General features: G+C 33.1%; 54 protein-coding genes and 1 tRNA gene (1 of these 55 running past the window's edge). 25 read left to right on the top strand and 30 right to left on the bottom strand.

What is annotated here, in order from left to right; genetic code table 11:
• Positions 1–342, top strand: partial view of a hypothetical protein gene (locus C7H52_RS00300; protein ID WP_106461884.1) — the final stretch only. Its footprint begins 513 nt before the window's first position; only the last 342 of its 855 coding nucleotides appear in the window; its start codon lies beyond the left edge, outside the window; it ends in the stop codon at positions 340–342.
• On the opposite strand, the gene C7H52_RS00295 is transcribed toward C7H52_RS00300, so the two are convergent.
• On the bottom strand, positions 343–639 hold the full coding sequence (locus C7H52_RS00295) for an isoamylase early set domain-containing protein (protein ID WP_106461883.1): 297 nt from the start codon (positions 637–639) through the stop codon (positions 343–345). It abuts the gene before it with no gap.
• A gap of 261 nt (positions 640–900) precedes the next feature.
• Here C7H52_RS00295 and C7H52_RS00290 point away from each other — a divergent pair, with 261 nt between their 5' ends.
• The 5 genes from C7H52_RS00290 to lspA all read left to right on the top strand — a co-directional run bounded on the left by C7H52_RS00290 (position 901) and on the right by lspA (position 5792).
• Entirely contained in the window at positions 901–1815 is a 915-nt protein-coding gene (locus C7H52_RS00290; protein WP_106461882.1) for a dihydrofolate reductase, read from the top strand.
• Between the two features lie 16 nt (positions 1816–1831).
• Positions 1832–3385: an NAD(P)/FAD-dependent oxidoreductase gene (locus C7H52_RS00285; protein WP_106461881.1), complete on the top strand. Its 1554-nt coding sequence runs from the start codon at positions 1832–1834 to the stop codon at positions 3383–3385.
• A 128-nt stretch (positions 3386–3513) separates the two neighbouring features.
• The gene (locus tag C7H52_RS00280) at positions 3514–4329 is read left to right on the top strand and encodes a hypothetical protein (protein WP_106461880.1); all 816 of its coding nucleotides are present in this window, start codon (positions 3514–3516) and stop codon (positions 4327–4329) included.
• Between the two features lie 69 nt (positions 4330–4398).
• The gene (gene fabD / locus C7H52_RS00275) at positions 4399–5292 is read left to right on the top strand and encodes an ACP S-malonyltransferase (RefSeq protein WP_106461879.1); all 894 of its coding nucleotides are present in this window, start codon (positions 4399–4401) and stop codon (positions 5290–5292) included.
• Positions 5292–5792: a signal peptidase II gene (gene lspA, locus C7H52_RS00270; RefSeq protein WP_106461878.1), complete on the top strand. Its 501-nt coding sequence runs from the start codon at positions 5292–5294 to the stop codon at positions 5790–5792. The genes fabD and lspA overlap by 1 nt, the downstream gene beginning before the upstream one ends.
• Positions 5793–5850: 58 nt before the next feature.
• On the opposite strand, the gene C7H52_RS00265 is transcribed toward lspA, so the two are convergent.
• The 3 genes from C7H52_RS00265 to C7H52_RS00255 all read right to left on the bottom strand — a co-directional run bounded on the left by C7H52_RS00265 (position 5851) and on the right by C7H52_RS00255 (position 8417).
• On the bottom strand, positions 5851–6042 hold the full coding sequence (locus tag C7H52_RS00265; protein ID WP_106462060.1) for a hypothetical protein: 192 nt from the start codon (positions 6040–6042) through the stop codon (positions 5851–5853).
• Between the two features lie 77 nt (positions 6043–6119).
• A complete protein-coding gene (gene galE, locus C7H52_RS00260; protein ID WP_106461877.1) occupies positions 6120–7139 on the bottom strand; it encodes a UDP-glucose 4-epimerase GalE in 1020 nt (339 codons plus the stop codon).
• A gap of 123 nt (positions 7140–7262) precedes the next feature.
• Entirely contained in the window at positions 7263–8417 is a 1155-nt protein-coding gene (locus tag C7H52_RS00255; RefSeq protein ID WP_106461876.1) for a DegT/DnrJ/EryC1/StrS family aminotransferase, read from the bottom strand.
• 83 nt (positions 8418–8500) lie between these two features.
• Between C7H52_RS00255 and C7H52_RS00250 the strand changes: the two genes are divergently transcribed.
• The 4 genes from C7H52_RS00250 to rpe all read left to right on the top strand — a co-directional run bounded on the left by C7H52_RS00250 (position 8501) and on the right by rpe (position 11848).
• Complete coding sequence (locus tag C7H52_RS00250; RefSeq protein ID WP_106461875.1) at positions 8501–9739, top strand: 3-deoxy-D-manno-octulosonic acid transferase; 1239 nt, start codon at positions 8501–8503, stop codon at positions 9737–9739.
• 78 nt (positions 9740–9817) lie between these two features.
• Positions 9818–10087 carry a hypothetical protein gene (locus tag C7H52_RS00245; protein ID WP_106461874.1) on the top strand — a complete coding sequence of 90 codons (270 nt, stop codon included), beginning with the start codon at positions 9818–9820 and terminating at the stop codon, positions 10085–10087.
• 137 nt (positions 10088–10224) lie between these two features.
• Entirely contained in the window at positions 10225–11088 is an 864-nt protein-coding gene (locus C7H52_RS00240) for a sigma-70 family RNA polymerase sigma factor (protein ID WP_106461873.1), read from the top strand.
• 97 nt (positions 11089–11185) lie between these two features.
• Positions 11186–11848: a ribulose-phosphate 3-epimerase gene (rpe, locus tag C7H52_RS00235; RefSeq protein ID WP_106461872.1), complete on the top strand. Its 663-nt coding sequence runs from the start codon at positions 11186–11188 to the stop codon at positions 11846–11848.
• A 7-nt stretch (positions 11849–11855) separates the two neighbouring features.
• On the opposite strand, the gene C7H52_RS00230 is transcribed toward rpe, so the two are convergent.
• Positions 11856–12689 (bottom strand): zinc-dependent peptidase, encoded by an 834-nt coding sequence (locus tag C7H52_RS00230; RefSeq protein WP_106461871.1) that lies wholly within the window; start codon positions 12687–12689, stop codon positions 11856–11858.
• Between the two features lie 174 nt (positions 12690–12863).
• Between C7H52_RS00230 and C7H52_RS00225 the strand changes: the two genes are divergently transcribed.
• The 3 genes from C7H52_RS00225 to C7H52_RS00215 all read left to right on the top strand — a co-directional run bounded on the left by C7H52_RS00225 (position 12864) and on the right by C7H52_RS00215 (position 16759).
• Positions 12864–15662 carry a fibronectin type III domain-containing protein gene (locus C7H52_RS00225; RefSeq protein WP_106461870.1) on the top strand — a complete coding sequence of 933 codons (2799 nt, stop codon included), beginning with the start codon at positions 12864–12866 and terminating at the stop codon, positions 15660–15662.
• A gap of 66 nt (positions 15663–15728) precedes the next feature.
• Positions 15729–16196, top strand: coding sequence for a DUF6702 family protein (locus C7H52_RS00220; RefSeq protein ID WP_106461869.1), 468 nt, complete (start codon positions 15729–15731; stop codon positions 16194–16196).
• The gene (locus C7H52_RS00215; RefSeq protein ID WP_106461868.1) at positions 16196–16759 is read left to right on the top strand and encodes a HupE/UreJ family protein; all 564 of its coding nucleotides are present in this window, start codon (positions 16196–16198) and stop codon (positions 16757–16759) included. Before C7H52_RS00220 ends, C7H52_RS00215 begins: the two co-directional genes overlap by 1 nt.
• 240 nt (positions 16760–16999) lie before the next feature.
• Here the strand turns inward: C7H52_RS00215 and C7H52_RS00210 are convergent.
• From C7H52_RS00210 to mraZ, 15 genes are all read right to left on the bottom strand, one after another.
• Positions 17000–17073: transfer RNA gene (locus tag C7H52_RS00210), tRNA-Arg, on the bottom strand.
• Positions 17074–17083: 10 nt separating this feature from the next.
• Entirely contained in the window at positions 17084–17533 is a 450-nt protein-coding gene (locus tag C7H52_RS00205; RefSeq protein WP_106462059.1) for a GatB/YqeY domain-containing protein, read from the bottom strand.
• 83 nt (positions 17534–17616) lie between these two features.
• Complete coding sequence (ftsZ, locus tag C7H52_RS00200) at positions 17617–19650, bottom strand: cell division protein FtsZ (RefSeq protein WP_106461867.1); 2034 nt, start codon at positions 19648–19650, stop codon at positions 17617–17619.
• 51 nt (positions 19651–19701) lie between these two features.
• Entirely contained in the window at positions 19702–21072 is a 1371-nt protein-coding gene (gene ftsA / locus C7H52_RS00195; protein ID WP_106461866.1) for a cell division protein FtsA, read from the bottom strand.
• Between the two features lie 3 nt (positions 21073–21075).
• Entirely contained in the window at positions 21076–21795 is a 720-nt protein-coding gene (locus C7H52_RS00190; protein WP_106461865.1) for a cell division protein FtsQ/DivIB, read from the bottom strand.
• On the bottom strand, positions 21785–23158 hold the full coding sequence (murC, locus tag C7H52_RS00185; protein ID WP_106461864.1) for a UDP-N-acetylmuramate--L-alanine ligase: 1374 nt from the start codon (positions 23156–23158) through the stop codon (positions 21785–21787). The genes C7H52_RS00190 and murC overlap by 11 nt, the downstream gene beginning before the upstream one ends.
• A complete protein-coding gene (murG, locus tag C7H52_RS00180) occupies positions 23158–24267 on the bottom strand; it encodes an undecaprenyldiphospho-muramoylpentapeptide beta-N-acetylglucosaminyltransferase (protein WP_106461863.1) in 1110 nt (369 codons plus the stop codon). The genes murC and murG overlap by 1 nt, the downstream gene beginning before the upstream one ends.
• 29 nt (positions 24268–24296) lie before the next feature.
• The gene (locus C7H52_RS00175) at positions 24297–25508 is read right to left on the bottom strand and encodes an FtsW/RodA/SpoVE family cell cycle protein (protein ID WP_106461862.1); all 1212 of its coding nucleotides are present in this window, start codon (positions 25506–25508) and stop codon (positions 24297–24299) included.
• A gap of 48 nt (positions 25509–25556) precedes the next feature.
• Positions 25557–26897, bottom strand: coding sequence for a UDP-N-acetylmuramoyl-L-alanine--D-glutamate ligase (gene murD, locus C7H52_RS00170; protein WP_106461861.1), 1341 nt, complete (start codon positions 26895–26897; stop codon positions 25557–25559).
• 41 nt (positions 26898–26938) lie between these two features.
• The gene (gene mraY, locus C7H52_RS00165) at positions 26939–28171 is read right to left on the bottom strand and encodes a phospho-N-acetylmuramoyl-pentapeptide-transferase (RefSeq protein ID WP_106461860.1); all 1233 of its coding nucleotides are present in this window, start codon (positions 28169–28171) and stop codon (positions 26939–26941) included.
• 43 nt (positions 28172–28214) lie between these two features.
• On the bottom strand, positions 28215–29678 hold the full coding sequence (locus C7H52_RS00160; protein ID WP_106461859.1) for a UDP-N-acetylmuramoyl-L-alanyl-D-glutamate--2,6-diaminopimelate ligase: 1464 nt from the start codon (positions 29676–29678) through the stop codon (positions 28215–28217).
• Positions 29675–31627: a penicillin-binding protein gene (locus C7H52_RS00155; RefSeq protein ID WP_106461858.1), complete on the bottom strand. Its 1953-nt coding sequence runs from the start codon at positions 31625–31627 to the stop codon at positions 29675–29677. Before C7H52_RS00155 ends, C7H52_RS00160 begins: the two co-directional genes overlap by 4 nt.
• Before the next feature lie 58 nt (positions 31628–31685).
• Complete coding sequence (locus C7H52_RS00150) at positions 31686–32000, bottom strand: FtsL-like putative cell division protein (protein ID WP_106461857.1); 315 nt, start codon at positions 31998–32000, stop codon at positions 31686–31688.
• Positions 31993–32898 carry a 16S rRNA (cytosine(1402)-N(4))-methyltransferase RsmH gene (rsmH, locus tag C7H52_RS00145; RefSeq protein WP_106461856.1) on the bottom strand — a complete coding sequence of 302 codons (906 nt, stop codon included), beginning with the start codon at positions 32896–32898 and terminating at the stop codon, positions 31993–31995. Before rsmH ends, C7H52_RS00150 begins: the two co-directional genes overlap by 8 nt.
• Positions 32882–33352 (bottom strand): division/cell wall cluster transcriptional repressor MraZ, encoded by a 471-nt coding sequence (mraZ, locus tag C7H52_RS00140; protein WP_106461855.1) that lies wholly within the window; start codon positions 33350–33352, stop codon positions 32882–32884. The genes rsmH and mraZ overlap by 17 nt, the downstream gene beginning before the upstream one ends.
• 222 nt (positions 33353–33574) lie before the next feature.
• Here mraZ and C7H52_RS00135 point away from each other — a divergent pair, with 222 nt between their 5' ends.
• Positions 33575–34339 (top strand): alpha/beta fold hydrolase, encoded by a 765-nt coding sequence (locus tag C7H52_RS00135; protein ID WP_106461854.1) that lies wholly within the window; start codon positions 33575–33577, stop codon positions 34337–34339.
• A gap of 12 nt (positions 34340–34351) precedes the next feature.
• Positions 34352–34960, top strand: coding sequence for a ribosome biogenesis GTP-binding protein YihA/YsxC (gene yihA, locus C7H52_RS00130; RefSeq protein WP_106461853.1), 609 nt, complete (start codon positions 34352–34354; stop codon positions 34958–34960).
• Here yihA and C7H52_RS00125 read toward each other — a convergent pair.
• Both C7H52_RS00125 and C7H52_RS00120 read right to left on the bottom strand, forming a co-directional pair.
• A complete protein-coding gene (locus tag C7H52_RS00125; protein WP_106461852.1) occupies positions 34957–36036 on the bottom strand; it encodes an ABC transporter permease in 1080 nt (359 codons plus the stop codon). The two genes, yihA and C7H52_RS00125, sit on opposite strands and share 4 nt — an antisense overlap.
• A 2-nt stretch (positions 36037–36038) precedes the next feature.
• Positions 36039–38189 (bottom strand): carboxy terminal-processing peptidase, encoded by a 2151-nt coding sequence (locus C7H52_RS00120; protein ID WP_106461851.1) that lies wholly within the window; start codon positions 38187–38189, stop codon positions 36039–36041.
• A gap of 153 nt (positions 38190–38342) precedes the next feature.
• Between C7H52_RS00120 and surE the strand changes: the two genes are divergently transcribed.
• From surE to C7H52_RS00095, 5 genes are read left to right on the top strand one after another with little or no spacing between them, the layout of a single operon-like run.
• Positions 38343–39119: a 5'/3'-nucleotidase SurE gene (gene surE / locus C7H52_RS00115; protein ID WP_106462058.1), complete on the top strand. Its 777-nt coding sequence runs from the start codon at positions 38343–38345 to the stop codon at positions 39117–39119.
• The gene (locus C7H52_RS00110) at positions 39112–39402 is read left to right on the top strand and encodes a hypothetical protein (protein ID WP_106461850.1); all 291 of its coding nucleotides are present in this window, start codon (positions 39112–39114) and stop codon (positions 39400–39402) included. The genes surE and C7H52_RS00110 overlap by 8 nt, the downstream gene beginning before the upstream one ends.
• Positions 39403–39404: 2 nt before the next feature.
• Positions 39405–40517 (top strand): lipid-A-disaccharide synthase, encoded by a 1113-nt coding sequence (gene lpxB / locus C7H52_RS00105; protein ID WP_106461849.1) that lies wholly within the window; start codon positions 39405–39407, stop codon positions 40515–40517.
• A gap of 9 nt (positions 40518–40526) precedes the next feature.
• A complete protein-coding gene (locus C7H52_RS00100) occupies positions 40527–41093 on the top strand; it encodes a C40 family peptidase (protein ID WP_106461848.1) in 567 nt (188 codons plus the stop codon).
• Positions 41094–41141: 48 nt separating this feature from the next.
• Complete coding sequence (locus C7H52_RS00095) at positions 41142–43136, top strand: ComEC/Rec2 family competence protein (RefSeq protein ID WP_181256189.1); 1995 nt, start codon at positions 41142–41144, stop codon at positions 43134–43136.
• Between the two features lie 2 nt (positions 43137–43138).
• Here the strand turns inward: C7H52_RS00095 and C7H52_RS00090 are convergent, their stop codons facing one another.
• From C7H52_RS00090 to C7H52_RS00080, 3 genes are all read right to left on the bottom strand, one after another.
• The gene (locus C7H52_RS00090) at positions 43139–43684 is read right to left on the bottom strand and encodes a thioredoxin family protein (protein WP_106461846.1); all 546 of its coding nucleotides are present in this window, start codon (positions 43682–43684) and stop codon (positions 43139–43141) included.
• A gap of 104 nt (positions 43685–43788) precedes the next feature.
• Positions 43789–45378 (bottom strand): peptide MFS transporter, encoded by a 1590-nt coding sequence (locus C7H52_RS00085; RefSeq protein WP_106461845.1) that lies wholly within the window; start codon positions 45376–45378, stop codon positions 43789–43791.
• A gap of 28 nt (positions 45379–45406) precedes the next feature.
• Positions 45407–47590 (bottom strand): S9 family peptidase, encoded by a 2184-nt coding sequence (locus C7H52_RS00080; RefSeq protein ID WP_106461844.1) that lies wholly within the window; start codon positions 47588–47590, stop codon positions 45407–45409.
• Positions 47591–47767: 177 nt separating this feature from the next.
• Here C7H52_RS00080 and C7H52_RS00075 point away from each other — a divergent pair, with 177 nt between their 5' ends.
• Complete coding sequence (locus tag C7H52_RS00075) at positions 47768–49063, top strand: hydroxymethylglutaryl-CoA reductase, degradative (protein ID WP_106461843.1); 1296 nt, start codon at positions 47768–47770, stop codon at positions 49061–49063.
• Between the two features lie 24 nt (positions 49064–49087).
• Positions 49088–49993, top strand: a complete 906-nt coding sequence (locus C7H52_RS00070) for a GYDIA family GHMP kinase (protein ID WP_106461842.1) — start codon at positions 49088–49090, stop codon at positions 49991–49993.
• A gap of 81 nt (positions 49994–50074) precedes the next feature.
• Here the strand turns inward: C7H52_RS00070 and C7H52_RS00065 are convergent, their stop codons facing one another.
• The 3 genes from C7H52_RS00065 to C7H52_RS00055 all read right to left on the bottom strand — a co-directional run bounded on the left by C7H52_RS00065 (position 50075) and on the right by C7H52_RS00055 (position 53482).
• The gene (locus tag C7H52_RS00065; protein ID WP_106461841.1) at positions 50075–50593 is read right to left on the bottom strand and encodes a gamma carbonic anhydrase family protein; all 519 of its coding nucleotides are present in this window, start codon (positions 50591–50593) and stop codon (positions 50075–50077) included.
• Between the two features lie 68 nt (positions 50594–50661).
• Positions 50662–51396: a LytR/AlgR family response regulator transcription factor gene (locus C7H52_RS00060; protein WP_106461840.1), complete on the bottom strand. Its 735-nt coding sequence runs from the start codon at positions 51394–51396 to the stop codon at positions 50662–50664.
• Between the two features lie 4 nt (positions 51397–51400).
• Positions 51401–53482 carry a tetratricopeptide repeat-containing sensor histidine kinase gene (locus C7H52_RS00055; RefSeq protein WP_245918503.1) on the bottom strand — a complete coding sequence of 694 codons (2082 nt, stop codon included), beginning with the start codon at positions 53480–53482 and terminating at the stop codon, positions 51401–51403.
• 284 nt (positions 53483–53766) lie between these two features.
• On the opposite strand from C7H52_RS00055, the gene C7H52_RS00050 reads away from it, so the two are divergent.
• Positions 53767–54795 carry an SIMPL domain-containing protein gene (locus C7H52_RS00050; protein ID WP_106462057.1) on the top strand — a complete coding sequence of 343 codons (1029 nt, stop codon included), beginning with the start codon at positions 53767–53769 and terminating at the stop codon, positions 54793–54795.
• A gap of 52 nt (positions 54796–54847) precedes the next feature.
• Here C7H52_RS00050 and C7H52_RS00045 read toward each other — a convergent pair whose 3' ends face one another.
• Positions 54848–55855, bottom strand: a complete 1008-nt coding sequence (locus C7H52_RS00045; protein WP_106461838.1) for a PorP/SprF family type IX secretion system membrane protein — start codon at positions 55853–55855, stop codon at positions 54848–54850.
• A 198-nt stretch (positions 55856–56053) separates the two neighbouring features.
• On the opposite strand from C7H52_RS00045, the gene C7H52_RS00040 reads away from it, so the two are divergent.
• Both C7H52_RS00040 and C7H52_RS00035 read left to right on the top strand, forming a co-directional pair.
• Positions 56054–56962, top strand: coding sequence for a NifU family protein (locus tag C7H52_RS00040; protein WP_106461837.1), 909 nt, complete (start codon positions 56054–56056; stop codon positions 56960–56962).
• Between the two features lie 46 nt (positions 56963–57008).
• Complete coding sequence (locus C7H52_RS00035) at positions 57009–57209, top strand: dodecin family protein (RefSeq protein WP_106461836.1); 201 nt, start codon at positions 57009–57011, stop codon at positions 57207–57209.
• Positions 57210–57279: 70 nt separating this feature from the next.
• On the opposite strand, the gene C7H52_RS00030 is transcribed toward C7H52_RS00035, so the two are convergent.
• Positions 57280–57671: T9SS type B sorting domain-containing protein (locus C7H52_RS00030; protein ID WP_146129990.1), on the bottom strand; the 392-nt coding region annotated here is incomplete at its 5' end.

Below are 57671 nucleotides of genomic sequence, written 5' to 3'. Positions count from 1 at the left end.
TCCTTTAGCTACCCAGCTCATAAAAGATGTGCAAAAATTATAGATAATGAACTTTTAAAAAAATGTACTCAAGAAAAAATATCTGATTTTATAAAATTGAGTGTTAACTATGAACTTGCCGATAAACTATTCCCTCAAGATAAATCTACTCAATTTAAAGTTTTCTTCACTGTAGATAAAAAAGGAAATATCAAAGACATTACCGCTAAAGCACATCATAGAGAGATGGCAAAAGAAGTCATTAGAGTATTAAAAAAATTACCGAAGTTTAAAAAACCTGCAATGAATAATGGAGCTCCAGCAGACTTTAAATATTCTTATCTACTTACAATTTATTTTTAATTATAACTCCAACACACTATTTTCAGAACCTGCATAAGAATTCCAAACTAGCTTATCTGCTTCTGGTTCGTTTTGCCAGTTACCGTCTACAACATATTTAAATTCGTAATTTTTGCCTTGCTCTAAATTTACGGTTCCTGTAAAACTTCCGTTTTTAAGTTTCTTTAGAGGTGCTTTTTTAGAATTCCACTTATTCCAGTCACCTGCTACAGAAACAGTTTCTGCAGTTTCTGCGTCAACCTTAAACGTAACTTTACACACCGGTTTAGTTTTTAAAAATTGTTTCTTAATAGCCATAATTTTTTCTTTTTTATTAGTTTAAAATTAAAGTATTATTTTCAAAAAAATACTTGAAAATGCTCATTTAAAATAAGATTTATGGTATTCTGAATTTTGAATACCATTAAATAAAAAAATAAAATTTTTAATTACTAAATATTAAACAATTCATAATCAATATAATAGAAAAACTTATTGTCAAATATAACTATAACGGTTTCGCTATCAATACATTCCAACTTAAAATTATGTATTTTTGTTTATCTAAAACTAAAGGACATGTTTGGCAAGAAAAAATCCACACCACAAATAGATCAGGAACAGTTAGAGCTTATTAAAAAAGCACAAAAACGCATTGCCCAGAAAAAAAGACTGTATGCTCATTTTGTTTTATTTTTAGTTGGTGCGGTCTTTTTATTGGCACTAAATTTAGTATTTAAATTTGGTGAAGAGCAGCGTTATTTAGATTTAGATTGGAGTGTTATTGCCGTTTTAATCTGGTTGTTCTTTTTAGCATATCACTTTATTTCTGTTTTTCTTGTAAATAAATTCATCAACAAAGAGTGGGAAGAAAAGCAATTGGCTAAACTGGTTGAAAAACAAAAAAAAGCCATAGAAAAAATAAAATCAAAAAACGACATTCAAATTCCATCAGAAAAAGAAATCGCTCAAATTGAACACTCTTCAAAAAAAACTGATACCATTTCTAATTTAACGATGATTGTTGCTGCAGGCGAAAAAAACGAAATTGGTAAAAACAATGATTTAATCTGGCATTTAAAAGACGACTTAAAACGTTTTAAGGCTTTAACTTCTGGTCACCATATTATTATGGGTCGTAAAACCTTTGAAAGTTTCCAGAAACCATTACCAAACAGAACACACATTGTTATTACCAGACAAGATAATTATGTTGTGACTGAAGGCGTCATAGTAGTAAACAGTCTAGAAGAGGCTTTTAAATTTATAAAAAACGACCATCAGCCTTTTATTATTGGTGGTGGCGAAATTTACAAGCAAGCCTTACCATATGCCGAGAAAATTGAATTAACACGCGTGCATGAAACTTTTGATGCCGACACCTATTTCCCTGTAATAGACGCTAATAACTGGAGAGAAATTAAAAATGTGTTTCATACCACAGATGCAGACCATGAACACGAATTTTCTTTTTTAACTTTTGAAAGAATATAAAAGGGTTTAAAAGCTTATGGTTAGACACATTCAATTACGTATTTCATTAAAAGAAGAAGAAATTAGCGATATTTTACTTAAAAAATCGGCAGAATTTCTAAGTATTCCTGTATCCGAAATTACAGGTATTAAAGTCTTACGTAAATCTATAGATGCTAGAAAACCAAAGATTATTTTAAACTATAAACTTTCGGTATTTATAAAAGAAGCGTTGCCAAACCAACCAGATTATATTTTTGATTATAAAGACGTTTCAAAAGCAAAACCAGTTCATATTATAGGTTTTGGTCCGGCAGGAATGTATGCAGCATTACGTTGTATAGAGTTGGGATACAAACCTATTGTGTTAGAGCGCGGTAATAATGTAAAAGACAGACGTCGCGATTTAAAAGCTATAAATCAGGATCATTTTGTAAATGAAGATTCTAATTATTGTTTTGGTGAAGGTGGCGCAGGAACCTATAGTGATGGTAAACTTTATACCCGAAGTTTAAAACGTGGCGATGTACGTAAAATTTTTGAAAACCTAGTATTTCATGGCGCAACAGACCAAATTCTGGTAGATGCGCATCCACATATTGGCACCAATAAATTACCCAAAGTGGTTCAAAATATTCGTGAAACCATTTTAAATCATGGTGGCGAAATTCATTTTAATACCAGAGTAACCGACTTTGTTATAAAACAAAATAAAATTGAAGCCTTACAACTTCAAAATAATACCGAGTTAAAAACCGAACGTGTTATTTTAGCAACAGGTCATTCGGCAAGAGATATTTATCAGCTACTTCATGATAAAAACATAGCATTACAAGCAAAATCGTTTGCTATGGGCGTTCGGGTGGAACATCCGCAAGACATTATAGATAGCATTCAATACCACTGCTCTGGAGAGCGACATGAGTTATTGCCAGCAGCTGCATATAGTTTGGTACAACAAGTCAATAATCGTGGGGTTTACTCTTTTTGTATGTGTCCAGGCGGTTTTATAGTTCCTGCTGCCACAGCCAATGGTGAAGTAGTCGTGAATGGCATGTCGCCTTCTAAACGTAATAATCAATTTGCTAATTCTGGGATTGTGGTAGAAATAAATGCCGAAGAAGATTTAAAAAAATACGAGCATTTTGGAGCTTTAAAAGGCTTAGAGTTTCAAAAAGATTTCGAAAAATTTGCTTTCGTGGCAGGTGGAAAAACACAAACCGCTCCCGCACAACGTTTAACCGACTTTGTGGAAGGTAGATTGTCTAACTCTTTAAACGACACTTCATACCAGCCAGGATTAAAATCGGTACCTATGCATTCTTTAATGCCTAAACAAATAGGTAGTAGATTAAGAAAAGGATTTGCCGCTTTTGGAGACAAAATGAAAGGGTTTTATACCGAAGAAGCCAATATTATTGGTGTAGAATCCAGAACCTCATCGCCTGTAAATATTCCTAGAAACGATAAATTACAACATCCAGAAATTACTAATCTTTTTCCTTGTGGTGAAGGTGGCGGTTACGCTGGTGGTATTGTAAGCGCAGCTATGGATGGCGAGCGTTGTGCCGAAGCTGCTTGTAATTTTTAGGAGCTATTTCCAGCTTTACGCACTCCATCTTTTTTTGCCATAAATGGAAGCAAAAAAAGGATGTCAGACAAATGCTTCAATCTGGGCTAAAAAAAATAATATGACCTAAAATATGACGTTTTTTATTTATGAATGTTATTAAGCTATCTCTATTTATTTTAATACTCTTTTCTTCATGCACAAATGAAGAAAACATTTCAAAATCAAATATATTAGAGAAATTGGAAGTAACCGATGATGACAGTTACAGAAAGTACTATTTAGAATTAAATAAACTAAATCTATCAAAAATAGAAAAATGCGCTATTGAGAAACAAAGAGCTATAAATGAATTACAAAAAAACTCTTTAACTTTTTGTTTAAATTATTATCCAGATTATACTGAAGAGTTAATAGACATTCTAAAGAAAGAGTATAATATTAAATCCATAATCACTCCTTTAAACGATATTGTATCAAACAGCGATAGTACAAATTATGAAAACTGTTATCAAAAAATAATGGATAGTATTTTAGATAAAAGATTTGGTGTAAACTTTATTAAAACCCAGTCTAACAGAGCAAATAAAAAATATCATTTAAAGAACAAAGATTCTATATTTAATTTTTCAAATTCAACTGAATTTAAATCATTTGTAAGTAGTCCAAAATATAAAAAATTTGAAGACTCAATTATAAAAATCTTAAATAAACACATAATTTACCCAAAATCATATATCAGCAAAAATAACAACGCTTATCTATCAGCCGATTTTACTGTCACAAAGAAAGGATTAATTAAGGATTTAGTAATTGAATCCAAACTTGATACCGTTAACAACAAACATAAACTAAACCTGGAAGAACAATTAGAGGACTATTTAAAAAGTATTAACTGGATGCCATTTGAAGCTTTTGAATCTAAAATTAAAGTAAAGGAGCATTTTACTTATTATCTTAAATAATCAATAATTTAAGTTATACTTCGAGTTAAAAAATATGCTTATTTTTACCGCAGCAAAAATTAAAAAAAAATGAAAGCATACATATTTCCAGGTCAAGGTGCTCAATTTTCAGGAATGGGCTTAGACTTATACGAAAACTCACCAGAAGCTCAAGAATTATTTGAGAAAGCCAATAAAATTTTAGGATTCCAGATTACAGACATTATGTTTGAAGGAACAGCAGAGCAACTTAAAGAAACCAAAGTAACCCAACCAGCTATATTTTTACATTCGGTAATTTTAGCAAAAACTTTAGGTGAAGCTTTTAAACCAGAAATGGTTGCCGGACATTCGTTAGGCGAATTTTCAGCATTAGTAGCTGCTGGTGCTTTAAGTTTTGAAGACGGTTTAAAGCTAGTCTCACAACGTGCTTTAGCTATGCAAAAAGCTTGCGAAGCTGCTCCAAGTAATATGGCTGCTGTTTTAGGATTAGAAGATGAAGTGGTAGAAAACGTATGTAATACAATTGATGGTGTCGTAGTTGCAGCCAATTATAACTGTCCTGGTCAACTCGTTATTTCTGGAGAAGTTGAAGCCATTAACAAAGCATGTGACGCTTTAAAAGAAGCTGGAGCCAAACGTGCATTAGTATTACCAGTTGGTGGTGCATTTCACTCACCTATGATGGAGCCTGCTAGAGAAGAACTTGCTGCTGCTATAGAAAATACCACATTTTCTAAGCCAAACTGTCCTATATACCAAAATGTTACAGCAAATGCAGTAACCGATGAAAACAAAATTAAAGCAAATTTAATTTCGCAGTTAACCGCACCAGTAAAATGGACACAATCTGTACAACAAATGATTACAGATGGAGCAACTTTATTTACAGAAGTTGGACCAGGAAATGTATTACAAGGCTTAGTTAAGAAAATAGACCGTAGCGCAGAAACAGCTTCAGCAACTTTTGAAACACAAGCCTAATGTCTAAAAGAACCGTTTACATTCTTAGTCTAATTGTTATTAATATAGCTTTAGACCAAATTAGCAAAGTAATTGCCCGAGCCACCTTAATGCCTTATGAAGAAGTGAAGGTTTTAGGTAGTGTCTTTACATTAAATAACGTTGAAAATGATGGTGCCTTTTTAGGATTAGGTGGCGATTTTCATCCGTTCATAAAAATTGCTTTACTGTGGCTATTACCTATTTTGGTATTAGGCTTTGTATTGCGTATGATTTTAACCGATAAAAGTATAGATGCTATGTCTTTATTTGGATTTTGCTGTATTGTTGGTGGAGGCGTTGCTAATGTGTTTGACCGCATTGTTTATGGCTCTGTAACCGATTTTATGCATATCGATTTTGGAGGTTCGCTTAGAACTGGGATTTTTAACATTGCAGACGTTTCTGTTATGGTGGGCTTAGGTTGCTTACTAGTAGCTAGTTTTAGAAATAAAAAGAAGAAAACCTTATCTGAAGATTAAATATTAAGCACAAAAAAAGCGAAAGTCTAACTTTCGCTTTTTTTATTTTTTCTAAATCTTATCGACTTAATTGGCATTCCACACAATCTTTAACTTCACCACTATAGGTCTCTCTATATTTATGTAGTGTAGCGATTGGAACTCCTAAAAATTGCTTTTTAATATAAGTTACTTTTGCATTAACGCGTCCCATTTTGGGTGCAAATCTATTTTCTAACTTGGTGCGTCGTTTTACTCTAATCAGTTTCATTTGTTCAAATATCATTTGTGCAAAGATGAGAAAATTAATCGCCAATAACAAGTAATACTTGTTAAACCCCTGTTAATCTATGTGTTGCGTAAATTTTGCTGCCATTTCCATGAAGATGCTAAAGCTTCTTCCAGATTTAATTTCGTTTCCCAGCCTAAGCCCTCTTTTGCTTTTTTAGTGTCTGCGAAAGCGGTAATAATATCGCCTTCTCTTCGAGGCGCAATCTTATAATTTAATGGTTTACCTGTGACTTTTTCAAAAGTTTTGACCACTTCTAAAACAGAACTACCTTTTCCTGTTCCTAAATTAAAAAAATCGAAATTTTTATGCGTTTTATGTTCTGCTAAAACTTCCAAAGCTTTAACGTGAGCCTTAGCTAAATCCACCACATGAATATAATCACGAATACACGTACCGTCTGGTGTTGGGTAATCGTTACCATAAACCTGTAATTGTTCTCTAATACCTGCCGCAGTTTGTGTAATGTACGGCACCAAGTTTTGAGGTATTCCTAAAGGCAACTCTCCTATTCTAGCAGATGCATGTGCGCCTATAGGATTAAAATACCGTAAGGCTATTGCCTTAAATGATGACTGAGACTTACAAAAATCCTGAATAATCTCTTCCCCAATTTGCTTGGTATTACCATAAGGAGATTCTGCTTTTAAAACAGGCGCGCTTTCTGTAATGGGTTGTTCTGAAGATTCTCCATAAACCGTACAAGACGAACTAAAAATAAAATTTGATAACTGCTTTTCCTTTAAATTATTTAAAATATTAATTAGAGAAAATAAGTTGTTTTCATAATACTTTAAAGGGTCGCTTACACTTTCTCCAACTGCTTTATAAGCTGCAAAATGAATGACACCACCTAAATCTTTATGTATTTCAAAAAACTGATTGGTTTTAGTTTTATCTGTTAAATCTATATTATAAAATACGGGTTTAATGCCAGTAATAGAAGTAATACCATCTAAAACAGATAATCTGGTGTTTGAAAGATTATCTATAACAATTACTTCGTGACCTTGAGATTGAAGTTCTACAACGGTATGAGATCCTATATAGCCTAATCCGCCTGTTACTAGTATTTTCATAAGGTGTTGGTTATTGCGTTAAGGATTGTAATGACATCCTTTTTTTTGTTGCAGTAATGCAAAAAAAAGATAGAATGAAAAGCCTGCCCTTTTGGTTTTTCTCCAAAAGGGGACGCCCACATATTATTTATTAATAAATGCTTTAACTGTTTTAGTGATAAAGTCAATTTGCTCGTCGTCTAACTCTGTATGCATAGGTAATGAAATCACTTCCTTTACCAATTGATTAGTCACTGGAAAATCGGCTTCGTTATAACGTGAATCTTTATAGGCCTTTTGCGAGTGTAGTGGGATTGGATAATACACACCACAAGGAATACCGTTCTCGTTTAGGTGTTTAACTAAGGCGTCTCGGTCTATATTCTTAACTTTTAAAGTGTATTGGTGGAATACGTGACAGTCGCAAGTGCTACAAATACCTTCGCAATTATTTACTGTTTTAGGTGTAATAACGTTTTTTTCGTCTTTAAATGCGTCGTTATACTTTCGTGCGGCTTCTCTTCTTGCCGCGTTGTAAGTATCTAAATGTGGTAATTTGGCGTCTAAAACTGCTGCTTGCATAGAGTCTAATCTAGAATTCACGCCAACCACGTCATGATGGTAACGCTCGTACATCCCATGATTTACAATACCTCTAATGGTATGAGCCAAATCGTCGTCATTTGTAAAAATTGCTCCGCCGTCTCCATAAGCCCCTAAGTTTTTAGAGGGAAAAAAAGAGGTTGACGCCACATGCCCTATCGTTCCCGACTTGGCTTTTTTACCATTTTTATAGGTATAATTAGCACCAATACCTTGTGCATTATCTTCTATAACATACAGATTATGTTCTTCCGCCAATTGCATAATAGCTTCCATGTTTGCACATTGTCCAAATAAATGCACCGGAACTATAGCTTTTGTTTTTGGCGTTATGGCTTTTTTTATAGCTTCAATATTAATGTTGAAATCATCTTTATTTACATCTACCAAAACTGGTGTTAAGTTTAAAAGCGCAATAACTTCTACCGTTGCAGCAAAGGTGAAGTCTGCCGTTATCACTTCATCTCCAGGTTGCAAACCCAAGCCCATCATGGCAATTTGTAGCGCATCGGTTCCATTGGCACATGGAATTACATGTTTCACACCTAAATAGTCTTCCAGGTTTTTTTGAAACTGGTGTACTAAAGGCCCGTTAATATATGAAGTGGTATCTAAAACCGATTGAATAGAGTCATTAACGGTTTCTTTAATTTTATCGTATTGACCTTTAAGGTCGACCATTTGTATTTTTCTCATATAACAATAATACAAAATTCGTTTTCTTAAAACAATGAAAAAAGTTTAAAGAACTGTATTTTAGCTTAAATTTATTTGTAAGTATGTTTTACAATTTATTGGTCGTATTTACCAGGTATATATTAAAATTCTTATCGCTTTTTAGTGAAAAAATTAAAAAAGGTGTTTTAGGACGAAGCGAAAGTTTTTTAAAAATTAAAACCGGTATAAATGAAAGCGATAGAACCATCTGGTTTCATTGTGCTTCTTTGGGTGAATATGAGCAAGGACTTCCTGTATTTGAAGCAATTAAAAAACGCTACCCTGAACATAAAATCGTTTTAAGTTTTTTTTCTCCATCGGGTTATGAAATTAGAAAACATTCTCCCATTGCAGATGTGGTTATTTATTTACCGTTAGATACTAAAGCAAATTCTAAAAAATTTATTGCACTGCTTAAACCCGAGCTTACCATTTTTGTTAAATATGACATTTGGCCTAATTATTTGATAGAGTTACAAAAGAAAGATTATAAGAGTATTTTAATCTCTGCTGCATTTAGACCAGAACAAATTTATTTTAAATGGTATGGTAGTATTTTTAAAAAAGCCTTAAAGAGCTTTAATCACATATTTACTCAAAATACAGAAACGCTAAACTTATTGGAAAAAATAAATTATACTCAGGCTAGTTTTTCTGGAGACACAAGGTTTGATCGTGTTACAAATCAGCTACAATTAAACAACACATTAGATTTTGTCGAAACTTTTAAAGGAGACCATTTACTTTTAGTCATTGGAAGTTCTTGGGCTGAAGATGAGGCCTTGTACTTGGACGCTATAAATAATTCTAAAGAATTAAAAATTATAATCGCACCTCATGAAATTCAACCTAAAAAAATAAAATCATTACTTGAAAAAATTAATCTAAAAACAGGTCTCTATACAAATCTTGAGAACTTAGATTTAAAACGCACGCAAGTTTTTATTCTAGATACTATTGGTTTATTAAGTAAAGTATATGCTTATGCAGACATAGCTTATGTAGGCGGCGCAGCAGGACATTCTGGTTTACACAATATTTTAGAGCCTGCAACTTTTGGTGTGCCTATACTCTTTGGAACAAACCATAATAAATTTCCTGAAGCAAAAGAATTAATTTCTTGTAATGGTGCTATGGAAATTGCTTCAAGTGAAAATTTTAAAACACAATTAAGTAAACTCGTAAAGGATAATGAGCTTAGAAGACAAATGAGTCATCAATCGGCACAATTCATTTCAGAAAGAAAAGGTGCTACTAAAACAATTATGGATTTTTTTAACTTAAACGCATTTAAATGTTAAAATAATTTCAAAAAAATTCTTATTTAAATATAAATGTTGTTAATTTATCCTGTATTAAATAATTAAAAACTAATCAAAATGAAAAAATTAATTTATACAGGAGCTCTTTTTTTAGCTTTATGTGCAACATTTACATCTTGTAGAGAAGAAGACAAACAAGATGCCGAAAACGCAATGGAACAAACTGGTGATGCTATTGAAGAAGCTGCTCAAGACACAGAAGAAGCTGCTGAAGGTGGTTTTGAAGCTGTTGGTGAAGCAATTGACAATGCCGTAAATGAAACTGAAGAAGCTGGTGAAGCTGTAGAAGATGCAGTAAACGAAGCTACTGACGATGATAACAACTAAACTTTTTTAGTTTAAAACTTAAAAGCTATCCTAACGGATAGCTTTTTTTTTATTTAAAAAAATGAATTTTTTGTAACATTTTGAAAAATCTCACGTATAAGTATATGAGAACACTAATTAAAAGCCCATATATTTAAATGAGACAACTTAAAATTACCAAACAGGTAACCAACAGAGAGACCGCATCATTAGATAAATATTTACAAGAAATAGGAAAGGTAGATCTTATTACTGCCGATGAAGAAGTAGAATTAGCACAGCGTATTAAAGCAGGAGATCAAATTGCTTTAGAAAAATTAACCAAAGCTAATTTACGTTTCGTTGTTTCTGTTGCAAAACAATACCAAAACCAAGGTTTAACGTTACCAGATTTAATTAACGAAGGTAATTTAGGTTTAATTAAAGCCGCACAGCGTTTTGATGAAACGCGTGGTTTTAAATTTATATCTTATGCAGTATGGTGGATTCGTCAATCCATCTTACAAGCGCTTGCAGAACAATCTCGTATTGTACGTTTACCATTAAATAAAATTGGTTCGATTAATAAAATTAATAAAACTTTTGCTCACTTAGAGCAAGCACATGAGCGTCCACCAAGCCCAGAAGAAATTGCTAAAGAATTAGACATGACTATTAACGATGTTAAAGAGTCTATGAAAAATTCTGGTCGTCACGTAAGTATGGATGCGCCTTTAGTTGAAGGTGAAGATTCTAACTTATATGATGTCTTAAACTCTGGTGAATCTCCAAACCCAGATCGTGAATTATTACACGAGTCTTTACGTACAGAAATTGAGCGTGCATTAGAAACTTTAACACCTCGTGAAGCAGACGTAATTCGTTTATATTTTGGTTTAGGAAATCAACATCCAATGACTTTAGAAGAAATTGGTGAAACGTTTGATTTAACTCGTGAGCGTGTTCGTCAAATTAAAGAAAAAGCGATTCGTCGTTTAAAACATACCTCTAGAAGTAAAATTTTAAAAACATATTTAGGATAAATTTTCTAAATTATAGAATTATATATTTTGAAACCCTTAGTTAACGCTAAGGGTTTTTATTTTTAATATATTTGCACAACTTTAAAATGTATAATAAATGTCTAGTAAATTAATAGCACCTTCAGTTTTAGCGGCAGACTTTGCCAATCTTCAGCGCGATATTGAAATGATTAATGCAAGTGATGCCGATTGGTTTCATATTGATATTATGGATGGAGTTTTTGTACCAAATATTTCTTTTGGAATGCCTGTTTTAAAAGCCATTACCAAGCATGCTAAAAAAACTATAGATGTGCATTTAATGATTGTGAATCCAGATCAGTATATCCAAACATTTGCAGACCTAGGAAGCGATATTTTAACAGTGCACTACGAAGCCTGCACACATTTACACAGAACACTACAAGCTATAAAAGCAGCAGGTATGAAAGCTGGTGTTGCTTTAAATCCGCATACCAGTATTAATGTTTTAGAAGATACTATAAATGATATTGATATGGTGTGTTTAATGAGTGTAAATCCTGGGTTTGGTGGACAAAGCTTTATAGAGAATACATACACTAAAGTAGAACAATTAAAAGCCTTAATTACTAAAAAAGGAGCTTCTACATTAATAGAAATTGATGGTGGAGTAACTAATAAAAATGCAAAACAACTTGTAGATGCTGGTGCAGATGTTCTAGTGGCTGGAAGCTATGTTTTTGGAGCTACAAACCCAACAGATACTGTAAAAGATCTAAAAGCTTTAGCGAATAGCTAATAACTTATTAATAATTAGCAAAATTAAATTTTAAAAGCCGTTTGACTTTTCTGTAAAGATTAGGAAAATGGCTTTTGAAGTTTTCTGGTGTTTCTATGAAATTTTCAATTAACACCGCCAAAAACTCAAACTGATTTGTAAATGCGTAGTCTCGAAAATACTGTGAGGCAATTAACTCTTTACGTAGAGGTTCATTTTGGCTTAAAAACAAAGTAAGCTCTGCAAAACTTCGCTTAAATATTTTCGAACTGTAATCGGTTTCTGTTAAACTATTAAAATGGATGGCATGGGTAAACTCGTGGATTCCTAAATTTAAATTATCATTTTCAATTTTAAATCCTTGTAAGAAATCCTTCCAAGAAAATACTATGGCATTGAGTTTTGGATTAAATTCTCCTTTATGATAATCGTCACTCACGGTAGAATAAAATTCTCCCGGATAAATAATAATACGCTCTAAAATTTTAATATAGAAATATTTCATCCCAAAAGTTAGCATAACTGCTGTCGCCCCTAATAACAATTCCACATCAGGTGTTACGATAAAACCATCGCGACCAATAAATTCCTTCTTTTTTACAAATTGAACTAAACGATGTTCAAAATAGGTTTTTCGTTTTGCGGATAATGTTCTGTAAAATTTAAAATGTGTACTTATAAATTGTCGGTCTTTATCTGAAAGCTTCTTTTTAAAAGGATAAAAATGTATAAATAGCGACCTATTGAAGATTTTATAATAAAAGCGTTCAGTCAACTTATATAACAAGAACACAAAGCCCAAAAGCATCAATCCATTAAATATCATATAGACTAATGGCGACTCTATTTTTAAATACATCATGGGGTAAAAATAGCATCTTTACATATAAAATCTAAAAAATTTTACTAAAAGCTTATCGTTACACTTTATTAACATTAAACAATAGATGTTAAAGGTTTAATAACTTTCAGGCTACATTAAAAAAACACTTCACTTATACATTTGCAATAACTCAATCAAAAATAAACCAAACCTATGAAGCACTTTAACGCATTATTAGTACTTATTGCATTTGCATTTGCGACTAAATCTTTACACGCACAAACCATAAAACCTTATTTACAGGCTGCAAAATCGGAGTCTGTTTGGGTAAGCTGGAAAACCGATAATGAAAATGGAACAAACCCAACGGTTATATATGGTTTAACCGCAAACAATCTTAATCTAAATGCGACAGGTACCCGTGTTAATTTAGAGCCTCAAGATCCTGGATATAATACGCCTTACCATTGGCACAATGTGAAGTTAATTGGGCTAACACCAGATACTGGATATTATTATCAGGTTAAAAGTGGTGCTTCAGACGAGTCTACTGTACATTACTTTAAAACCCCAAAAGCTGAAGGTAGCAGCTCTGGGAAACTGCGTTTTATCTTTTTGGGAGACCACCAGTTAATTAATTACCAGGGACAACCTTATTATAAATTTAATGAGTTGGTACAAGCAGCAAAAGATAAAGCTGAGCAGTTATACGGAACACCAATTGCAGACCATATTAATTTAATAGTTAATGATGGCGACCAGGTAGATTTAGGGAATTTAACCCATTACGAGAAAATTCATTTTGAAAAACAAAATATCATAACACCTAGCTTACCTTTAATTACAGCGGTTGGAAATCATGAAGTGTACGGCTCTATGGGTATAAATGCTTATTACGAGCATTTTATTTTAGACGATAATTTAACCTACCAAGGGATTAACTCTAATACAGAACGTTATTATGCGTACCAGATGGAAAATGTGTTATTTGTGGTATTCGACACAGAGTTACAAGGAAACACTCAAACAGCTTGGGGAAATGCTGTCATAAATGCGGCTAAAAATGATGCTAATGTGGATTGGATTATTACCACAGCACACAGACCTTTTCAGGCAGAGCAATACAGTAACGACTATTCTCCATGGTATAACACAACTATTTTACCAAATTTAAAAACAACCGATAAGTTTGTATTGCATGTAGCAGGACACCATCATTTATATTCTAGAGGGCAATTTAAAGACCATAATGGATACCATATGATTTCTGGTGGAACTGCTTGGCCACAATATTGGGGAGATTCTAATAATGAAACCGATCATGAAGAGACTATTGGGTCTTGGTCTAATTTTGCCTATCAGATTATGGAAATTGACAATGATGCTCAAGAATTTAAAGTACAATCTTACACCATTGGAAGTTTAACCACTTCTAAAAATAATGAATTGTTAGATGAGTTTCATTACAAGAAAAACAGTGCAAATCCAGACACGCCAACGGTAACAAATACAATTACCGCTCCTGTAAATTTACCGTATACGTTTAATAGCTCTGCTTATTCAACCACTTCTTCGGAAGCTTACTACTCTACACAATTTCAAATTTCAAGTGCATCAGATTTTTCTATTTTAGAAGTCGATCGTTTTAGAAGTAAAGACAATTTTTATGGTCCTGCTGCTACGACCGATGAAACAGCAAATATAGGTGAAGGCTTAGGGATTTTTGACTATACTGTAAATACCAATCAGCTTAATAACGGTACACATTTTATTAGAGTAAGACATAGAGACGAAAATTTAAAATGGAGTAACTGGTCTGCTCCTTTAAGCTTTACTGTAACAGGAAGTATAGACGGAACACCAAATTTAGAACTAAGCAGCACGTATTATAACGTGTCAGAACCTGTACAAATAGATTACACTAATGGTCCAGGAAATAATACAGACTGGATTGGTCTTTACAAAAAAGGGCAAACCCCTGGAGGTCCTGCAAGCACCTCTTGGAGTTATGTAAATGGAAATACCAGCGGAAATTTATCTCTAACTATTGCTAATAACGCTGCAAATAAAAATAGAGAGTATTTTGTAGTATTTTTTGAAAATGATACTTATACTGAAGTTGCTCCACGAAAAGAATTCTGGTTTGGAGACATCCCAACCTTAACCAGTGATTTTACAGAATACAACCTTGGAGATCCTGTAAATATTACCTACGCCAATTCTCCTTTTAATACCAATGATTGGATTGCAATTTATAAGGTTGGTTTTGAACCTGGAGTAGGCACCAATACGACTTGGCAATATACAGACGCTATAAATGGCACCAGAACGTTTAACAATTTACCTAAAGGCTACTATTATGCAACCTACCACATTTTAGATGGTTATAAAGAAATTGGAGAGCGTGTTTACTTTCAAGTTGGAGATCAAATTACCAATATTTCTACAAATAAAACGACTTACGATTTAGATGAAGAAATACAAGTGACTTTTAATGATGGTCCTGGTTTAGAAAAAGACTGGTTAGGTATTTTTAACGACGGTGATACTCCAGGAACAGACCAGTTATTTACCTATAAATATTTTGATGGTTTAGCAAACGGAACAACTACAATTTCTGAAACATCTGGAACTTCTGGTGAGCCAAACCAAGTACCGGATACTGTTGGAGATTATTTTATTGTAATGTTTACGGATGATAGTTATGATGAAGTCTCTAATCGTGTCTATTTTAATGTGGTAGATAATACCTTAAGTACCTTTACATTTGATGAAAAAGAAGGAAAAAACATTAAATTATTTCCTAACCCTATTGAAGATTTTGCTAAAATTGAAGCTAACCATAACATTTCAAAATTAGAATTATTCAATTTAAATGGTAAAAAATTATTCGATTTTAAAAATGTAAATAAACGCGAATTTAAACTTGAAAAAGGGCATTTAGCAAGTGGCACTTACCTTTTAAAAATTCATGCCGATAAAATTTACGAGATGAAAATCGTAATAAAATGAAGAGATTAAATGAATAACTTTTAAGCGAAGTACTTATTGTGCTTCGCTTTTTCAACTTTTAGACTTATGAAATTACTTAGTCTTATCTGTGTTCTAACCTACACCTTAATTTTTCATCCTTTAAAATGTACGTTTAGCAAAGTCACGTTTCAGAATAAAGAAAACATTACAATAGAAACACGCTTTTTTCTAGATGATTTATCGGAGCATCTTGCGGCATCTTACCGTTTAAAACACGCCGATTTCTCACAGTTAGACAGTTCTGGCACACAGGCTTTACAGCGCTATATTAATGAGCGTTATTATTTACTTGTTAATTCTGTAAAAATAAATCTTCAGATAGACCGGTTACATGTCTCGAAAGATGGAATTACGCTTAATGTATTTTTGTCTGCCAAAGCAACACCTACAGACAACATTATAATATATAATAATTTGCTTACAGAAGTATTTATGAATCAGGAACACAAGCTTATATACAATTCAAAACACTTCACCTTAAATAAATATCAACCCGAATTAAAATTACCTTAATGTTTATAGAATATTTTAAACTTGGCATTAATCATATTTTAGATTTAAGTGGCTTAGACCACTTTTATTTTATTGTAGCGTTTAGTTTGTTATATAGTTTATCCGACTGGAAAGTGGTTTTAAAATTAGTTACTGCCTTTACCTTAGGTCATTCTTTAACGCTTATTTTGGCAACTTTAGGCTATATTCAATTTAATATTGATGTTATTGAAATTCTTATTACCGTAACCGTACTATTTACTTGTCTTAAAAATTATTATCATTTATATAGCAATAGCCAAAAGAAAAGACTAGATACCATTAATTATCTTATTATTGCCGGCTTTGGTCTTATACATGGCATGGGCTTTTCCAGTTTTATTAAACACATGCTTTTTGATGATGAGAGTCTAATCAAAACATTAATTGCCTTTAATTTAGGAATTGAATTTGCCCAGATATTAATAGTCATGGCTTTTTTAACTTTCATGACGCTCATCCTAAGCTACACCGAACATAAAAAGCTATTAAAAGCTATAGTAAATACAATAATACTTGTATTGGTCATTCAGCTTTTATTTTAAATATTAAGTTATTTATGTGATAACTGTTTAAATTCAAATGAAGATATCCCGAAGAATATACATAACAACTGAAGTAATCATTTTAGAAGTATAATTTTCTAAACAGAGTTTGTTTTAATACTGAAACCTCACAACCTAAGTACGAAGTTGATTATATAAAGCTGCGCTTTGAAAACATAAAAAGGAGAAAAATAACATGAGCTTGCTCAATAATTATTTTTCTCCTTTTTTATTTATTCGTGACTCTGGAGGGATTCAAACCCACAACCGCTGGAGCCGAAATCCAGTGCGCTATTCAGTTGCGCCACAGAGCCGTTTATTAGGTTATGCTAATTGTGCTTTTACAATATTTGAAATGGTCTTCCCATCGGCACGACCGGCTAATTCTTTACTTACCAAGCCCATTACCTTACCCATATCTTTCATGCCTTCTGCACCAGTTTGAGCTATGACTGCATCTACAGCTTTCTTTATATCTTCTTCGCTCATTTCTTCTGGTAAGAACTGAGCAATTATAGCTGCTTCTGCCAATTCTGGCGCTGCTAAATCCTCACGGTTTTGTTCTAAAAACATGGCAGCACTATCCTTACGTTGCTTTACCTGTTTTTGAAGAATTTTTAACTCCTGCTCTTCTGTTAGTTCTTCTTTAGAACCTGTTTCTGTTTGAGCTAACAATATAGCCGATTTTACTGCACGTAAAGCCGTTAAAGCCGTTTGGTCTTTTTCTTTCATTGCGGTTTTAAGCGCCGTCATTATTTCGGTAGATAAACTCATGGTTTTTTTTGCTAAGTTAAAAAATAAAAATCCAAGTTTCAATAGATAAAACTTGGATTTTAGGATTAATTTATAGTCGGTTTTTAATCTACATTATCATGTAAGAACGAGTTATTACTACGTAATTGGATGTCATTATTATCATCCGTTCCAAGCATCGTTCTTGAAGAATTTAAGTCTGATGAATGCTGTCCTTCTTCCAAATCCAAACCTTGACGTTTATATGCAGGAATCTTTTCAATATCATCAATCTTCTGATTATTAAATTTGTAATTAAACGCTTTCATTTTTTTACGACGCTCGTCTGCTCTACTTTTTAACAATTCTGAAATAGGCAAGTTTAAAGGATCTGAAGTATCGGCATCCGAATCTTCTGATAAAACAGAATTATCCTCTAATGATCCTTTTACAAACATATTTAAATCGGCATCTTCTTCTTCATCATTATCTTTACTAGTAGTTTCAGCTACTTTATTAATTGATGATTCTTCCAAATCATAATCGTCTAACGCATAACGTACTTCTCCATTACTAGTTGATTTGGTAATTGGAATGATTTCTACTTCATCATTAACCTCAATATTTTTTTCATCGTCTGTAAGTTGATGAATTACTGGCTTCACTTCTTTAACCGTTTCTATTGACGCTTCTACTTGTGGTTCATTTTTAGCTTCAGGTTCTTTCTCAACAAAATCCATAGATTCGTTAAAAGGTAAATCGAAAGTCAAAGTTATTTGTTGTTCTTCTTCTTCAACCTCTTCTTCCTCATTTGCTGTTGCAGAAGACGTAATTACAAAATCATTAAAATCCTCTACATTAACCTGAACTTCATCATAAACCACATTTATATTTTTTATTAATTCACTCGTTGGTATTAACTCTAAATGGTTTGTTGGTTCTGTATGTGGTTTTTTTTCTGTTGATTTTTGAATAGGCTCTGTTACAGCTTCTACATCTTCATCAAGATCCAGCGTGTGCTTAATAATTGGCTCTGGTTTAGGCTCGTTAACCGGTTGAGGTTTTGCGGGAGCAACAATTGTTTTTTGAGCAGACAAATCTTGTTTCATACTTTGGTCGTCTTCCAAAGAATGAATTACTTTTTTAGTTTCTAAATTAGTAATGTCGTTTTGCTGCTCGACATCAAAACCCGTTGCTATAATAGTTACAGAAATTGAATCTTCTAAACTATCATCCTCACCAACACCCATAATTATGTTAGCGCCATGACCAGCTTCAGATTGGATATGGTCGTTAATTTCTCCTATTTCATCAATAGTTATTTCTTGACTACCAGAAACGATTAGCAACAATACGTTTTTAGCTCCGGTAATTTTATTATCGTTTAATAAAGGTGAATCTAATGCACTTGTAATGGCTTCTTGAGCTCTATTTTGTCCTGAAGCAGTTGCAGAACCCATTATAGCAGTACCACTGTTACTTAAAACCGTTTTAGCATCACGTAAATCGATGTTTTGTGTGTAGTGATGTGTTATAACTTCGGCAATACCACGAGATGCAGTTGCTAAAACCTCATCTGCTTTAGAAAACCCTGCTTTAAAGCCTAAGTTTCCATAGACCTCACGTAGCTTATTGTTATTAATAACGATTAGAGAATCAACTTCTTTTCTTAATTTTTCAATTCCTAACTGCGCTTGTTCATTACGCATTTTCCCTTCAAATTGAAAAGGAATTGTTACAATACCAACCGTTAAAATGTCTAAATCTTTAGCCATCTTTGCAATTACAGGAGCAGCACCAGTTCCTGTTCCTCCACCCATTCCGGCTGTGATAAACACCATTTTTGTATTAGTGTCTAACATACGTTTAATTTCCTCGAAGCTTTCTACTGCAGACTGCTCTCCAACATGCGGATTTGCACCTGCTCCTAAACCTTCGGTTAGGTGAACTCCTAATTGGATTTTATTAGGCACTCCACTATTTTGAAGTGCTTGAGAGTCTGTATTACAAATGACAAAATCTACGCCATTTATACCTTGCTGGAACATGTGATTAATGGCATTACTACCACCTCCACCAACGCCAATTACTTTTATGACGTTAGATTGATTTTTTGGTAAATCAAATGATATGCTTTCGAATTCGTTGTTGCTGCTCATAAATTCTAATTTTGCTGGTTTACTATTCTTTTTCTTTTCTTTATTAATTTTTTATTCTGCATTGTCTAAAAAATCCCTCACACGTTCGGCTAAACTGTCTAGTAACGAGCGTCTTGGTTTTTTAACTTTTTGCACTTCTTCTTGAGGCTGCTCTTCTTCTTCAACTTCATTACTTAAAACTTCTGAAGCTTTGCTTTCTTCTTCTTCAGCTTTTTCTTTTTCATTAGCTAAGAACAAATCTGCTGCTTCTTCACGTTGACGCTGCTGGCGTTTTAAACCATCCATTACTAATCCAACCGCGGTTGCGTATAATGGACTTGTTAATACATCATCACTTTCTCCTGCTAAATGCTCATTTGGATAACCAATTCTGGTATCCATTCCTGTAATATATTCTACTAACTGCTTTAAGTGCTTTAATTGAGCACCTCCACCGGTTAGTACAATACCTGCTATTAATTTTTTCTTTTGCTCCTCATGTCCGTAGTTTTTAATTTCTACGTACACCTGCTCTATAATTTCCACCACTCTGGCATGAATAATTTTAGATAAGTTTTTTAATGTAATTTCTTTCGGTTCGCGACCTCTTAATCCTGGAATAGAGACAATTTCATTGTCTTTATTTTCTCCAGGCCATGCACTACCAAATTTCACTTTTAATAATTCGGCCTGTTTTTCTATGATAGAACAACCTTCTTTAATATCTTCGGTTATGACATTTCCTCCAAAAGGAATAACTGCAGTATGGCGGATAATTCCATCTTTAAAAACTGCTAAGTCTGTAGTACCACCACCTATATCTATTAAGGCAACTCCTGCTTCTTTTTCTTCCTGACTTAATACCGCATTTGCAGATGCTAATGGCTCTAGTGTAATGCCGTCTAATTTTAAATTAGCGCTTTGCACACATCTACCAATATTTCTAATAGATGACACTTGCCCTACCACGACATGAAAATTAGCTTCTAATCGCCCGCCGTACATTCCAATAGGTTCTTTAATTTCTGCCTGACCATCTACCTTGTATTCTTGAGGTAAAACATGGATGATTTCTTCTCCGGGCAGCATTACTAATTTATGGACCTGACCAATTAAGCGGTCTATATCTTCCTCACTTATAACCGTTTCCGAATTTGGTCTGGTAATATAATCGCTGTGTTGTAAGCTTCTAATATGCTGTCCTGCAATTCCTACAGTTACACCATCTATTTTTTCTGAAGCTTCTGCTTCGGCCTCTTGTATAGCCAGTTGTATAGACTGAATAGTTTGCGTAATGTTATTAACTACACCACGGTGAACACCAAGACTTTTAGATTTTCCAATCCCTAAAATCTCAATTTTACCATACTCGTTTTTACGACCAATCATGGCCACAATTTTTGTGGTACCTATATCTAATCCTACTGCAATATTCTGTTCCATAACTTAAACTTTGCTACAAACAACTTGGTTATCAAATTGCAAATTCACGGTTTTATACTCATTTAACGTCTTATCCTTAGTGGCTTTTATAAAAAAAGCTTTCAGGTTATTGACTTTTTTTTCTAAATTTTCAAGTGATCCAACAATCACTTCAAAATTAGTCTCTCTTAGTTTTAAACTAATTAACTCATCTTTATCCTGATGAATTTCAATGACCTGTTTTTTTAAAAACGAATCATTTAACACAGCATGCGCCATTTGGTATACTAGATTTAGCTTTTGCTTTGAAACTTCACCAGTTACAAACGGAACACGTTCTGTATAGTTAGCCGATAATGGCATGTAGCCACCATTACTATCTATATAAAATTGTTGCTGACCCATAACGCGAGCTATAGGTTGTTTTTGCAATACTTCTGCCTTTAAAACACCTTGCGCATTCACATAAACCTCTGCATTAGAGATCATTGGATTTTTCAGTAAGGACTGCTCTAAACCATTCAAATCTAAAGCTTCTTTTGTAAGGTTTTTATAAGCTGGATGATTTTGTATTAACAAGTTACTAACAGCATCACTCGTTATAAAAAGGTTATTGGTGCCTAAAAATTCTATTTGAGGTTTGCTTACCAAACGCTTTTTATTCCTTGATGTGGCAAATGAACAGATAATCACTGTAAAAATGGCTAATAAGCTTATTTTTATGTAGTTATAATTAATTTTCATTTAACAATCCTTTTTTGATTTGCTTAACCTGTTCCCCAATATCTCCTGCACCCAAACTTAAAATCACTTTGTTTTTGGTTGCCTTTATTTCTTCAACCAGATCTGATTTGTTAATTACTTTTTTGTTTGGATTTATTATCATTTCCAATAACCAATTTGAGTCTACACCTTCTATAGGCATCTCTCTAGCTGGATAAATATCTAACAGTAAAATGTCATCAAATTTTGATAAACTATCGGCAAATTCCTGACCGAAATCTTTAGTTCTAGAAAACAGGTGTGGCTGAAACACAACAGTTACCGAAGTATCCGGATACATCTCCCTAACAGCTTGATGTACCGCATTAATTTCTTCTGGATGATGTGCATAATCGTCTATATACACTAAATCATCTGTTTTTATTTGATAGCTAAATCTGCGTTGTACACCTTTAAAATCGGCTAAAGCCTTTTTCAAATCTTCCGGATTACAACCTTGTTTTAATGCCATAGCTAATGCTACGGTAGCATTAGACAAATTATGTCTTCCTGGCAAACTAAACGTAAAACCTGCATACGTTTCTTGCGGCGTTTTTAAATCGAAATGATAGCTTCCTTGTTTTATAGTTACATTTTGAGCAGTATAATCGGAATTATCTTCAACACCATAAGTTAAACCATCTATAGGCAGGCCATTTTTAACAAAAAACACACCTTCAGGTTTTAGTCTTTTAGCGAAGTCGTTAAACGACTCATGCAAGGCTTCTTTGCTTCCATAAATATCCAGATGGTCGGCATCCATTGAAGTGATACACGCAATATCTGGAGATAATGTTAAAAATGAGCGATCAAATTCATCTGCTTCAATAACACTTACCTCATCACCATTTAGTATTAAATTACTGTTGTAATTTTCACTAATTCCGCCTAAAAAAGCGGTTAATTTCACCTCACAAAAACGTAATAAGTGTCCTAAAATTGAAGTGGTAGTCGTTTTACCGTGAGTTCCAGCAACTGCTAAACTAAAGGTGTTTTTAGTAATTAAACCTAAAACTTCACTTCGTTTTAAAACATCGAACCCATTATTTTTAAAATAGGCTAATTCCCTAGAATCTTTTGGCAAAGCAGGTGTATAGACCACCAAAGTATTATGATGGTTAAAATAATTTTTAGGAATATTGGCTACAGAATCGGTATAATGAATTTCTATATCTAAATCATCCAAGGTCTGAGTTAAATCGGTTTTTGTTTTATCGTAACCCGCCACCATTTTACCCATAGCTTTAAAATAACGCGCCAAAGCACTCATACCAATTCCTCCAATACCTAGAAAATAGATATTGGTATAGCGAATATTTGCAGTATGTGATGTTGTCGTACTCATTATTTTTTTAATAGTTTTTCAACTTCGTCTACAATAGCTTTAGTTGCATTTGTAAGGGCCAGTTGTTTTATATTTTGAGATAATTCAGCTTGTTGTTCAGCTGAATTTAGTAATGCTGAAAACTGCGCTTCAAACACTTCTTCTAATTTATTTTGTGGGATTGACAATGCAGCATTTTTACTTACTACAGCTTCGGCATTTTTAGTCTGATGGTCTTCTGCTACGTAAGGCGAAGGAATAAACACAACAGGTTTCCCAACAATACATAATTCTGAAACAGAACTTGCTCCTGCTCTAGAGATAATTACATCTGCCGCAGCATAGGCTAAATCCATTCGATTTAAAAAAGTATGTACCTGAATATCTTCTGTTGCATTATATTTTTCAAAACGCTCTGCATATAACTTTCCACATTGCCAAATAACTTGAATATTATTACTTTTGAAATAGTCTTGTTTCGATTCAATTAATTCATTAATAGCTTTTGCACCTAAACTCCCACCTAAAACTAATAGTGTCTTTTTATCTTTTTTTAAGTTGAAGAATTTTTGAGCTTCTTCTCCATTTTGACTTACATCTAACAAATCCTGACGCACAGGGTTTCCTGTTTTAATGAGTTTTTCTTTTGGAAAAAAGCGCTCTAATCCGTCATACGCCACACATATTTTATTAGCTCGTTTAGCTAACAGCTTATTTGTAATACCAGGATAAGAGTTTTGCTCTTGCACCAAGGTTGGCACTCCTTTTAAATTTGCCATTTGCAATAATGGGCCACTAGCAAAACCACCAGTACCTATAGCGACATCTGGCTTAAATTTGTTTACAATTTTATAAGCATTATATAAACTACTCGCCAATTTAAATGGAAACGCTATATTTTTTAAAGTTAAAGCACGTTGAATGCCCGTAATCCACAAACCCTTAATAGCATACCCCGCCTGAGGCACTTTTTCCATCTCCATGCGATCTTTTGCTCCAACAAAAAGAAACTCTGCTTCTGGGTAACGGCTTTTAAGCTCGTTAGCTATGGCAATTGCAGGATAGATGTGACCACCTGTACCGCCGCCAGAGAGTATAATTTTGTAATGATGTGATTTACGAGTTGTCATTTCTATTTTTATATTCTTATCTTTTCTTTTTACATCGCTTCAGAAAGCACTTCCAAAGGATTATCTTCTAAATCTTCGTCTAAATCGTTAGACTCTTTTTGTTTTAACTCTTCACGTTTAGCACTTACGCTTAAAATAATTCCTATAGCTAAACATGACATCCAAATACTGGTACCTCCACTACTTACAAATGGCAAGGTCTGTCCTGTAACTGGGAATAATTCCACCGCCACAGCCATATTTATTAATGCTTGAAAAATGATAGGAATACCAACTCCTAAAACAAGCAGTTTTCCAAATACAGAATCGCTTTTTTGAGCTACAATTACTATTCTAAAGAGTAAAAACATATACATAAGCAGCAAGAACAATCCACCAATCATTCCGTATTCTTCTATAATAATTGCAAATATGAAGTCGGATGACGACTGAGGCAAAAAGTTTTTTTGAATACTTTTACCGGGTCCAACACCTTTTATACCGCCAGAAGCAATTGCTATTTTAGCTTTTTCAATTTGATAATCTTCTTTGGTATCTGCGTTATCGGAGAAATTTTCAATTCTGCTTATCCATGTATCTACACGATTAGGCATAGCGTCTGGAAATGCTTTTGCTACCAACACGAACATGATAAAACCAATTAGACCTGCTCCAACAATTGCTGCCAGATACCGAATTGGATAACCTCCAAGAAAGGTTAATACCAATACCATTGAAAATATAATAGCCGTAGTAGAAAAGTTACTTGGTAAAATAAGCATTAAAACCAAAAACACAGGAAACCACAGAGGCAGAATGGTCTCTTTAAACGACACCTTTTCATCTTTTATTTTTGATAGGTATCGCGCCACATAAACCATTAAAACCACCGAAGCAAAAGTTGATGTTTGAAACGAAACGCCCACAATAGGAATTCTAATCCATCGGCTGGCATTAGCACCATCTATAGTGGTGCCTTGAATCATGGTTATAATAAGTAAAACAATTACTAAAGGCAACATGATTAACGACAGCCCTCTAAAGTAACGGTAAGGAAATTTATGTACGCCATACATAATTCCAAACCCCATAAGCAAATGAATAAAATGCTTTATAAAAAAAGTAAATGTGTTTCCAGAACCTGTAACATATGCTAAATTACTGGACGCACTATAAACCGGTAAAAACGAAAATATAGCCAACAGCGCCACCAAAGCCCAGATTAGCCGATCTCCTTTTATGTTATTAAACACGGTTTTCATTTCCATTACTTTCCTTTAAATGCTGTATTAAATACTTTTTATAGTTGTTTATAAATTTCTTACAGATGCTTTAAACTGTCTCCCACGGTCTTCGTAATTTTCAAATAAATCGAAACTCGCACACGCTGGAGACAACAACACATTATCTCCTGCTTCTGCTATTTTGTATGCAATCTTAACAGCTTCACTCATATATTCAGTTTCTACAAGAATATCTACCATGCCACTAAAGTTTTCCTTTAATTTCTCGTTATCCTTACCTAAACATATAATTGCCTTAACCTTTTCATTTACAAATGGAAATAACTCTTTATAATTATTACCTTTATCTACACCACCAACAATCCACACGGTTGGAGCCTCCATACTTTCTAGGGCATAATAGGTCGCATTTACATTAGTTGCTTTAGAGTCGTTAATATATTGCACCTTATTTATTTTAAGCACATTCTCTAAACGATGTTCTACACCTTGAAAATTCTCTAAACTTTCTCTAATAGTTTGTTTTCTAATTTTTAACAAACTGGCTACGGTAGCTGCAGCCATAGCATTTTTAATGTTGTGATTTCCGTTTAAAGCTAGATCTTTTGTAGGCATACTGAATGTGTTGTTTTCTAAGGTTATTGTAAGGTTGTTATCTGATAAATAAGCACCATTTTTAAAAGTTTTGACTAATGAAAATGGTATTAAGGTTGATTTTATGTCGTGTGTATTTATGTACTCGTTAAGAATCTCATCGTCCGCATCGTAAATAAGAACATCATTTTCGGTATGGTTTTGAACAATGCGAAATTTAGACGCTACATAATTTTCTAATTTATAATCGTACCGATCTAAATGATCTGGTGTAATATTTGTTATAATGGCAATTTTAGGATTAAAAGCGTAACAGTCGTCCAGCTGAAAACTACTAATCTCTAACACATAATTTGGTGCATCTTTTTGTAGAACCTGTAAAGCAAAGCTGTCGCCAATATTACCTCCTAAACCAACTTCCAATTCTTTTTCCAAAATGAAATGAGTTAATCTGGCAGTCGTTGTTTTACCATTACTTCCTGTAATAGCCACACAAGTTGCATTAGTAAACTCTGAAGCAAATTCGATTTCTGAAATAACTTGAGTCCCGTTTTCGCGAAGTTGTTTCACAAGCGGCGCTTTATCTGGTATTCCTGGACTCTTCATAACCACATCGGCATCTAAAATTTTAGATTCGGTATGCTGCTGCTCTTCAAACGTGACGTTATTATCAATTAGCGATTGCTTATAATTTTCTTTAATCGTTCCCTTATCTGAAACAAAAACATCATAACCCTTAGCCTGAGCTAAAAGCGCAGTACCAATACCGCTTTCGCCAGCACCTAAAACCACTATTTTTTTGTTTTGTTTCATTTTAAATTATTATCTAAATTCTCTTCTCTGTATTCTTTTACTTACCTCAACTTCAAGGTCACAATAGAAATTATGGCTAGAAAAATTCCTATAATCCAAAATCGTGTTACAATTTTACTTTCATGAAAACCACCTTTTTGATAATGATGGTGTAAAGGAGACATTTTAAATATGCGTCTCCCTTCTCCAAATTTCTTTCGTGTATATTTAAACCAGCTTACTTGAAGAATCACCGAGAGTGATTCTGCAAAGAAAATTCCGCATAACACTGGTATTAATAATTCTTTACGCACCGCAATTGCAATTACCGCGATAACACCACCAATAGTTAAACTTCCTGTGTCTCCCATAAAAACCTGAGCAGGATAGGTGTTGTACCATAAAAACCCAATAAGTGCTCCTACAAAAGCAGCTATAAACACCACGAGTTCACCCAAACGCGGAATAAACATGACGTTTAAGTAATCTGAGAACACAATGTTACCAGATATAAAAGCAAATATGGCGAGTGTAAACACAATAATGGCAGAACTCCCCGCCGCTAATCCATCTATACCATCGGTTAGATTTGCACCATTAGACACTGCGGTAACAATAAAAATGACTATTGGAATAAAAATTAACCAAGCATACTTACCAGTTTCATCTCCAAACCATGTGGTAATTTGTGCATAATCAAACTCATTATCCTTAACAAATGGAATAGTTGTTTTTAATGACTGCTCTTCTTCATTAAACTCCATAGGAGAGTTTTGTGTGATTTTTTCTGTTGAATATTTTGGGTTTATTTTTTCCTGCTTAATGGTTACACCTGGATGAAAATACATGATCGCGCCAACAAAGATCCCCAAACCTATTTGCCCAAGCACTTTAAATTTCCCACTTAAACCGCCTTTATCCTTTTTAAATACTTTTATATAATCGTCCGTAAAACCTACAATTCCCATCCATATCGTGGTTACAATAAGCATGATTACATATATATTTTCCAGTTTAGCTAAAAGAAGTACAGGCACTAGCGTAGCAAGAATAATAATAATTCCTCCCATGGTTGGCGTTCCTGCTTTTTCAACCTGACCTTCTAGACCTAAATCTCTAACCGATTCTCCAACCTGCTTTTTTTGTAGCAGTGTAATGATTTTTTTTCCGAATATAGTTGAAAACAACAATGACAAAATAATAGCTAATGCCGCACGAAATGTGATAAATTGAAACACACTCGCTCCGGTAAGCTGGTATTGTTCTTCTAAAAATTCGAATAAATAGTATAACATCTGGTTGTTTATTTGCTTAAATTCTTTTTTACTTCTCTATTTATTATTTCTCTAATTGTTTCAACAATTGTGTCACAATTTTTAAATCGTCAAAATCCGATTTTACGCCTTTAACATCTTGATACGTTTCATGTCCCTTACCTGCTATTAGGATAATATCACCACTTTCGGCAAACTGACAAGCGGTTTTAATAGCTTGTTTGCGGTCTGAAATAGACATCGTTTTTTTAAAATGTTGTGGTTCTACACCTTTTTCTATTTCCTCAATAATAATCTCCGGATCTTCATGTCTCGGATTATCGCTAGTAAACACCACTTTAGTACTTAATGCAGATGCAATATGCCCCATTTTTGGACGCTTTGTTTTATCGCGATTCCCGCCACAACCTACTACCGTAATTAAATTTTCGTTACTTGTGCGAATAGAGTTTATGGTTTCTAATACATTTTTTAAAGCATCTGGCGTATGAGCATAATCTACAATTGCCGTTATATTTTGATCTGAAATGATATATTGAAAACGACCACTTACACTTTCTAGAATGGACAACAATCTTAAAATCTCTTGCTCTTCTAATCCTAAAAGCTCTGCTGTTGCGTAAATTGCCAACACATTATAGGCATTAAAATTTCCAATAAGCTTCGTCCAAACTTCTTTATTATTTATTTTTAGCAGGAGACCTGTTAATTGATTCTCTAAAATTTTCGCCTGATAATCAGCTATACTTTTCAAAGCATAACTTATCTTTTTAGCTTTGGTATTTTGAAGCATCACTGCTCCATTTTTATCGTCTACATTAGTTAAGGCGAAAGCCGATTTTGGCAGCTGGTCGAAAAAACGCTTTTTAACATCGCGATATTCCGCAAAGGTTTCATGGTAATCTAAATGGTCATGACTTAAGTTGGTAAATATGCCACCTTCAAATTGTAAGCCTAAAGTCCTATTTTGGTGGATACCGTGAGAACTCACTTCCATAAAACAAAACTCGACGCCTTCACCGCTCATTTCAGCTAAAAAAGAATTGATACTTATAGAGTCTGGCGTGGTATGCGTTGCAGGAAATTCTTTATCGTCTACCATTACTTTAACTGTAGATAATAAGCCTACTTTGTAACCCGCATTTTTAAAGAGTTGATATAAAAGCGTTGCGATAGTGGTTTTACCGTTAGTTCCTGTAACTCCAACTAATTTTAGATTTGTTGATGGATTTTCGAAATAATTAGACGCCATAATAGCTAAAGCCACACTACTATCTTTTACAACTATATAAGTTACCGCTTCATCTAATTGTTCTGGCAACACTTCGCAAATAACAGCAATCGCTTTTTGGTTTATAGCGTTTGAAATGTATTGATGACCATCTACAACACTTCCTTTAATAGCAAAAAATACATCATTTTCTTCTACTAATTTAGAATTGAACTGAAGCGCATTTACACTAACCGACGTAGAACCAACTACACTCTCGATTGCCACTTTATATAGTATGTCTTTTAAATTTTTCACGACACTTCTAATTCTATAGTTTGATTTGCTTTTACTTTTATGCCTTTAGAAATGGACTGCGATTTTACGCGTCCCGTTTTATTAAACACCACTTTTAAGCCCATATTTTCTAACAGCGCTACCGCATCCATAACCGGTAAACCCACTACACTTGGCATAATGGTAATATAAGTTCTTGCCTTATCGTTATAACTGTTATAGTCTTTAGTTAACTGGACGGTTTCTGCGTTAAGCGATTTAATTTCTTCCTTAATTGGTGTATCTGTAAATATCTTTTGAGCCACTTTTTTAAATACTGGACCCGACACATCTGCACCATAAAATCCTTTTTTAACTTTAGGCTCATGAATAACAACTATACAAGAATATTTAGGATTTTCAGCTGGAAAATACCCTGTAAAAGATGAAATGTATTTAGGATTTTCTTCCCATCCATCTTTCCAGTATTCAACTCGTGTAGTTCCGGTTTTTCCCGCCATAGAAAAGTATTTTGAATACAAACTACTACCCGTACCTCTTTCTACTGTATTTTTTAAAATTTCGTGAATTTTATCTAAAGTTTCTTTTGATGCAATTTGATCTACTAAAATCATTTCGTCAAACTTCTCTATAGACTTACTGTGCTCTTTTACCTCTTTAATAAAGCGAGGTTTAACCATTTTACCATTATTTGCAATTGCATTATAAAATGCTAAAGTTTGTAGCGGTGTAAGTCTAAGGTTATAGCCATATGCAATTGAAGGCAATGCATTACGGCTCCATTTTTTGTCTCCTGGTTGAGGAATATCCGGCTTACCTTCACCTTTAATAGCAACACCTAAGCGTTCATTTAAATGCCAAGATTTTAATTTGTCTATAAATTGCTGTGGATTATCGGCATAAGCATCATCTATTAAGGTTGCCAAACCAATGTTGGAAGACACCTCTAAAGCTCTCGCTGCAGAGATTTTACCATAACCACCGGTTTTAGAATCTGTAATATATCGCCCATAAAAGTGTTTTTTACCGCGACCTGTATCGACTATGGTGGACGTGTCTATTTTCTTATCTTCCAAAGCCACCATAAGCGCCATTAACTTAAAAGAACTTCCAGGCTCGTGAGACTCTCCAACTGCATAATTTAATTTTTCGTAATAGGTATTGGTACTTGTTCTACCAAGATTAGCTATGGCTTTTATTTCTCCTGTTTTTACATCCATTACTACCACACAACCGTGCTCCGCTTCATAATACTCCAATTGCTCCAATAATGCGTGATGTGCAATATCCTGAATGTTGACGTCAATCGTAGTGTACACATCATAACCATCAACCGGCTCTACATGGTCATAATCTACAATAGGCTTCCATTGTCCTTTTCCTATTTTCTGCTTTAAGCGCAACCCATCTTTTCCTTTTAAATAGCTTTCTCCAAAAGCACCATCTATTCCTGGACGAGTTACATTTCCTGCTTCATCTTTACGCTCATAACCAATCGTTCTTTGCGCAACTACACCTAATGGATATTCGCGCTTAGTCGATTGCTCTACAATTAAACCACCTTTGTAAGCACCTAAGTTTAGTAATGGAAAACTTCTGAATCTTAAATATTGTGAATAACCAATATTACGAGCTAATAGTAAATAGCGACTTTTGTTTTTACGTTCTTTTCTAAGCTTCTGAGTATAATATGATGAGGGCTTCCCAAAATACACCGATAGTGAATCTGACAAACCTTTAATATGTTTTTCGAAATTTTTATTTGAAGACGCCAACGCATCAAAGCGGATATCGTACTTAGGAATGGAAGTTGCCAGTAAGTTTCCGTTTGAAGAATAAACGTTACCACGATTTGCAGGAATAACCATTTCCTTGATATCGCGTTTATCGGCCATTTCACGGTATTTATCACCTTGAATAAACTGAATGCTAAATAATTTAAATACCACAGCAATGCCGAAGATGAACATACATCCAGCCACAAAATACAATCGGTTTAATATGCCCTTTTCTTGTACTGCCACGTTATTACTTACTTGTTTTTACTATTATTTTATTTGGTGGAATCTCGGAAGGCGCAATGCTTTTCTCTTCCATTCGCTTTACCACATTAGATTCCATTTTAAGTTGCATTAACTGAGTTCTCCCATCAAAAAGCGCAGAGCGCAACTCTTTAACCTGATCTGTCAATTTTGCAATTTCATGAACTTTTTTATCTGCACTATGCGAGCTTGCTATCATTATAAGAGCTAATACTGAAATAAATATGATGATGCGCCAGTTTTTAAACGAATCGTCACTAACCAAAAACTTACCTCTTAATATGTCATTAAACTTACTCACTAACTTTTTCTGCTATTCTTAACTTTGCACTTCTTGCGCGATTATTAAGTTTTATTTCCTCTTTTGAAGGCACTACTAACCCACCCACTTTTTTTAATGGCACTGAAAAATTACCGAACATATCACGTTCTGGCTCACCTTCAAACAATCCATTTCTTATAAAACGCTTTACTAATCTATCTTCTAAAGAATGGTATGATATCACACTTAATCTTCCTTTTTCCGTCAAGATTTCCGGCGTTTGCGCTAAAAACTCTTTTAACACTTCTATCTCCTGGTTCACTTCAATACGAATCGCTTGATAAATTTGCGCCAACACTTTGTTTTCATGTCTTGGTGGCAAAAATTTAGCTAGAACCGTTTTTAATTGTTCACTAGTTTTTACAAGCGCTTGCTCACGAGCTTCCACAATTAAACGCGCCATAGCCGGAGCCGCTCGTAATTCTCCATATTGAGCTAGCACCGAACGTAATTGTTCTTCATCGTAATCATTAACCACATGATAAGCCGACAGTTTTGAATTTTGATTCATTCTCATATCTAAATCTGCTTCAAAACGGGTAGAAAAACCACGTTCTGCCACATCAAATTGATGCGAAGACACTCCAAAATCTCCCAGAATACCATCTACTTCTTTAACTCCATAAAAACGCAAAAAGCGTTTTATAAATCTGAAATTTTCATGAATTAGAGTAAATCGAGAGTCGTCAATAGTATTTTCCAATGCATCCGGATCTTGATCGAAAGCAAACAATTTACCGTTTTCACCTAGACGACTTAAAATCTCGCGACTGTGTCCGCCACCTCCAAAAGTAACATCTACATAAACTCCGTCAGGCTTAATATTTAAGCCATCTACAGTTTCTTTTAATAATACTGGATTATGATATGCTGTCATCGTCTTCATCATTTCCCATTACTTCTTCAGCTAAATCTGCAAAATCCAGAGTAGCTTCATCTATAGCGGCTTCATATTTCGTTTTATCCCAAATTTCAATAATATTTACTGCAGAAGACAACACGGTTTCCTTAGAAATTTGTGCAAAACCAACTAAATCTTTTGGGATTAAAAGTCTTCCATTCGCATCGACCTCAACCATTTTAACACCTGCAGTAAAACGACGGATAAAATCGTTATTCTTCTTTTTAAAACGGTTTAACTTGTTAATTTTCTGCATTAAAACTTCCCATTCTTGCATTGGATACAATTCCAAACAAGGTTGAAAAACAGCTCTTTTTATAACAAACCCATTTTCCAAAACAGGAGACAACTGCTTTTTCAACGCAGCAGGAAGCATTAACCTACCTTTTGCATCTACTTTACATTCGTATGTGCCTATTAATGAGTTCAAAAGAAAATTTTTATTTAAAACGTTTAAAGTTCAAATATATTGAAAATATTACCACTTTTTACCACAAAAACCCACTTTGTTAATAACTTATCCCATTTTAAAATCTATTTACACAACACAAAACAACAGTTAATCTGGATTTTTTGAACAAAAACCACATTAGGTATTGGTTTTTAACTGAATTAACTATATTTGTTTCTGTACAGATTTTTACAAAAATTAATGGCAGAACAATTAAAAAAAGATGGCAAGTTTCACTACCTAGAAGTTGGTGAAGGCAAGCCATTATTAGTGCTTCATGGTTTAATGGGCGGATTAAGTAATTTTGATGCTGTAACAACTTTTTTTAGCCAAAAAGGCTATAAGGTTATCGTACCTGTATTACCTATATACAGCATGAGTTTGCTAAGAACCAATGTGAAAGCTTTTTCTAAATATGTTTTTGAATTTATAAAATTTAAACAGCTTGAAAATGTTATTGTCTTAGGAAACTCCTTAGGCGGGCATATAGGACTTTATCTTACTAAACAACATCCTGAAATTGTAAAAGCCTTAGTAATTACCGGTAGTTCTGGACTTTATGAAAGTGCTATGGGTGGAGGTTATACCAAAAGAGGAGACTATGAGGTCATTAAGAAAAAAGCACAAGATGTTTTTTATGATCCTGCTGTGGCAACCAAAGAAATTGTTGATGAAGTTTACGAAACTGTAAATGACCGAAATAAGCTTATTAAAACGTTAGCAATTGCAAAAAGTGCCATACGTCATAACATGAGCAAGGAGTTGCCTAAAATGACTACAGAAACCTGTATTATTTGGGGTAAAAATGACACTGTAACTCCTCCTGAAGTGGCTGAAGAATTTAATAAACTTTTACCTAATTCTGAATTATTTTGGATAGACAAATGTGGTCATGCGGCTATGATGGAACATCCTGAAGAGTTTAACCACATTTTAGATGCTTGGTTGACAAAACATAAATTCTAAAACAAACAGATTATGCATATTAAATCGGCAGAATTTGTAATGAGTAATTCTGATGTAGAGAAATGTCCAAAATCTCTTATTCCCGAATATGCTTTTATTGGCAGAAGTAACGTAGGAAAATCTTCCTTAATAAATATGCTTACCAATAAAAAAAGTTTGGCAAAAACTTCTGGTAGACCAGGAAAAACGCAACTTATAAATCATTTCCTTATTAATCAGGAGTGGCACCTAGTAGATTTACCTGGTTATGGTTATGCTAAAGTGAGTAAATCGTCTAAAAAAACATTTCAAAAATTCATTACTCAATATTTTAGCAAGCGTACGCAACTAGTCACTGCGTTTGTATTAATAGATATAAGACATCTACCTCAAACTGTTGACTTAGATTTTATGCAGTGGATGGGAGAAAACGGAATTCCGTTTTCAATTATTTTTACCAAAGCAGATAAGCTCAAACCAAATGCCATAACCAAGCATGTAGAAGATTATAAAAATATACTTTTAGAGACTTGGGAAGATATGCCTAATTATTTTATTACCTCTTCTTCTAAAGTGATTGGACAGGATGAAGTATTAGGATATATACAAGGATTAAATGAGAATATGATTGCAGAAAACTAAGTTTTCACATCTAAAGCATCTCTAAGTGCGTTGCCTATAAGCATAAACGCCATAACTAAAATCATAATGCAAAATCCGGGCACTAAAGCCAAATAGGGCTTACCTAGAATAATATAGTTATAATGATCTTTTATCATAGCACCCCAACTCGCCATAGGTGGTTGTGCTCCAATACCTAAAAAGCTTAAGCCGCTTTCTATTAATATTGCTGCTGCGAAATTAGCTGCACAAATAACAATTACTGGTGCCATGATATTTGGCAGAATGTGCTTAGTTATAATTCTAAAATTATTAAAACCTAAGGCTCTAGCCGCAGTAACATATTGCAATTCTTTTGCGCTTATAATTTGTCCTCTAACCACTCTTGCGACTTCCACCCACATAGTTAAACCCACTGCGATAAAGACCTGCCAGAACCCTTTACCCAAAGCTAAAGTTATGGCTATAACCAATAATAAAGTTGGAATAGACCATGTGATGTTAATAACCCACATAATAAAAGCATCTATTTTTCCCCCAAAATAACCCGCAATACTACCTAAACTTAAACCAATAAGAAGAGATATAAAAACTGCTACAAAACCAATAGAGAATGAAATTCTTGACCCAATAATAACGCGACTTAATAAATCTCTACCGTATTTATCCGTGCCTAACAAAAACGTTTTATTGTAGGTTTTATAAGGCTGATTACTAATATTTAGACTTTTACTCTGTCCTATTAATCCATCTGAAGCATATTCTGTATAGGTGACTGTATTATTTTTTTCTTTAAAGTCTGAAATCGCAACAAACGTAGATGGGTTTTCTTGCCCAAAAAACCATTTACTGAAAAAAGATTGATGCGTAGATTTTACTGGCATCAATTCCAAAACTTTAACCTCAAACCCTGGAGGTTTACTGTGTATAGAAAGCTGTATTTGGTTTGCATTTTCTGACTTGTCAGGCGCCAAAACATAGGCAAATATAGCTGTAAAACCAATTAAAGCTACAATACCGAAACTAAAAACGCCCCAAAAATTAGTTTTAAACTTTTGGAGCGCAATTAATGATAGTGATCGTGACTTGTGAGTCATTATTAATTTTTTATGGTAGCCACATTTTTAATATCGTATGTTTTAGACATATCGTCTAGTACATTTACAGCTTCATCTACATGAACATCTTTTGTTAAGTTTTCATGCCAGCGTGTACGTTTTTCTTTTAGAGTACTATCTTTTTCAAAAAGTTTGGTTTCGTAAGGTAACGAATTGAAAACTAATTTGTTTCTAAAATCATTTATAGCGTCAAACTGCTTAGACTCCTGCTCTATTTCTTCAACGTTAGCTCTATATTTTTTATAATTTAAATTATATATCTTATTATCTGACTTTATCTTAGCCCATTTTGCATTTTGCTCTATCAACTTTAACTGTTGATTTTCTTTCATTCTATCTTTAGAATTTGAAATTGTTTTGTCGTAGTTAAAATCCTTATCCCAGACTTTGTAATTAACCGCATCAATTTTATCCCATGGTAATGGATTTTCTTGGTCGCGTTCTCCAATTTCGATAAAGCTATAACGGTCTGGAACAACCACATCACTTTCTACACCTTTTAATTGAGTAGAACCTCCGTTAATTCTATAGAATTTCTGACGGGTTAATTTTAAAGCCCCTAAATCGTCATGAGAATTATTTCTTACCATACGGTTTAAATCTAGCACATTTTGGACTGTTCCTTTCCCGTAAGTTTGTTTACTTCCAATAATGATAGCACGTTTATAATCTTGCATTGCAGCCGCTAAAATTTCGCTTGCTGAGGCAGATAATTCGTTAACCATTATAACTAATGGTCCATCCCAAACTATAGCATCGTCTTCATCTTCTAACACTTCTTGTGGTTGTCCTGCAGAACGCACTTGGACAATTGGCCCATCTTTAATAAACAATCCTGCAATGTCCACAACAGTTTTTAAAGATCCACCACCATTATTTCTTAAGTCTAAGATTAAACCTTCTATATTTTGTTCTTTTAGACGTTCTATTTCTTGTCTAATATCGGTAGCTGCATTTCTTTTATTATAATCTTCAAAATCAATATAAAAACGTGGTAAATTAATTATACCATAGATTGATTTATCTTTTGTGATTAAAGTTGATTTTGCATAAGTTTCTTCAAGCTCTACAATATCTCTAGTAATAGTAATATCTTTTATAGTACCATCTACCTTTTTAACCGTTAAAATAACTTTACTACCTTTTGGTCCTTTTATTAATTTAATAGCATCATCAATACGCATACCTACTATACTAACTGGTTGTTTCTCTTTTTCTTGACGCACTTTCATAATAACGTCTTCCACCTCAAGTTCCTGTCCTCGCCATGCTGGTCCTCCAGAAATGATATCTACAATTTTAATATAATCTAGTCTCTTTTGCAGTCGAGCACCAATACCTTCAAATTTACCAGACATTTGCTGATCAAATTTATCTTTATCATCTGGTGCTAAGTAACTAGTGTGTGGATCAAACTCTTCTACAATCGTATTCACATAAACATTAAACCAATCGGTTTTATCTAAATCCTCTATATAATCTGTAAAAAAGATGTTAAGAGATTTTGCCGTTTCTTCTCTAGCCTTTTCTTCTAATTGAGAAGCTGTAGATGTTTTTACCTCTGTAACTAAACTCTCATCAAAACCAGTTTTGTTTTGCTCTTCTTTTTCAAGAAGCAAATCATCATAACTAGTTAATGCATTAAATTTAAGCTGTAATCTCCATCGATCCTTTAATTCTTTCTTATTTTTTGCATAAGCTAAATTTTCATAATCAGCATCATACACTTCGTCTTTACTAAAATCAAACGGTTTCTTTACAATATCTTGATAATAGGTTTTAGCTTCATTTTGTCTAATAAGAAGTCTGTCGTAAACTAGGTTAAAGAAAGAAATATCGTAGTTTCTTAGCTGATCATCAATTAAAGTTTCAAACTTTTTAAAATCGTTAATATCTTCCTCTAAAAAGAAGCGTTTTAGCGGGTCAACAGTCTCTATAAAATCGGCTAAAATTTCTTTAGAAAATTCGTCGTTAATCTGCTTAGGCTCAAAATGTAATTGCTCTAAAGCCATGGTAATAATCTGAACTAACAGCTTATCTTTATTTGGATCGTTATCTACTTTGGTTGTAAAACTACAAGAACCAAAAGCAAAAAGAACGAGTAATAGTAAAATATTATAATTCCTCTTCATAGTAAATCGGCTTAAAATAAGGGTAAAATTTTCACTAAAGTAAAGAAAAAACCGTGCCAATAAAATGTATGACCACTAATTTTTTGTTAAACTCGACAAAAGACAATTAAACTCATGAAATTATGTATTTTTGCTTCAATGAGTTATAAATTTATGCAGAAAAAACCTTTAATTTTAGTAACCAATGATGATGGTGTGACCGCACCTGGATTAAAAACTTTAATTGAAGTAATGTGTGACATTGGAGAGGTTGTTGTCGTTGCTCCAGATAGTCCGCAAAGCGGCATGGGTCATGCCATAACTTTAAATTCGGTTTTACATCTAGACGAATTAACTAAAAAAGGAGACGCATATAAAACATACAGCTCTTCTGGTACTCCTGCAGATTGTGTTAAAATTGCTATAAACGAAGTTTTAAACAGAAAGCCGGACTTATGTGTTTCGGGAATTAATCATGGCTCAAACTCCTCTATTAATGTAATTTATTCAGGTACAATGAGTGCCGCTATAGAAGCTGGTATTGAAGGTATTCCTGCTATTGGTTTTTCACTTTTAGACTACAGCTGGGACGCCAATTTTGAACCCAGCAAACCTTATATTAAAAAAATTGCTGCACTGGTTTTAGAAAAGGGATTACCTACAGATGTCATTTTAAATGTGAATATCCCTAATTTATCTGAAGAAGATTTAAAAGGCATTAAAATTTGCAGACAAGCTCGTGCTAACTGGAAAGAAAAATTTGATAAACGACAAACCCCACAAGGCAGAGATTATTACTGGTTAACAGGAACTTTTGAAAATTATGATGATGGTGAAGATACAGACGAAGCAGCTTTAGAAAAAGGATACGTTGCTGTGGTTCCTGTGAAATTTGATTTAACAGCACATCATGCCATTCAAGAACTAAATAATTGGAAATTAAATGATTAAGAAAGAAGTTTTTACAGGACTATTTATTGGTTTATTAGCAAATAGTTTTGGAGTTTTAATAGTGACCTCTATTATTTCATTAATAAAGAATGCGCATTTCATGTGGATTTTAAATCTCTACTATTCTAATGAAAATTTATGGATGCTAATTTGTTTAGGAGCGACCTTTAATTTAATTTTCTTTTACTATTTCTTACAGAAAAAGAAATTTTACAGAGCTCGAGGCGTTCTATTAGCAACCTTTGTTGCTGCTATTACATCATACATAATTTATTTCGTATAAATATGAAATTCTATATTATTTCTGGTGAAGCTTCTGGCGATTTACATGGTGCAAACCTTATGAAATCTCTATTTAAAATAGATTCTAAGACCGAAGTTCGGTTTTGGGGTGGTGACTTAATGCAGCAAGCTGGTGGCACTTTAGTAAAACACTACAAAGAATTGGCTTTTATGGGTTTTGCTGAAGTTGTTATGAACTTGAGAACCATTACTCATAACTTGAAGTTTTGTAAAGAAGATATTGCATCCTACCAACCTGACGCCATAATTTTTATTGATTATCCTGGTTTTAATTTAAGAATTGCTAAATGGGCAAAAGCAAAAGGTTTTAAAACCGAATATTACATCTCTCCACAAATATGGGCGTGGAAAGAAAACAGGATTTCTGCCATAAAAAGAGATGTGGACCATATGTATGTGATTTTACCTTTTGAAAAAGATTTTTACGAAAAAAAACATAATTATCCTGTTGCATTTGTAGGTCATCCATTAATTGATGCTATAGCTAACAGACCACAAGTAAACGAAACAACTTTTAAAAACTCCCACAATTTATCTGAAAAACCTGTAATTGCATTACTTCCTGGAAGCCGTAAACAGGAAATTAGCAAAATGCTAAGCGTTATGCTTACTGTGGTGGACCATTTTAAAGACTATCAGTTTGTAATCGCTGGTGCACCAAGCCAAGACTATGAATTTTACCAAACATTTTTAGGAAAAAGCAATGTGGCATTTATTAGCAATAAAACTTACGATTTATTAAGTATTAGCTCCGCAGCATTAGTTACTTCTGGTACAGCAACCCTAGAAACTGCTTTATTTAAAGTTCCACAAGTAGTTTGTTATAAAGGCAGCTGGATTTCCTATCAAATTGGAAAACGATTAGTAAAGCTGAAATATATCTCTTTAGTTAATTTAATTTTAGATAAACCTGCTGTTACGGAGTTAATTCAGGATGAAATGAATCCAAAACGTTTAAAGGAAGAACTACAAGCTATAATCTCTTCTGAAAAAAGAACTGCTATTTTTAATGATTATCATATTTTAGAAAAAAAATTAGGTGGTATTGGCGCAAGTCAACATACTGCTGAGTTAATTTTTAAAAACATTACATAAAACCAACTTATGAAAAAGCTAGTTTCACTTTTAATTATACTTTTATTTCTAATCTCTTGTGGCTCAAGCAAAAGTAAATATGTAACTACCAGAAAAGTAATTATACCTAAAAAAGAACCTGAAACCTCCACTACTAACACATTACCTCTACCAAAAAGCACAGAACCAGTTGTTGTAACTAAAGAAGAATATGAGCTTATTAATAAAATTATTGATAATGCTAAAGACTACATTGGTGTAAAGTATAAGACTGGAGGAACTACAAAATCTGGAATGGACTGTTCTGGACTAGTAAGTACCGCATTTTCCGAAGAAGATATTAATTTACCCAGAGTTTCGAGAGACATGGCATTAGAAGGCGAATGGGTAGATTTAAAAGATGTACGAGAAGGCGACTTAGTGTTTTTTGCGACCAGAAAAAACAGCAGAGTTATAAACCACGTTGGGATTGTTACAGATTCTAGAGTTGGTTACGTTAAATTTATTCACTCTACCACAAGTCTTGGTGTAATAGAATCTGAATTGTCTGAAAAATACTGGTATTTTGCTTTTGTACAAGCGAGACGCGTAATCTAAAATTTACTATCTTTAAGTGTGAGATTTACTAATTTTGCACTGCTGTATTTGACCTTAAGTTTTATAACTGGGATACTGCTTGCCAGAAGTTTGGAATTAGATATTTGGGCATGGGTTTACATAAGTATTCCACTTATAACCATGCTTGGACTTCTTGTTTTAATCTTTAATAAAATAGGCAAATCGACCACAAGTTTATTTACAGGAATTGCTTTTTTATTATTTATAAGCATTGGTGCCTTAAATTATACACTGCAAACAGCTTCCAAACACCATTCTCATTATTCCTCAAAAAGTAATTCTGAAAGTAGTTTTAAAATTTTACGAATTACACAAAAATTAAAAGACAATAAGTTTTATTCCAAGTACTATGCAGACGTATTGTCTATGGACGAAAAGGAAACTTCTGGAACTGTATTAATTCAACTTAAAAAAGACAGCGTTAAACCTCTTGTTACAGACGCGGTTGTTATAACTAAATCTGCATTTAGCGACATCCAATCAGCCGTAAATCCTGGACAGTTCGATTATAAAACCTATTTAAAAAACAAAGGTGTTTACCATCAAATGTATTTGGAGAATTCCAACTACAAAGTGCTTACACAGGAAACCACTACGTTTAATGGTTTAAATGGCCGCTTAATCCAAACCATTAATTCCAAATTAAAAAATTACCGTTTTAGTCCGGACGAACTTGCGATTATAAACGCTCTGGTTTTAGGACAAAAACAAGATATTTCTTCTGAGATTTATGATAGTTATACCGATTCTGGCGCTATACATATTCTAGCGGTGTCTGGGTTACACGTGGGAATTATTTTACTTATTATTACCTTTATTCTAAAACCTTTAAAACAAATTAAGCATGGAAATTTAATAGTCATCCTATGCTCTATCATTTTGCTGTGGCTTTATGCTTTTTTAACTGGGTTTTCTCCTTCTGTAATTAGAGCTACCGCAATGTTTACTTTAGTTTCTATAGCTATTAATTTAAAACGAAAAACAAATACCTACAACACGCTAATAGGTTCTATCTTAATTATACTAATATTTCAACCTCAATTTTTATTTGATGTTGGGTTTCAACTTAGTTATGTTGCTGTATTTTCAATTGTTGCCTTTCAGCCTTTAATTGCTAATTTATGGCATCCAAAATATAAACTTACAAACCTCTATTGGCAAACGTTTACAGTTACTTTATCTGCTCAATTTGGAATTATTCCTTTAAGTGTTTATTATTTTCATCAAATTCCTGGCTTATTCTGGTTAAGTAATTTAATTATTATACCGCTTTTGCCATTAATTTTGGGATTAGCCATATTAGTTATAGTGCTTGTTTTAAGCTTTGATAAATCTATACTAACAACATTTTTTGCTTCAACTTTAAGTTATTCTATTTATGGGATGAATTACTTACTTCGGTGGATTTCGAGCTTGGAGTCTTTCATATTTAAAGAACTTTCTTTTAGCAGTTTTAACTTGATTGCTTCACTGTTATTTGTATTATCTCTTTATTTTTTATGGAAGTACTTTTCTGCCAAAACTATAATATGTAGTTTATCTGCAATCATTCTACTGCAATGCAGTTTCATGCTTACAAAAATACACACAGCATCAAATGAATTTGTGATTTTTCACAGAAGCAAACACCGTTTAATGAGTTTAAAAAACAACAATCGATTAACCGTTTATACAGATAATTTAATACCTAATTATATAAGTACTAATTATAAAGTAAACAAACATATAAATACTGTAAGTTATAAACCAATACCAAACATATTAAGCTTCGAGAATAAAATTATTTTAGTCATTGATAGTACTGGATTATATCCAAAATCTTTAAAACCAGATTATGTTATCCTTACACAATCGCCTAAAATTAATATAAACCGTCTAATCGACCAATTAAAGCCACAAGGCATTATTAGTGATGGTAGCAACTACAAAAGCTATGTAAGAGATTGGAACCTTACAGCTCAAAACAAAAAAGTCCTTTTTCATACAACTGAAAAAGGAGCTTTTATATTATCTAGTGAGTAAATTTAGCTTTTAAACTCGTATTTGAAAGACTCAAAGTATGCGTTAAAATCTTCCTGAGATTTCATATTAGTATGTTCGTTACTCTTAAACATTTTTAAATAAAGTTCTAATTGTTGTGGCGTCTTATAGCCAATTATTGGAGCGATTAAGCCACCTTTTTCATCTAAAAATAACATGGTAGGATACGAACGTACGCCAAAAGCACCAGCCAATTCGTGTTGCGCATTTCTACGGTTAGCATTCTCTGGTTTGTAACCCGGATTAGCATAAGTTTTACCTTTAAATGTTACTTGCTCTTTTCCTTCTGCATTAAATTTTACGGCATAGTAATTTTTGTTAATATAAGCAGCAACATCTTTATTTTGAAAGGTATTACGGTCTAACATTTTACAAGGTCCACACCAAGAGGTATAAACATCCACAATAATTTTCTTAGGATTTTTCTTTTGTAATTCCACAGCTTCTTCTAAGCTTACCCAATTAATTTCTTGAGCAGAAACCAGACTGGTTGTTAAAATAAATGTTAGAGCTATTAAAATATGTTTCATATGACTTTTGTTTAGGACATTGTAGTCGCAAATAGTGTTCCAAATTTACAAAAAAATAAAACGCCCCAAAAGTGGGGCGTTTAAATTAATTATATAAAAAGCTACTATCTAATGCCATGCATTAATTTTAGTAAAGTTTTATTAAGAATGATCATAATTACACCTGCTCCAATAGGAATTAAAGTAAAAATCATAAAGAAAAATGTTAGTCCTTTTTCTTCCAAAATTGGATCCATATAACTTCCTGTAATACCTGCTGCTAGGTTTGCAATAAAGTTTGCAACAAACCATACCCCAAACATTAAACCAACTAATTTTACTGGAGCCAATTTACTTACATAAGATAAGCCTACAGGAGACACACATAATTCTCCTAACGTATGGAACAAGTATGCAAAAACTAAGAACATCATACTTACTGATGCCGTTTTAGCTCCTAAAGGAATTGCAGTAGATCCATAAGCCAGTATACCAAAACCAAGACCTAATAAAATTAGACCAACAGCAAATTTAACTGGACCAGTTGGATTGTATTTACTTTGCCATATTTTAGAAAATAATGGAGCGAAAGCAATGATAAAGAAAGAGTTTAAAATACCAAACCAAGAAGCTTTAACTTCTGCAATTTCTGCATTAAATTCTCTTACTAACATCCAAATTACAATTGCCCAAATTATTACAAAACTTGTACCTAATAAAATATTAGATAACGCATATTTACCAAAAGTTTGTTTAAATAACATGGTTAAAACCCAAGTAATAATTAACATTGGAACCACAGTAAGGATTGTGTTAAATATTTTAAAGGTTAATGCGCCATTCCCTACTAAAACCCTATCTGTATAATCGGCAGCAAAAATGGTCATAGAACCACCAGCTTGCTCAAAAGCCCACCAGAAAAATATGGTAAAGAATGCTAATACTCCAATAACAATTAATCTATCGCGAGTTACCTTAGATTTTTCAGCCTGATGTGCAATTTCTTCAATAACTTCTTTGGTTTCTTCTAATGAATCTTCAACAGCATCATCAAAATCTTGTGTTTGTCTTGGAGATAAGCCTATACGAGCAAAAATTTTCTGTGCGAAATAGAATTGAAGCATCCCAAAAAACATGAAAATTCCAGCTAAACCAAAACCATAATGCCAGCCTACAGACTCACCAATATACCCACAAAGTAAAATTCCTAAGAAAGCACCTGCATTAATACCCATATAGAAAATAGTGTATCCTGCATCTTTCTCTTTTCCTTGATTAAGGTATAATTGCCCAACCATAGAAGAAATATTCGGCTTAAACAATCCATTTCCAACAATAAGTAATAACAAACCTAAATAGAAAAAGATATCTGTAATACCTTCTAAAGCCATAGAGGCGTGACCTAAAGTCATAATTAATGCTCCTAAAACAATTGCATTACGGTATCCCATAAATTTATCGGCAATAAAACCTCCTAAAATTGGTGTGATATATACTAAACCAGTATACCAGCCATAAAGCACTAAAGCATCTGCTCTTTCCCAGCCCCAACCTTCATCTAATAAAGACGCTACTAAAAAAAGCACTAAAAGCGCACGCATTCCATAGTAAGAAAAACGTTCCCACATTTCTGTAAAAAACAAAACAAATAAGCCCGACGGGTGACCTAATACCGTTTTTTGATTGGTTGCAGAACCTCCAAATTTAAATTCCATATAAATTAATTATTAGTTAGTAAAATTATTATTGTCCTAATGTACGATTAATAAAATTCGTCATTTTTGTGTATAAGTGTAAACGAGTGTTTCCACCATAAATTCCATGATTTTTATCTGGATAAATCATCCATTCAAATTGTTTATTAGCTTGTATTAAAGCTTCAACCATACGCATGGTATTCTGAACATGCACATTATCATCTCCAGTACCATGAATTAATAAAAAGTCGCCTTTTAATTTATCGACATGATTTATAGGTGAATTTTCATCGTATCCAGAAGCGTTTTCCTGAGGTGTCGTCATGTAACGTTCTGTATAAATTGAGTCGTAAAATCTCCAACTGGTTACTGGTGCTACTGCAATTGCCATAGAAAACGTATCATTTCCTTTAAACAGAGCATTACTACTCATAAATCCACCATAAGACCAACCCCAAATACCTATTTTATCTGGATTAATATAATCTCTTGCACCTAATAATTTAGCGGCTTCTATTTGATCTTCAACCTCATATTTTCCTAATTCATTTTGCGTTACTTTTTTGAACTCGGCACCTTTAAAACCAGTTCCTCTTCCGTCTACACAAGCAACAATATAACCTTGTTCTGCCAGCATATAATACCAGTAGTCGTTTGCACTGTTCCATTGGTTAGCCACTTGTTGTGATCCAGGACCAGAATATTGGTACATAAATAATGGGTATTGTTTGGTAGCATCGAAATTTGTTGGCTTAATTAGCCACATATTTAAATTATTCCCATTAACATTAATAGTTGAAAATTCTTTCTTAGGCATATTAAATCCAGCCACAACGGTTCTTACATCCGAATTGTCTTTTATTACTTTTATAACATCACCTTTTTTAGCATCGTTTAAAGTGTACAATGGTGGCGTATTTACACTAGAATAGGTGTTTATGAAATAAGAAAAATCGGCGCTAAAATCGGCATTATTAGTTCCCGTGTTTTCACTTAAGCGTTGTTTTTTACGACCATCTAATTTAATAGCATAAACATCTCTGTTTATTGAACCATTTTCTACAGATTGATAAAAAATACGATCTGTTTTAGCATCATATCCATAATAAGATGTGACTTCCCAGTTTCCTTTGGTGATTTGATTAATTAATTTACCATTCTTGTCGTAATGATAGATGTGATTGTATCCATCTTTTTCGCTGGTCCAGATAAAACTGTCATCTTCTAAAAAGGTTAAATTATCGGTAACATCTACATAAGCCTTATCGTTTTCTGCAACGACCAATTTAGTAAGGTTTTTAGTGGTATTAATCATCCACAAATCCAATTCATTTTGGTGTCTATTTGCAAATTGTGCGCTTAACACATTAGCATTGTTAGTCCATTTTATTCTTGGAATATAAAAATCTTTATATTCTTTATCCACTTTAACTTCCGTTAAAGATTTAGAAGCTAAGTCAAACACATGAAGTGATACTTCCGAATTTGCTTCTCCTGCTTTTGGATATTTAAATACAGTTTGTGTTTGGTATAATTTATTTCCATAAACATCCATAGAGAATTCTGGGACGTTAGTTTCATCAAAACGAATAAAGGCAATTTTAGTACCGTTAGCATTCCAGTCGAACGCTCTTACAAACCCAAATTCTTCTTCGTAAACCCAGTCTGTAATACCATTTATAATTTTATTTTTTACACCATCACTAGTAAATTGTGAAGTTGCTCCAGAATTTAAATCCTTTATAAACAAGTTATTATTTAAACCAAATGCAATCTTAGAACCATCTGGAGAAAAAGTAGGTTCTTGTATTTTATCTTCAGATACTTTAGTTAAGGTTTTACTTGCAATGTCATACACAAAATAAATCCCTAAAGTCGATCGTCTAAAAATAGATTCCTGCTCTGTTGCCAGTAATATCTTAGATTCATCTTTACTAAAACTGTAATCTGTAAAGTATTTTACATCTGTTAAATCGGTAGAATTTACTAAAGTTTTTGTTTTCTTTAATGTACTATAATCATACACATCTACAGTGGTGCTTCCAGAAGCTCTATCAAAATTTAAAACAGAATATTGTTTACCGTTATTCATAGAATGTAAAGCATCTAAACGCTCGGTTCTAAATGTTCCTTTAGACCAGATATCTTCTAAGGTGATGTCTTTATTTTGTGCTGAAATAAATGAAGTTACCAGAAAGCAACTCATTACCATAAGCTTAATTAGCTTCATATAATTTATGTTTTTAATAATAAGATGTCAAGTTTACTAAAAAATAAGCAAAAAACCCTATAAATAATGACTTATTTGAGGTAAATGAGCAACGAAAAAAGGATTAAAAATTATTCAATCTATCAAAAAAATAATTTGCTTGAAGAATAGTATCTTTGACGCTCACAATTTGCAACAATGACAAAATTAGTATCGGGGTTTTCCAAACTATCTAAAACAGAAAAAATTGACTGGCTGGTTTCGACCTATTTAAATGGGAATGAAACTGCAAAAGAAACAATTTTAACCTATTGGAACAGCAATGAAAAGTTGCAAAACCTTCATGATGACTTTATAGAAAATACCATTTCGAATTTTTATTTACCACTTGGAGTAGCACCAAATTTTAATATAAATGGTGCAATTTATACCATTCCAATGGTTATTGAGGAAAGCTCTGTAGTCGCTGCTGCAAGTAAAGCTGCTAAATTTTGGGGAGAACGAGGCGGTTTTAAAACCGAAGTACTTTCTACAGAAAAAATTGGTCAGGTACATTTTACCTATGCTGGAAACTCTGAAGAGTTACAGTCATTTTTTTACCAAATTAAACCTCAGATTTTACAAGACGCTCAAGCCATAACTAAAAATATGGAAAAACGTGGTGGCGGTATTTTAGATGTGGTTTTAGTTGATAAAACCAAACACTTAAAAGACTATTACCAGCTACACGCTACGTTTGAAACTCTAGATGCTATGGGTGCCAATTTTATAAATTCTTGCCTAGAGCAATTTGCAACCACTTTAAAAAGAGAAGCGCAGAAATTAAAAACTCCTATTCATGTGGTCATGAGTATTCTTTCTAATTATGTCCCTAACTGTTTAGTTAAAGCAAGTGTAAGTTGTAAAGTTGAAGAGCTTGCAGACAAAGGAATTCATCCAGAGGAATTTGCTGAAAAATTTATACAAGCTGTAAATATAGCTAAAACTGAACCTTACCGTGCTGTAACCCACAACAAAGGGATTATGAACGGAATTGATGCTGTGGTATTAGCTACAGGAAACGATTTTAGAGCAATTGAAGCTGGTGTTCATGCTTACGCCAGCAGAACAGGTCGTTACTCCAGTTTAACGGACGCCAAAGTTGAAAATGGCATTTTTACATTTTGGATAGAACTACCTTTAGCTTTGGGTACAGTAGGTGGATTAACTAAACTACATCCCTTAGTAAAATTGGCATTAGATATTCTAGGCAACCCAACTGCAAAAGAACTTATGCAAGTAGTAGCAGTTGCCGGATTAGCACAGAATTTTGGAGCACTACGATCTTTAGTTACTACAGGAATTCAAGAAGGTCATATGAAAATGCACCTTATGAATATTCTAAATCAGTTTGAAGCGACTGTAGAAGAAAAAAATATTATTGTCGAAAAGTTTAAAACAGAAACAGTTACCCATAGTGGCGTTGTAAAAGCGTTAGAAGAGCTTAGAGCATAAAAAATTACAATTAAATTGAAAGAAATGTTTTATAGTCATGGCAAATTATTAATAACCGCAGAATATGTGGTTTTAGATGGTGCTATGGCTCTTGCTGTTCCTACAAAAATGGGACAATCTTTAGAGGTTGAAGCCACTAAAAAAACGTTTTTAAATTGGAAAAGCTTAACCCATACTAATGACCTTTGGTATGAGGCCGATTTTAACCTTAACGGTTCAAACCTTTCGTGTTCTAATTCTTGCAAAGTTTCGCAAAACCTAATTAAAATATTAGAAGCGGCGCGTTCTTTAAACCCAAAATTCCTTGCTGAAGGAACAGGTTATCATGTAGTTTCCAAATTAGAATTTCCTCAAAACTGGGGTTTGGGTTCTTCATCAACCTTACTAAACAATGTTGCTCAATGGGCTAAGGTAGATGCGTTTGAGCTTTCTAATTTAACCTTTGGTGGTTCTGGTTATGATATTGCTTGTGCTCAAAACAGCTCGCCAATTTTTTATCATATTAAAAATCTTAAACCAAAAATTACACCTACACATTTTAACCCTAATTTTAAAGAGCACCTATATTTTGTTCATTTAAATGAAAAACAGAATAGTCGTGATGGGATTAAACACTACAAAGCACAAGAGTTTAACTTAGAAGATACTGTTGCGACCATTAATTCGATTACCGAAAATTTAAGTAAAACCAACAATTTTGATGAGTTTTGCGAATTACTTCACCTACACGAAACTTTAATATCAAATGTTACAAAGCAAGAAACAATTAAAAATAAGTTGTTTTCAGATTTTAATGGAAGTATAAAAAGTCTTGGCGCTTGGGGTGGCGATTTTGTTTTAGTCGCTTCTAAGGACAACCCAAAGTCTTATTTTGAATCTAAAAGGTTTCAAACCATTTTGTCTTGGGACGAGATGGTTTTAGAGAGCTAAAAATCACTTTAAAAAAGGCTTACTAACAGTTTAAAAACTACACAATAGAAAACTGCAAACTGAAGACTGTAGACTTAAAGACTACTCTTTAAACCAACCAGAATACTTCACATAATTATCGGCAATTCTGTTAATTTCACCATTGATTAATTCTTTGCTAATATCTTTTACTTTTTTAGCGGGTACACCTGCATAAATACTGCCAGATTCTACTCGAGTGTTTTGCGTTACGACTGCGCCTGCAGCAATAATACTATTGCTTTCTACCACGCAATTATCCATAACAATACTTCCCATACCAATAAGCACATTGTCGTGAATAGTACATCCATGAACAATAGCGTTATGCCCGACGGATACGTTATTTCCTATTTTTGTAGCATATTTTTGGTAAGTACAATGTACGACCGCACCATCCTGAATATTAACTTTATTACCCAACTCTATAGCATTAACATCGCCACGTAAGACGGCATTAAACCAAATGCTGCATTCTTTACCGATTGTCACGTTTCCAACAATAGTGGCGTTTTCTGCGATATAACAATCCTTTTCAATTTTTGGGGTATGTCCGTTAACTGGTTTTATTAGTGGTTTCATTTATTTTGGGTTATTAATCTATTATATTTTACTTGATTCAAATGAGTTTCTGTCTCCGCAGGAATTTGTTACTTAAAATAAGCTAATAAATCGGCTTTTCTGGAAGCAGAAACACTCAATTCTTTTCCGTTAGATAAGATAACGCTTCCTCCTTTTCCTTTTACGTATTTTGTAATTTCATTGATATTAACCAGATAACTTTTATGTATCCGTGCAAAGCCAGAATCCGCTAAAATTTCGTCAAAATATTTTAAGGTTTTACTTACCACTTTCTTTTTATTCGTGTTCAAGTAAATTTCTGTATAATTATCGTCCGCCTTGCAAAACATGATATCCTTAGTTTCTAATATTTCAAATCCGTCTTGCTGAGGTATGGTAATTTTTCCTTGAACACCAGTAGTAATTGGCACAAGAATTTTTTCTTGTAGAGCATTTTCTTTTAACTTTATGCTTTCTACATAATTTACCGCCTTAATAAGCTCATCAATCTCTATGGGCTTCATTAAATAATAGGATGCATGTGCATTTAAAGCGTCAATAGCATAATTATTATAAGCGGTCACGAAAATGGTTTCAAAACTTCTATTTTCTACCTGATCTAATAAATCGAAAGCATTACCATAAGGCATTTCGACATCTAAAAAAACTAAGTCTAAATTGTTATTTTCTATAAGCTTCAAGCCTTCTTTAATGTTTTCGGCTTGTCCTACTAAATTAATGTTTGGACAATATTTTTGTAAATAATTACTTAAAATATCCCGACTTAGTTTTTCGTCTTCTACTAATATGGCATTTAACTTCATAAACTTATTTTTTAATTAGCACAACCACCTGAGTTCCTGTTTCTACAGGGTTATTTACTACTTGGACGCTAATTTTATTTTTATACATGGTATTTAAAATATCCACTCGTTTCTGGATATTACCCAAACCTTTACTGTTGTGCTTTTTTTGGTGATTGGTTTTTAAAGCTTTGGACTCTTCTCTACCTATCCCATTATCTGTAATTGTAATTTTTAAATTTTGAGGTTTATCTTCTTCAATATTTATCTTTAAATATCCTTTTTCACTCTTATATCGCAATCCATGCCACACCGCATTTTCTATATATGGCTGTAATAACATCGGTGGAATTTCATAATCGGAAACCTGAAGCTCTGCATCAATATCAATAGTATACTCAAACTTATCTTGAAACCTAAAATGTTCCAATTGCGTGTAAAGTTTAATCAGTTCAATTTCTTTTTCTAAAGGTATAAAGTCTTCTTCGCTGTTTTCTAAAACGGCACGCATTAATTTAGAAAAATCGGATAAATATTTATTAGCCGTACGCTCGTCATTTACCGCGATAAAACTATTAACCGAGTTTAAAGCATTAAAAATAAAATGAGGATTCATTTGACTTCGTAAGGATTTTAAAGCCAAAAGATTGTTAGATAAGCGTTGTTGCTTGATGTATTTAAACATTAAATACGCTAATAGCAACACCAAAAACAGCCCACCAATTAAGGCATAGATATAAAACTGCTGTCGTTTATTTCGCTCTTTTGAAAGATTGATTTGGCTTATACTAAGTTGTCTATCCGTTTCTAAACTTTGAATTCGACTTTGCTTTTCGGCTAAATTTTTAGCAAAACGAGCAGCTTGAGAAATTTCCTGTTCTTTTTTTCGATACAAATCCTCTACCAAACTGGTATAATCCTTATAAGTTTCTAATGCTTTATTGTAATTTTTTGAGGCACTATACACTTCACTTAACTTTTTTGTGGCATCTTTCTTAACCACTAAATCTTCAGTCTCGTCCGCCTGTTGTATACTTTTTTCTAAATACGGTACAGCTTCTGTATAGTTTTTTTGAAGGTAATACGCATTTCCAATTTTATAATTTTGTTTTTGTGGAGTTAAAGCACTTTCGTTTGGCAGATAAAAATTCTTTTTATTTTTTTCTACGGTTTCAACAACACTTTTGCGTATTTCTATTTCTTTATTATAGTCCTGTGTTGCGTTTTCAAAATTAGCAACTTTCTCTTTTTCTTCAATTTCGCGGGTTTCATTTTGTTGCCCTGCTAATCCTAATGCAGTGTTGTAATAGGTTTTGGCAATGTCCTTTGCTCCCATTTTAGCGTAGACATCTCCAATTTTTGAGTTTAAGTCGGTTATTTTTTCTTGAATTTTAAACTCTTCAGCCTTTTTAAGTGCTTTTTTATAAAGGTTTAGTGCTTCCTTTGTTTTTGAGGTCTCAAAATACACATCTGCCTTACCTTCATCTAAACTAATATTCTGATAATTATTTAAATTGTTTTCAGCGAGCTTGTCATAAACTTTCAACGCATTTTCGTTAGACTTATTTTTGTGGTAAGCTGCTGCTAATTTTAATTGAACATCTACAACATCTTTATTATTAATACTAATTTTATAGTTGGTTATGGCTAAATCGAATTGATTCCACTCTGCATAAACATCACCCAAAAGCTCAAAAGCTTCTGCATTTTGTTTAGTGCTACTGCTATGATTTATACTTTCTGTAATAAACTGAATACTTTTTTCAATGGAAACACTTTTATAAAATAAAGCGGAGTCTATAGAAGTCTCGAATGCATTAGCTTTTTCTTGTAGTAATTGCGGTGTGTTATTAAAGCGGCTTTCAGTAACTTTTACAGTAAGTCTATCATCTGTGTCAACCGTGTAATAAATAGTGTCAAAATAATCGCTTGTAATGGTTATTTGGTCGCCTTGTTTTACTTGAAGTCTAAATTCTCCCAGCGCGTTTGTTTTAGTATATGTCCCACCATTTACAAGTATTTCAACATCCTTAATTGGTGTGCGGTCTTCTTCTTGAACTTCTCCTTTTAAAGTAAATGTTTTATACGAATTTTGTGAGCTTCGCATTTTGGAAGCATTTGTGTTTTGTGCTACACATAAGGTCGAGCAATACAATAAAAAAAGTAAACAACGGAAAAAATTCATATCACAATATCTAAGTATAAACTTACATACTTTATTACATTAAAAAAAACCTGAAAATCTATATAACTGGCAAAAAAGCATAGAAAACAGACTGTTTACTAAATGCCAAAAGGCCTTTACTCATTTTTTAGCCTAAGTGACGCATTATGGATAGTTTTTTTAATGATTTACTCACACATTTGAGTTCTATAAAAAAACTATTTATTATGAAAAACAACTTAATTCTTTTAGTCCTTATTTTAACGAATATTACTTTATATGCACAACATAAAGGCAATTTCAATCATTTAGAAAGCGGGACTATTTCCAGACAAAACATTTCTCATACCGGAAATGCTCCTATTTATAACCCCATAAAAAGACAAAATTATTTTGGTCAATTAAACCCTTCTAACATTTTAACTATAGATGTAAAAGCATTACAAAATGTAACTGCCGCCAATTATACGGCGGTATTTAATTTATCTCAAATTGGTCCAACTGCAGACTCTACAAATTTATTAATGGATAAACGTATTAACGCCGTTAAAGCCGAATTAACAAAACTTGGTATTAAACCTAACCAATTTGCGGTAGACGTTATTTCTTTTGTGCCGAAATTTGAATTAGAAGTGGTTAAAAAACTATTTAGTAAAACCTATAATGAAATACCAATTGGCTTTGAGCTTCAAAAAAATGTAATGATTACATTTACTAAAACCCAAGACTTTGAATCTATTCTAAAAATTTGTGCATCTCACGAAATTTACAATCTGGTAAAAGTGGACTATTTTATTGCTGATGTTAATTCAGTTTACAAAAATCTTCAAGCAAAATTAGTTGCCTTAATTAATGAAAGGAAAACCTATTATGAAGCTTTAGGCTTTGATATTTCTACATATACACCAAGTGTTGCCGATGAAAGCTTTTGTTATTTCCCAAAAGATTTTTACAGAAGTTACCAAGCATTTAATAGTGTATCCTACGAAGCTATTTCTAAAAGAAAAGGAGTAACTACTGCTGAAAAACAAACGTCATATTATTATCAGGCCATAACTTATGAAGATTTTGATATTGTGGTTAACCCAAGCATTTTAGAACCAGTTGTACAAGTTGGTATGAATATTAAATTACAATTAACACCAAAACCTATTGAACAAAAGCAAGAGCCCATAACCAAAATTGAAACTAAATATAAGTATTACTTAGTATCTCCTAATGGTAATGTAAGCTATAAAGAATTACCTTCTAACTAATAAAAAAAGGCTCTGTCAGTTGACAGAGCCTTTTTTAAAATATTATATTATTTTAGTTTACTGCAGGACAGTTACAGCTGTATTTAGCTCTTCTACAGTTAAAATTATATCCTAAAGTAAATTGGTGAAAACCACCTTTATTAAATACCACATCGTTTAATTGGTAACTATACGTATAAGCAAACACAAACTGCTTGTAGTCTACTCCTAAAACTGGTGTGATATACTGTAATTTTTGAGAATCTACATCGGTTCCATCTGGATTAAGGTATTCAGCACCATCTAAACTTCTTCTGTAAGATAGTCCACCCCAAACCTGTCCAAAGTCCATTTGCTTGTATGCCTTAACATTAACATCAAAAGTTGTTTCTTTCGTAGCATCTCTGTGAAAAATCATAAAAGAAGGTTCTACAGCCAAATCATCGCTTACTGCAAATGTATTTCCTAAAGAAAAGATATATGTTCTTAAGTTATTATAACTTAAACCTTGCTCGTTAAAGTTAATACCTTCATTTTCTAATAAATTTTTCACTGTTGCGTGAGCGTAGAAATTATATAGGTTATAAGAAAAACCAACATCTACATTAAAGTTTGTTGCCGATTGCTCAATTCCTGCCACTATAGGGTCAAAATCTCTAAACTGCGTTTCATCTAACTTATACTGAATAGCTCCTGCACTTAAACCAAAAGATAATTGGTTTAAATCTACTTCACTTCTAGAGAATAGTAAATGATAAGCATAAGTTAAATAAACTCCTGTTTGAGAGTGAAACCCATTTTTATCTGTGTAAGCAATACCTCCAATACCAGATTTAGTATCTCCAATTCTTCCATTGGCACTTACGGTTAATAATCTTGGGGCATCTTCATCTCCAAACCACTGTTGTCTTCCTGTCAATCTTATTTTAGCACAATTAGCTGCACCAGCCATAGATGGGTGAAGTAAGTATAAATTATCTGTTAAATAATCTGAGTAAATTGGCAAACCTTCTTGGGCTTGAGATAGGTTTGAGAAACATAGTGCTGCAAACACTACTAATAATAGCTTGTTAAACTTCATAGTCAAATATCTATTTGATGTAATTTGAAACACATCATTAAAATAATTATATCCAATATAGTATATAATAAAGCCAAATATATAAATTTAGTTTTATTAAATAAATGGTTTGTTTAATTGATTTAGTTAAAAATGAGCATAATATCCTTAATTAACAAATTTTAGATTTTAAGTTTCCTATTTTTGCCAAAAAAAAAAATGGATTCTTTTAAAATAAACATACAGCCTACTTCAAACGAAACCATCATTAAGTTTGAAACCAATCAATTTATAACACAACACCAGAGTTTTGAGTTTAACAATATAGATGAAGCAAAAGACTCGCCTATAGCACAACAGTTATTTCATTTACCTTTTGTAAAAAAAGTATACATTTCAAGTAATTTTATTGCAATAGAACGCTATAATATTATCGATTGGAAAAGTGTTCAGGATGAAGTTGCCGAGCAAATTGAAAACTATTTAAATAGCGGTAAACCAGTTACAAATATTTCTGAAGAAACAACCAGCAAAAAAATAGCTGTAACCGTTTATGCTGAAAGCACACCAAACCCATCAGTTTTAAAATTTGTAACCAATAAAAAATTAGTGACAAACGCTTTTGAATTTACTTCTATAGATGAAAGCAAATCGTCTAAAATGGCAAGTCAACTATTTCATTTTCCTTTTGTAAAATCTGTTTTTATTGATGAAAACTACGTTTCAATTACAAAATTTGATGTTGCTGAATGGCAGGATATTACTAATGAACTAAGAGAATTTATAAAAGCATTTATTGAAACTGGAGAAAACATTGTAAACCCAGACACAGAAGTGTTTAAAGAAAAAACATCTGAAGCTTTAGATCAAAAATATGAAGAATTAGATGACACGTCTAAAGAAATTATAAATATACTTGAAGAATATGTAAAACCTGCTGTAGCTAGTGATGGTGGAAATATTCAATTCGACTCTTATGATCCTGAAACCAAAAAGGTAAAAGTAATTTTACAAGGTGCTTGCAGTGGTTGTCCATCTTCTACATTTACACTTAAAAACGGTATTGAAAATATGCTTAAGGAAATGATGAAAGACAAAGTTTCTACTGTTGAGGCTATAAATGGCTAATACTTTTAGTAAATTAACTGCTATTAATTAATAAAAACATAAAATTATGGCAGTATTAAAAGTAATTGAAGTATTATCTAACTCAGAAAAAAGCTGGGAAGATGCCACAAGAAAAGCCGTTAAACAGGCTTCTAAAAGTGTTAAGAATATAAAATCTGTTTATGTTCGTGAGCAAAGTGCTATTGTAAAAGATAATGAAGTGACAGAGTTTAGAGTTAACCTGAAACTTACCTTCGAGGTTAATTAAAAAAATACAGTTATAAAAAAGCCCAACTTACGAATTTGTAAGTTGGGCTTTTTTTTATTGAACTTCAATCTTATCGCTTCAGTGTAAAGTGTGCTCTAAACTGTTTCTTCTCATCTGAAGTTGAGTTTGGCTCTCTATACTCTACTGTAAACCAGTAGTCGCTTGTTGGCATTGGGTTACCATTATAGGTTCCATCCCATCCTGCGCCTGTTGGACTGATTTGTTTTAAGAGTTTGCCCATACGGTCAAAGATGTAAATCGTCGCATCTGGCTGATTTGCGATTCCGTAAATGTTCCACGTATCGTTATAGCCATCTCCATTTGGTGTAAAGAATAATGGGTAGTCCATTGCCAGTACTGTTGCACTTGCTTCTCCACAGCCATTCTTATCTCTTACCGTAATTACATGCTCTCCTGCGCTTACATCGGTAAAGGTGTACGTCCCATCATTTGGCTCGTTAG

The organism is Aurantibacter aestuarii (genome assembly GCF_003008425.1).
Lineage (GTDB): Bacteria > Bacteroidota > Bacteroidia > Flavobacteriales > Flavobacteriaceae > Aurantibacter > Aurantibacter aestuarii.
The sequence above is the reverse complement of the archived record's forward strand: the minus strand, read 5'-3'. Positions and strand labels throughout refer to the sequence as shown.

Coding starts and splice junctions, on each gene's coding strand:
- C7H52_RS00295 (WP_106461883.1), bottom strand. CDS start 639: ATGGCTATTAAGAAACAATTTTTAAAAACTAAACCGGTGTGTAAAGTT.
- C7H52_RS00290 (WP_106461882.1), top strand. CDS start 901: ATGTTTGGCAAGAAAAAATCCACACCACAAATAGATCAGGAACAGTTA.
- C7H52_RS00285 (WP_106461881.1), top strand. CDS start 1,832: ATGGTTAGACACATTCAATTACGTATTTCATTAAAAGAAGAAGAAATT.
- C7H52_RS00280 (WP_106461880.1), top strand. CDS start 3,514: ATGAATGTTATTAAGCTATCTCTATTTATTTTAATACTCTTTTCTTCA.
- fabD (WP_106461879.1), top strand. CDS start 4,399: ATGAAAGCATACATATTTCCAGGTCAAGGTGCTCAATTTTCAGGAATG.
- lspA (WP_106461878.1), top strand. CDS start 5,292: ATGTCTAAAAGAACCGTTTACATTCTTAGTCTAATTGTTATTAATATA.
- C7H52_RS00265 (WP_106462060.1), bottom strand. CDS start 6,042: ATGAAACTGATTAGAGTAAAACGACGCACCAAGTTAGAAAATAGATTT.
- galE (WP_106461877.1), bottom strand. CDS start 7,139: ATGAAAATACTAGTAACAGGCGGATTAGGCTATATAGGATCTCATACC.
- C7H52_RS00255 (WP_106461876.1), bottom strand. CDS start 8,417: ATGAGAAAAATACAAATGGTCGACCTTAAAGGTCAATACGATAAAATT.
- C7H52_RS00250 (WP_106461875.1), top strand. CDS start 8,501: ATGTTTTACAATTTATTGGTCGTATTTACCAGGTATATATTAAAATTC.
- C7H52_RS00245 (WP_106461874.1), top strand. CDS start 9,818: ATGAAAAAATTAATTTATACAGGAGCTCTTTTTTTAGCTTTATGTGCA.
- C7H52_RS00240 (WP_106461873.1), top strand. CDS start 10,225: ATGAGACAACTTAAAATTACCAAACAGGTAACCAACAGAGAGACCGCA.
- rpe (WP_106461872.1), top strand. CDS start 11,186: ATGTCTAGTAAATTAATAGCACCTTCAGTTTTAGCGGCAGACTTTGCC.
- C7H52_RS00230 (WP_106461871.1), bottom strand. CDS start 12,689: ATGATGTATTTAAAAATAGAGTCGCCATTAGTCTATATGATATTTAAT.
- C7H52_RS00225 (WP_106461870.1), top strand. CDS start 12,864: ATGAAGCACTTTAACGCATTATTAGTACTTATTGCATTTGCATTTGCG.
- C7H52_RS00220 (WP_106461869.1), top strand. CDS start 15,729: ATGAAATTACTTAGTCTTATCTGTGTTCTAACCTACACCTTAATTTTT.
- C7H52_RS00215 (WP_106461868.1), top strand. CDS start 16,196: ATGTTTATAGAATATTTTAAACTTGGCATTAATCATATTTTAGATTTA.
- C7H52_RS00205 (WP_106462059.1), bottom strand. CDS start 17,533: ATGAGTTTATCTACCGAAATAATGACGGCGCTTAAAACCGCAATGAAA.
- ftsZ (WP_106461867.1), bottom strand. CDS start 19,650: ATGAGCAGCAACAACGAATTCGAAAGCATATCATTTGATTTACCAAAA.
- ftsA (WP_106461866.1), bottom strand. CDS start 21,072: ATGGAACAGAATATTGCAGTAGGATTAGATATAGGTACCACAAAAATT.
- C7H52_RS00190 (WP_106461865.1), bottom strand. CDS start 21,795: ATGAAAATTAATTATAACTACATAAAAATAAGCTTATTAGCCATTTTT.
- murC (WP_106461864.1), bottom strand. CDS start 23,158: ATGAGTACGACAACATCACATACTGCAAATATTCGCTATACCAATATC.
- murG (WP_106461863.1), bottom strand. CDS start 24,267: ATGACAACTCGTAAATCACATCATTACAAAATTATACTCTCTGGCGGC.
- C7H52_RS00175 (WP_106461862.1), bottom strand. CDS start 25,508: ATGAAAACCGTGTTTAATAACATAAAAGGAGATCGGCTAATCTGGGCT.
- murD (WP_106461861.1), bottom strand. CDS start 26,897: ATGAAACAAAACAAAAAAATAGTGGTTTTAGGTGCTGGCGAAAGCGGT.
- mraY (WP_106461860.1), bottom strand. CDS start 28,171: ATGTTATACTATTTATTCGAATTTTTAGAAGAACAATACCAGCTTACC.
- C7H52_RS00155 (WP_106461858.1), bottom strand. CDS start 31,627: ATGTTCATCTTCGGCATTGCTGTGGTATTTAAATTATTTAGCATTCAG.
- rsmH (WP_106461856.1), bottom strand. CDS start 32,898: ATGACAGCATATCATAATCCAGTATTATTAAAAGAAACTGTAGATGGC.
- C7H52_RS00135 (WP_106461854.1), top strand. CDS start 33,575: ATGGCAGAACAATTAAAAAAAGATGGCAAGTTTCACTACCTAGAAGTT.
- yihA (WP_106461853.1), top strand. CDS start 34,352: ATGCATATTAAATCGGCAGAATTTGTAATGAGTAATTCTGATGTAGAG.
- C7H52_RS00125 (WP_106461852.1), bottom strand. CDS start 36,036: ATGACTCACAAGTCACGATCACTATCATTAATTGCGCTCCAAAAGTTT.
- C7H52_RS00120 (WP_106461851.1), bottom strand. CDS start 38,189: ATGAAGAGGAATTATAATATTTTACTATTACTCGTTCTTTTTGCTTTT.
- surE (WP_106462058.1), top strand. CDS start 38,343: ATGCAGAAAAAACCTTTAATTTTAGTAACCAATGATGATGGTGTGACC.
- C7H52_RS00110 (WP_106461850.1), top strand. CDS start 39,112: ATGATTAAGAAAGAAGTTTTTACAGGACTATTTATTGGTTTATTAGCA.
- lpxB (WP_106461849.1), top strand. CDS start 39,405: ATGAAATTCTATATTATTTCTGGTGAAGCTTCTGGCGATTTACATGGT.
- C7H52_RS00100 (WP_106461848.1), top strand. CDS start 40,527: ATGAAAAAGCTAGTTTCACTTTTAATTATACTTTTATTTCTAATCTCT.
- C7H52_RS00090 (WP_106461846.1), bottom strand. CDS start 43,684: ATGAAACATATTTTAATAGCTCTAACATTTATTTTAACAACCAGTCTG.
- C7H52_RS00085 (WP_106461845.1), bottom strand. CDS start 45,378: ATGGAATTTAAATTTGGAGGTTCTGCAACCAATCAAAAAACGGTATTA.
- C7H52_RS00080 (WP_106461844.1), bottom strand. CDS start 47,590: ATGAAGCTAATTAAGCTTATGGTAATGAGTTGCTTTCTGGTAACTTCA.
- C7H52_RS00075 (WP_106461843.1), top strand. CDS start 47,768: ATGACAAAATTAGTATCGGGGTTTTCCAAACTATCTAAAACAGAAAAA.
- C7H52_RS00070 (WP_106461842.1), top strand. CDS start 49,088: ATGTTTTATAGTCATGGCAAATTATTAATAACCGCAGAATATGTGGTT.
- C7H52_RS00065 (WP_106461841.1), bottom strand. CDS start 50,593: ATGAAACCACTAATAAAACCAGTTAACGGACATACCCCAAAAATTGAA.
- C7H52_RS00060 (WP_106461840.1), bottom strand. CDS start 51,396: ATGAAGTTAAATGCCATATTAGTAGAAGACGAAAAACTAAGTCGGGAT.
- C7H52_RS00055 (WP_245918503.1), bottom strand. CDS start 53,482: ATGCGAAGCTCACAAAATTCGTATAAAACATTTACTTTAAAAGGAGAA.
- C7H52_RS00050 (WP_106462057.1), top strand. CDS start 53,767: ATGAAAAACAACTTAATTCTTTTAGTCCTTATTTTAACGAATATTACT.
- C7H52_RS00045 (WP_106461838.1), bottom strand. CDS start 55,855: ATGAAGTTTAACAAGCTATTATTAGTAGTGTTTGCAGCACTATGTTTC.
- C7H52_RS00040 (WP_106461837.1), top strand. CDS start 56,054: ATGGATTCTTTTAAAATAAACATACAGCCTACTTCAAACGAAACCATC.
- C7H52_RS00035 (WP_106461836.1), top strand. CDS start 57,009: ATGGCAGTATTAAAAGTAATTGAAGTATTATCTAACTCAGAAAAAAGC.